Annotated in this window: 50 protein-coding genes (1 of these 50 running past the window's edge); 21 read left to right on the top strand and 29 right to left on the bottom strand. The window is 72.8% G+C overall.

What is annotated here, in order from left to right; genetic code table 11:
* The 5 genes in view from ACFYW5_RS17335 to ACFYW5_RS17315 are tightly spaced (at most 44 nt apart) and all read right to left on the bottom strand, a layout consistent with a single transcriptional unit that may run on beyond the window.
* Positions 1-919 carry the 5' portion of a class I adenylate-forming enzyme family protein gene (locus ACFYW5_RS17335; protein ID WP_389417839.1) on the bottom strand. The gene continues 659 nt to the left of window position 1, outside the view, so only the first 919 of its 1,578 coding nucleotides appear in the window; it begins with the start codon at positions 917-919; its stop codon lies off the left edge, out of view.
* Positions 920-960: 41 nt separating this feature from the next.
* Positions 961-1,956, bottom strand: a complete 996-nt coding sequence (locus ACFYW5_RS17330) for a methyltransferase (RefSeq protein WP_389417838.1) — start codon at positions 1,954-1,956, stop codon at positions 961-963.
* On the bottom strand, positions 1,953-3,104 hold the full coding sequence (locus ACFYW5_RS17325; RefSeq protein WP_389417837.1) for a DegT/DnrJ/EryC1/StrS family aminotransferase: 1,152 nt from the start codon (positions 3,102-3,104) through the stop codon (positions 1,953-1,955). Before ACFYW5_RS17325 ends, ACFYW5_RS17330 begins: the two co-directional genes overlap by 4 nt.
* Before the next feature lie 5 nt (positions 3,105-3,109).
* Complete coding sequence (locus ACFYW5_RS17320; protein ID WP_389417836.1) at positions 3,110-3,661, bottom strand: cupin domain-containing protein; 552 nt, start codon at positions 3,659-3,661, stop codon at positions 3,110-3,112.
* Positions 3,662-3,705: 44 nt separating this feature from the next.
* Positions 3,706-4,776, bottom strand: a complete 1,071-nt coding sequence (locus tag ACFYW5_RS17315) for a type III polyketide synthase (RefSeq protein ID WP_389417835.1) — start codon at positions 4,774-4,776, stop codon at positions 3,706-3,708.
* A 453-nt stretch (positions 4,777-5,229) separates the two neighbouring features.
* On the opposite strand from ACFYW5_RS17315, the gene ACFYW5_RS17310 reads away from it, so the two are divergent.
* Positions 5,230-6,615: an MFS transporter gene (locus tag ACFYW5_RS17310; RefSeq protein WP_389417834.1), complete on the top strand. Its 1,386-nt coding sequence runs from the start codon at positions 5,230-5,232 to the stop codon at positions 6,613-6,615.
* Between the two features lie 70 nt (positions 6,616-6,685).
* On the opposite strand, the gene ACFYW5_RS17305 is transcribed toward ACFYW5_RS17310, so the two are convergent.
* From ACFYW5_RS17305 to lnt, 4 genes are all read right to left on the bottom strand, one after another.
* Complete coding sequence (locus ACFYW5_RS17305) at positions 6,686-8,608, bottom strand: helix-turn-helix domain-containing protein (protein ID WP_389417833.1); 1,923 nt, start codon at positions 8,606-8,608, stop codon at positions 6,686-6,688.
* 68 nt (positions 8,609-8,676) lie between these two features.
* A complete protein-coding gene (locus ACFYW5_RS17300; RefSeq protein WP_389417832.1) occupies positions 8,677-9,477 on the bottom strand; it encodes a 3-hydroxybutyrate dehydrogenase in 801 nt (266 codons plus the stop codon).
* Between the two features lie 54 nt (positions 9,478-9,531).
* Complete coding sequence (locus tag ACFYW5_RS17295) at positions 9,532-10,011, bottom strand: NUDIX domain-containing protein (protein WP_389417831.1); 480 nt, start codon at positions 10,009-10,011, stop codon at positions 9,532-9,534.
* 10 nt (positions 10,012-10,021) lie between these two features.
* Positions 10,022-11,632: an apolipoprotein N-acyltransferase gene (lnt, locus tag ACFYW5_RS17290; protein ID WP_389417830.1), complete on the bottom strand. Its 1,611-nt coding sequence runs from the start codon at positions 11,630-11,632 to the stop codon at positions 10,022-10,024.
* A 220-nt stretch (positions 11,633-11,852) separates the two neighbouring features.
* On the opposite strand from lnt, the gene ACFYW5_RS17285 reads away from it, so the two are divergent.
* Complete coding sequence (locus tag ACFYW5_RS17285; protein ID WP_389417829.1) at positions 11,853-12,917, top strand: O-antigen ligase family protein; 1,065 nt, start codon at positions 11,853-11,855, stop codon at positions 12,915-12,917.
* 2 nt (positions 12,918-12,919) lie between these two features.
* On the opposite strand, the gene ACFYW5_RS17280 is transcribed toward ACFYW5_RS17285, so the two are convergent.
* Positions 12,920-13,465, bottom strand: a complete 546-nt coding sequence (locus tag ACFYW5_RS17280) for a hypothetical protein (protein WP_389417828.1) — start codon at positions 13,463-13,465, stop codon at positions 12,920-12,922.
* Positions 13,466-13,553: 88 nt separating this feature from the next.
* Positions 13,554-14,339 (bottom strand): glutamate racemase, encoded by a 786-nt coding sequence (locus ACFYW5_RS17275; RefSeq protein ID WP_389417827.1) that lies wholly within the window; start codon positions 14,337-14,339, stop codon positions 13,554-13,556.
* 57 nt (positions 14,340-14,396) lie between these two features.
* Here ACFYW5_RS17275 and ACFYW5_RS17270 point away from each other — a divergent pair, with 57 nt between their 5' ends.
* On the top strand, positions 14,397-15,560 hold the full coding sequence (locus ACFYW5_RS17270) for a glycosyltransferase (RefSeq protein ID WP_389417826.1): 1,164 nt from the start codon (positions 14,397-14,399) through the stop codon (positions 15,558-15,560).
* Here the strand turns inward: ACFYW5_RS17270 and ACFYW5_RS17265 are convergent, their stop codons facing one another.
* Entirely contained in the window at positions 15,561-16,850 is a 1,290-nt protein-coding gene (locus ACFYW5_RS17265) for a TerD family protein (RefSeq protein WP_389417982.1), read from the bottom strand.
* Between the two features lie 303 nt (positions 16,851-17,153).
* On the opposite strand from ACFYW5_RS17265, the gene ACFYW5_RS17260 reads away from it, so the two are divergent.
* From ACFYW5_RS17260 to ACFYW5_RS17245, 4 genes are all read left to right on the top strand, one after another.
* Positions 17,154-17,594: a DUF6643 family protein gene (locus ACFYW5_RS17260; RefSeq protein ID WP_389417825.1), complete on the top strand. Its 441-nt coding sequence runs from the start codon at positions 17,154-17,156 to the stop codon at positions 17,592-17,594.
* A gap of 42 nt (positions 17,595-17,636) precedes the next feature.
* Positions 17,637-18,464, top strand: coding sequence for an MOSC domain-containing protein (locus ACFYW5_RS17255; protein ID WP_389417824.1), 828 nt, complete (start codon positions 17,637-17,639; stop codon positions 18,462-18,464).
* 162 nt (positions 18,465-18,626) lie between these two features.
* Positions 18,627-19,235 (top strand): hypothetical protein, encoded by a 609-nt coding sequence (locus ACFYW5_RS17250; RefSeq protein WP_389417823.1) that lies wholly within the window; start codon positions 18,627-18,629, stop codon positions 19,233-19,235.
* A gap of 157 nt (positions 19,236-19,392) precedes the next feature.
* Complete coding sequence (locus ACFYW5_RS17245; protein WP_389417822.1) at positions 19,393-21,831, top strand: right-handed parallel beta-helix repeat-containing protein; 2,439 nt, start codon at positions 19,393-19,395, stop codon at positions 21,829-21,831.
* On the opposite strand, the gene ACFYW5_RS17240 is transcribed toward ACFYW5_RS17245, so the two are convergent.
* The gene (locus tag ACFYW5_RS17240; protein ID WP_389417821.1) at positions 21,801-24,134 is read right to left on the bottom strand and encodes a hypothetical protein; all 2,334 of its coding nucleotides are present in this window, start codon (positions 24,132-24,134) and stop codon (positions 21,801-21,803) included. The genes ACFYW5_RS17245 and ACFYW5_RS17240 overlap by 31 nt on opposite strands.
* 289 nt (positions 24,135-24,423) lie before the next feature.
* Between ACFYW5_RS17240 and ACFYW5_RS17235 the strand changes: the two genes are divergently transcribed.
* Both ACFYW5_RS17235 and ACFYW5_RS17230 read left to right on the top strand, forming a co-directional pair.
* Positions 24,424-25,254, top strand: a complete 831-nt coding sequence (locus tag ACFYW5_RS17235) for a DeoR/GlpR family DNA-binding transcription regulator (protein ID WP_389417820.1) — start codon at positions 24,424-24,426, stop codon at positions 25,252-25,254.
* 52 nt (positions 25,255-25,306) lie between these two features.
* Positions 25,307-25,783, top strand: coding sequence for an SRPBCC family protein (locus tag ACFYW5_RS17230; RefSeq protein WP_389417981.1), 477 nt, complete (start codon positions 25,307-25,309; stop codon positions 25,781-25,783).
* Position 25,784: 1 nt separating this feature from the next.
* Here ACFYW5_RS17230 and ACFYW5_RS17225 read toward each other — a convergent pair whose 3' ends face one another.
* On the bottom strand, positions 25,785-26,909 hold the full coding sequence (locus ACFYW5_RS17225; protein WP_389417819.1) for a PLP-dependent cysteine synthase family protein: 1,125 nt from the start codon (positions 26,907-26,909) through the stop codon (positions 25,785-25,787).
* A gap of 326 nt (positions 26,910-27,235) precedes the next feature.
* On the opposite strand from ACFYW5_RS17225, the gene ACFYW5_RS17220 reads away from it, so the two are divergent.
* The 5 genes from ACFYW5_RS17220 to ACFYW5_RS17200 all read left to right on the top strand — a co-directional run bounded on the left by ACFYW5_RS17220 (position 27,236) and on the right by ACFYW5_RS17200 (position 29,874).
* Complete coding sequence (locus ACFYW5_RS17220) at positions 27,236-27,559, top strand: hypothetical protein (RefSeq protein ID WP_389417818.1); 324 nt, start codon at positions 27,236-27,238, stop codon at positions 27,557-27,559.
* Positions 27,560-27,743: 184 nt separating this feature from the next.
* Complete coding sequence (locus tag ACFYW5_RS17215) at positions 27,744-28,280, top strand: ATP-binding protein (RefSeq protein ID WP_389417817.1); 537 nt, start codon at positions 27,744-27,746, stop codon at positions 28,278-28,280.
* 112 nt (positions 28,281-28,392) lie between these two features.
* Positions 28,393-28,968 (top strand): TetR/AcrR family transcriptional regulator, encoded by a 576-nt coding sequence (locus ACFYW5_RS17210; protein WP_389417816.1) that lies wholly within the window; start codon positions 28,393-28,395, stop codon positions 28,966-28,968.
* A gap of 9 nt (positions 28,969-28,977) precedes the next feature.
* Positions 28,978-29,562 (top strand): DUF4865 family protein, encoded by a 585-nt coding sequence (locus ACFYW5_RS17205; protein ID WP_389417815.1) that lies wholly within the window; start codon positions 28,978-28,980, stop codon positions 29,560-29,562.
* Positions 29,563-29,685: 123 nt separating this feature from the next.
* On the top strand, positions 29,686-29,874 hold the full coding sequence (locus ACFYW5_RS17200; protein WP_389417980.1) for a DUF1272 domain-containing protein: 189 nt from the start codon (positions 29,686-29,688) through the stop codon (positions 29,872-29,874).
* Positions 29,875-29,889: 15 nt separating this feature from the next.
* Here ACFYW5_RS17200 and ACFYW5_RS17195 read toward each other — a convergent pair whose 3' ends face one another.
* Positions 29,890-31,134: an ROK family protein gene (locus ACFYW5_RS17195; protein ID WP_389417814.1), complete on the bottom strand. Its 1,245-nt coding sequence runs from the start codon at positions 31,132-31,134 to the stop codon at positions 29,890-29,892.
* Positions 31,135-31,170: 36 nt separating this feature from the next.
* Positions 31,171-31,815, bottom strand: a complete 645-nt coding sequence (locus ACFYW5_RS17190) for an alpha-ketoglutarate-dependent dioxygenase AlkB family protein (protein ID WP_389417813.1) — start codon at positions 31,813-31,815, stop codon at positions 31,171-31,173.
* Positions 31,816-31,873: 58 nt separating this feature from the next.
* On the opposite strand from ACFYW5_RS17190, the gene ACFYW5_RS17185 reads away from it, so the two are divergent.
* A complete protein-coding gene (locus ACFYW5_RS17185; RefSeq protein WP_389417979.1) occupies positions 31,874-33,007 on the top strand; it encodes a methyltransferase in 1,134 nt (377 codons plus the stop codon).
* Here ACFYW5_RS17185 and ACFYW5_RS17180 read toward each other — a convergent pair.
* Positions 32,997-33,857 carry a ketose-bisphosphate aldolase gene (locus ACFYW5_RS17180; RefSeq protein WP_389417812.1) on the bottom strand — a complete coding sequence of 287 codons (861 nt, stop codon included), beginning with the start codon at positions 33,855-33,857 and terminating at the stop codon, positions 32,997-32,999. The genes ACFYW5_RS17185 and ACFYW5_RS17180 overlap by 11 nt on opposite strands.
* A gap of 39 nt (positions 33,858-33,896) precedes the next feature.
* Positions 33,897-34,778, bottom strand: coding sequence for an SIS domain-containing protein (locus tag ACFYW5_RS17175; protein ID WP_389417811.1), 882 nt, complete (start codon positions 34,776-34,778; stop codon positions 33,897-33,899).
* Positions 34,779-34,900: 122 nt separating this feature from the next.
* On the opposite strand from ACFYW5_RS17175, the gene ACFYW5_RS17170 reads away from it, so the two are divergent.
* Together ACFYW5_RS17170 and ACFYW5_RS17165 are read left to right on the top strand one after the other, a co-directional pair.
* Positions 34,901-35,680 (top strand): DeoR/GlpR family DNA-binding transcription regulator, encoded by a 780-nt coding sequence (locus ACFYW5_RS17170; protein WP_389417810.1) that lies wholly within the window; start codon positions 34,901-34,903, stop codon positions 35,678-35,680.
* Between the two features lie 77 nt (positions 35,681-35,757).
* On the top strand, positions 35,758-37,599 hold the full coding sequence (locus tag ACFYW5_RS17165; RefSeq protein ID WP_389417809.1) for a glycoside hydrolase family 15 protein: 1,842 nt from the start codon (positions 35,758-35,760) through the stop codon (positions 37,597-37,599).
* Between the two features lie 2 nt (positions 37,600-37,601).
* Here ACFYW5_RS17165 and ACFYW5_RS17160 read toward each other — a convergent pair whose 3' ends face one another.
* Positions 37,602-38,555 (bottom strand): hypothetical protein, encoded by a 954-nt coding sequence (locus ACFYW5_RS17160; RefSeq protein ID WP_389417808.1) that lies wholly within the window; start codon positions 38,553-38,555, stop codon positions 37,602-37,604.
* 167 nt (positions 38,556-38,722) lie between these two features.
* Between ACFYW5_RS17160 and ACFYW5_RS17155 the strand changes: the two genes are divergently transcribed.
* The gene (locus ACFYW5_RS17155) at positions 38,723-38,944 is read left to right on the top strand and encodes a heavy-metal-associated domain-containing protein (protein WP_389417807.1); all 222 of its coding nucleotides are present in this window, start codon (positions 38,723-38,725) and stop codon (positions 38,942-38,944) included.
* A 29-nt stretch (positions 38,945-38,973) separates the two neighbouring features.
* Positions 38,974-41,199 (top strand): heavy metal translocating P-type ATPase, encoded by a 2,226-nt coding sequence (locus ACFYW5_RS17150; protein ID WP_389417806.1) that lies wholly within the window; start codon positions 38,974-38,976, stop codon positions 41,197-41,199.
* Positions 41,200-41,756: 557 nt separating this feature from the next.
* On the opposite strand, the gene ACFYW5_RS17145 is transcribed toward ACFYW5_RS17150, so the two are convergent.
* Positions 41,757-42,782, bottom strand: a complete 1,026-nt coding sequence (locus tag ACFYW5_RS17145) for a saccharopine dehydrogenase (protein WP_389417805.1) — start codon at positions 42,780-42,782, stop codon at positions 41,757-41,759.
* 140 nt (positions 42,783-42,922) lie between these two features.
* Between ACFYW5_RS17145 and ACFYW5_RS17140 the strand changes: the two genes are divergently transcribed.
* A complete protein-coding gene (locus tag ACFYW5_RS17140) occupies positions 42,923-43,972 on the top strand; it encodes a glycerophosphodiester phosphodiesterase family protein (RefSeq protein WP_389417804.1) in 1,050 nt (349 codons plus the stop codon).
* A 41-nt stretch (positions 43,973-44,013) separates the two neighbouring features.
* Here the strand turns inward: ACFYW5_RS17140 and ACFYW5_RS17135 are convergent, their stop codons facing one another.
* From ACFYW5_RS17135 to ACFYW5_RS17115, 5 genes are all read right to left on the bottom strand, one after another.
* Complete coding sequence (locus ACFYW5_RS17135) at positions 44,014-44,754, bottom strand: cupin (RefSeq protein WP_389417803.1); 741 nt, start codon at positions 44,752-44,754, stop codon at positions 44,014-44,016.
* Entirely contained in the window at positions 44,748-45,659 is a 912-nt protein-coding gene (locus ACFYW5_RS17130) for a PmoA family protein (RefSeq protein ID WP_389417802.1), read from the bottom strand. The genes ACFYW5_RS17135 and ACFYW5_RS17130 overlap by 7 nt, the downstream gene beginning before the upstream one ends.
* Positions 45,656-46,771 (bottom strand): Gfo/Idh/MocA family protein, encoded by a 1,116-nt coding sequence (locus ACFYW5_RS17125; RefSeq protein WP_389417978.1) that lies wholly within the window; start codon positions 46,769-46,771, stop codon positions 45,656-45,658. Before ACFYW5_RS17125 ends, ACFYW5_RS17130 begins: the two co-directional genes overlap by 4 nt.
* 127 nt (positions 46,772-46,898) lie before the next feature.
* Positions 46,899-48,110 (bottom strand): DegT/DnrJ/EryC1/StrS family aminotransferase, encoded by a 1,212-nt coding sequence (locus ACFYW5_RS17120; RefSeq protein ID WP_389417801.1) that lies wholly within the window; start codon positions 48,108-48,110, stop codon positions 46,899-46,901.
* A 74-nt stretch (positions 48,111-48,184) separates the two neighbouring features.
* The gene (locus ACFYW5_RS17115; protein ID WP_389417800.1) at positions 48,185-49,309 is read right to left on the bottom strand and encodes a GNAT family N-acetyltransferase; all 1,125 of its coding nucleotides are present in this window, start codon (positions 49,307-49,309) and stop codon (positions 48,185-48,187) included.
* Positions 49,310-49,552: 243 nt separating this feature from the next.
* Between ACFYW5_RS17115 and ACFYW5_RS17110 the strand changes: the two genes are divergently transcribed.
* Complete coding sequence (locus tag ACFYW5_RS17110; protein ID WP_389417799.1) at positions 49,553-51,772, top strand: WD40/YVTN/BNR-like repeat-containing protein; 2,220 nt, start codon at positions 49,553-49,555, stop codon at positions 51,770-51,772.
* Between the two features lie 7 nt (positions 51,773-51,779).
* Here ACFYW5_RS17110 and ACFYW5_RS17105 read toward each other — a convergent pair whose 3' ends face one another.
* The 4 genes from ACFYW5_RS17105 to ACFYW5_RS17090 form a co-directional block, all read right to left on the bottom strand.
* Complete coding sequence (locus ACFYW5_RS17105) at positions 51,780-52,562, bottom strand: cyclase family protein (protein ID WP_389417798.1); 783 nt, start codon at positions 52,560-52,562, stop codon at positions 51,780-51,782.
* A 52-nt stretch (positions 52,563-52,614) separates the two neighbouring features.
* A complete protein-coding gene (locus ACFYW5_RS17100; protein WP_389417797.1) occupies positions 52,615-53,214 on the bottom strand; it encodes a TetR/AcrR family transcriptional regulator in 600 nt (199 codons plus the stop codon).
* A gap of 29 nt (positions 53,215-53,243) precedes the next feature.
* A complete protein-coding gene (locus ACFYW5_RS17095) occupies positions 53,244-55,301 on the bottom strand; it encodes a discoidin domain-containing protein (RefSeq protein ID WP_389417796.1) in 2,058 nt (685 codons plus the stop codon).
* 147 nt (positions 55,302-55,448) lie between these two features.
* A complete protein-coding gene (locus tag ACFYW5_RS17090) occupies positions 55,449-55,907 on the bottom strand; it encodes a DUF6069 family protein (protein WP_389417795.1) in 459 nt (152 codons plus the stop codon).
* Between the last annotated feature and the right edge of the window lie 98 nt (positions 55,908-56,005).

Here is a 56,005-nt window from a genome sequence, read left to right as displayed (position 1 = left end):
TCCGCGGGTGGATCGCGTCGAAGGTGCTGCTGAAGTACTTCACCGAGGCGAACGGCCTGCGCGGGTCCTCGGCCAGACCTTCCCACGCCATCAGCGAGTTGGGCAGCGCCTCGATGAGTCCGGGCCGGTTCTCCAGGAGCAGTTCGGCGACCGTGTCCGGGTCCGACTCGTTCATCAGCAGCACCGGCATCTCCTTCAGGAGGGCCAGGGCCATCGCGGCGACGTTCCGGGAGTGCACGAACGGGATGGCGATGGCCACGCTCTCCCGCTGCCGCATGAGGGAGAGCAGCCGCCACTGCGGCTTGAGCCGGATGCCCTGGGTGCGGGGCGTGTGCACGACCAGCTTGGGCACTCCGGTGGTGCCGGAGGTGTGGGTGATCACGGCGGCCTCGTCGATGGGCCGCACGACAGGCTTGACCCGCGGTGCCTCGGCGAGCCGGGACAGCGAGACGGCCCCTTCCCGCTCGCCGTTGACGACGATCACTTCCCGGGTGAGGTCGGCCAGGGGCAGTTCGGCGAGCGCGTCGAGCTTGTGCTCGTCGGTGAGCAGGTTCGGCCGGTGGACCCGCTGCAGCAGGGCACCGACTGTCACCGCGTCCAGGCTGGGCGACAGCAGCACAGGCACCGCGCCGATCCGGGACGTGGCACAGGCCAGCACCCACACATCGGCGTTCGCCCTCTTGTGGATCACCACGTGTTCGTCGGGCCGCACCCCGGCGGCCCACAGCCGCGCGGCCAGGTCGTCGACGATGTCGGCGAGCTGAGCGGCCGTCAGGTGACGGCCGGTCTCGGGCAGTACGTCCAGATCGTGGTCGAGCGTGAGCGGCGTCGAGTCGTTGACGGCCGCGGCCATGGCCGGCAGCAGGCCGATGTGCAGACCGCGCTTCTGGATCGATCGATAGGCCACGGAGCCCTGCATCGGGGCTGCCTCCTTCGGGGGGCGTGGGTGGAGGGCGTCGCTCAGCGGGCGAGGACCAAGGTGGCGGGCGGCGCCGAGTGGAAGGAGACGCTGGTGAATCCGGCCTTGGTCAGCCATTCCTGGTAGTCGCAGCGGCGCCAGGTGCTGCCCTGCTTGCTCTTGAGGAGCATTTCGGCGGCGAAGATCAGCGGGAAGGCGGGGCCGCCGCGGTCGTCGTCGACGACGTAGTCGTTGACGACGAGGGTGCCGCCGGGCTTGAGCGCCTGCCGGAGCCGGGTGAAGACCTCGACGTTGCTCTCCGGCCCCTCCTGGTGGGCGATGTGGGAGTACACGGCGACGTCGAACTCGGCGGTGCCGAAGTCGGTGCTGTGGAAGTCGCCGTCGACGGTGGTGAACCGGTCGGCCACGCCGCGCTCGGTCAGCAGCCGGCGGGCGATGGCGTTGATCGGCTCCCAGTCGAGCTGGGTGGCGCGGGCCTCGGGGTTGGTCTCCAGCCAGCTGCCCGAGTAGACGCCCGAGCCGCCGCCGACGTCGAGGACGGAGACCGCACCGGCGTCGGCCAGCCCGAGCAGTTCGGCCGCGAGCGTCGCGGCGGGCATCGACTGGGCGGCGATGGCCGTGACGATCCCTTCCCAGTGCGGGTTGTTGGCCACCTCCACCACCGACTTCGCCACCGGTCCCCCGGTCCGGACCACCTCGGCGAGGTCGGCCAGGCTGCCCATGTGGCTCAGCTTCAGCTTGGCGAAGCTGCTCAGCGAGGCGGGCTTGCCGTCGACGAGGTAGGCGGACGCCTCGGCGGTGTTGCGGTACCGGCCGCCGGACAGCTCGACCAGGCCCACGCTGACCAGCCCGTCGAGCAGGGTCTGTGCGCCCCGCTCGGAGATCCGGGCCCGGTCGGCGAGTTCGGCGGCCGTGTCCGCGCCGTTCTCCAGGTGGGTGAAGAGCGAGTGGGTCGCCGAGGCGGCGAGGATGCCGGTGGCCCAGTAGCCGTTGATCAGCCGCATGACGGTGTCGGGCGACGGCTGCGGGTTCGTCATGCTGCCCCTCCCAGGGTCCGGCCGGACGCCGGTCGCAGCGCGCCGCGCAGCGCGCCGGCGACCCGTTCGACCTGGTCCGGGGTGAGTTCCGCGTGCATGGGGATGGCCAGGTTGCGGGCGAACAGGTCCGCCGAGACCGGGCACTTCTGGTCCGATCGGAACACCGGCTGCACATGGGTCGCCCATGCGCCCTGTCCGCAGCCGATGCCCTGCCCGCGCAGTGCGGCGGCGACCGCCGAGCGGTCCACGCCGGCGTCCAGCGTCACGATGTACGACTGCCAGGCATGGGTACGGTCGCCGGGCACGTACGGCAGCGTCAGGAGCTCCTCGTCGGCGAGGAGTTCGCCGTACTGGGCGGCGACGGCGTTGCGGCGGTCCAGCAGCTCCTCCACCCGGCTCAGTTGCACCTGGAGGATCGCCGCGGCGATGTCGGAGAGCTTGTAGTTGTAGCCGATCTCGGTGAACTCCGGGATGGGCAGGCCGACGACCTTCCCCAGGTCGAAGATGCTGCCGATGCCGAAGGAGGACCGCAGCCGCGCGTCCGCCCCGATCCTCGGGTCCCGGGCGAGCAGCGCGCCGCCCTCACCGCTGGTGGCTCCCTTGCGTCCGTGGAAGGACAGACAGGCCACCTCGGCGAGCGCGCCCGCCGGGCGGCCCTGGTAGGTGGCGCCGACCGCGCAGGCGGCGTCCTCGACGACGAACAGGCCGTGCCGGTCGGCGATCGCCTGGAGTTCCGTGTAGTCGGCGGGCAGGCCGAGCGTGTCGACCGCGATCACCCCGACGGTGCGGGGCGTGATCAGGTCGGCGACCGCCTGCGGGTCGACGGTGCCGGTGTCGGCGCGTACGTCGGCGAAGACCGGTACGGCGTCGACGTACCGCACGGCCTGCGCGGGCGCTGGGAAGGTGTAGTCGGCGACGATGACCTCGTCGCCCGGTTCGACGCCGAGCGCGAGGAGGGCCAGGTGGAGCGCGGCGCCGCAGTTGCTCGCCGTGACGGCGTCCCCGACGCCGTACTGCTCGGCCAGCTGGGCCTCCAGCGCCTTGCCGCGCGGACCCTGTCCGGCCGGCCAGCCGGAGGCGAACACCTCGGCGACGGCGTCGAGTTCACGCTCGCCGAGGCTGGCGTGGACGAGGGGGATGGGGTGCATCGCGGTCACCTCTCGCTCTGGCCGGGTATGCCGACGGCCGTCGGGGGCTGGAAGCGCAGCGGGGTGATCTGGCCGACGTCGTAGCGCCGGCGCATCGCCTCCACGGCCGCGGGGTCCACGGCGGTGCCGCGCGACCAGATCTCGGCGATCTCCTCGAAGTACGCCTCGTGTTCGGGCGAGGGGTAGCTCTGGAAGAGCATCTTCACCGGCTTGTCCGTGGCGTTGCGGAACGCGTGCGGGGTGCCGGGCGGGACGAACATGCAGCTGCCCTCGGCGGCGCGGACGACCCGGTCACCCTTGGGGGACTCCCAGTGGTGCCAGGTGTCGCCGGTGCGCTCGACCGGCTCGAAGCACAGCAGGTCGAGCTCGCCCTCCAGGACGTAGAAGAACTCCTGGGAGCGCTGGTGGACATGGGCCCCGACGTCGAATCCGGGCGGCACGACCACCTCGAAGATCGATACCGAGGAGCCCATCTCCTGGGTGGCCTTGAAGGTCACCGACTGCGCCGGGGTGACCAGCTGTCGCCCGGCGCCCGCCGGGAGGATGAGGTCGGTCATGTACTCCGCTTCCTGTGTGCGCTGCGTTCAGGTGTGCGCCGCGTTCAGGCGAAGGTCTGCGGGACGCCGTCGGCCGCCCAGGTGCCGAGCGCCATCTCGGCGGTGATGCCGGGGCCGAACCCCGCGATCAGACCGGTGGCACCGGGCGCGGGGGGCTCCTCCTCGAACAGCCTTCGAGCGGCTTCGAGTACGACGGCGCTGGCGATGTTGCCGTACTCGTTGAGGGTCGACCAGCTGTGCCGGAACACCTCGCGGTCGACGTCGAGGAACTTGGCGAGGTCGTCGAGGATGCGCGGACCGCCGGCGTGGATGATGTAGAAGTCGAGCTTTCCGGCGTCCCAGCTGTGGTCCTTGGCCAGCTCGCGCAGGACCGGGGCGAGCGGCTCCATGGTGCCGGGCACCCGGCGGTCGAGCTGGAAGTGGAATCCGGTGTCCTTGACCGCGTAACTGATCCAGTCCTCGGTGTCCGGGATGAGGTAGGAGGCGTTGCGCTCCAGGTCGATGCCGACACCGCCCTCGCCCCGTACGACGGCGGCGGCGACCGCGTCGCCGAACAGGCCGTCGGAGAGCAGCGAGCCGATGTCGTCCGCGTCGGGCTGGTAGCACAGCGAGCACAGTTCGCAGGAGACGATCAGGACGTTGCTGCCCGGGTGGGCGGCGCAGAAGTCGTGGGCGCGGTTGATGGCCGCTCCGCCCGCCGCGCAGCCGAGCTGGGCGATGGGTATCTGCCGGGTGTCGGAGCGGAATCCGAGGTTGTTGATCAGCCAGGCGGTCAGGGACGGCATGAGAAAGCCGGTGCACGACACGTAGATGATCGCGTCGATGTCACGGGTCCTCAGGTCGGCGTTGGCGAGGGCCTGTTCGATGACCTGGGGGGTGCGCTTCTTGGACTCGACCTCGTAGATGCGGTTGCGTGCCTCGAAGCCCGGGTGGTGGAGCGTCTGCTCGATGGGCTGGACGAGGTGCCGCTTCTTGACCCCGGTGTTGCGGATCAGCCGCAGCGCCAGCGGGAGTTGGGGCTTGCCTGCGTGCGTTCGCTCCGCGAACTCCAGGGTCTCTTCCAGGGTGATGACGTGTTCGGGCGCGTTCATCGCCGGCTTGCATAGCCTCGGCATATCGGGGATCCACTTCCTCAGAGTCTCGACAGCAAGGGCAGTGGAGCGGTGCGCTGATGGCGGATCAGCGGACTGCAGGAGGCCCGCCGAAGCGTCAGGCGGGCAGGAGCAACTCCCGGTCGCTGCCGGACAGCACCGGTCGCGGCCGCGATCGGCCGGGCTACGGGAGGAAGTGTGCGGGGGAAGTGCCGGTCAACTACCCGAAGCAGACAGCCGACTTGGGCTGTTTTCGGGCAGGGAAGGCGTGCGGAAATAGTGACACGGGAGGGGCGTCGGCGCCAAGGAAAGCCTGGGGTGACTCAGGTCACATCCCGAGGACGCACCGTGGCATGGTGGCTCCACGCATAACCGGACCCAAAACTATGTAGCCCCACCACATGTGCGCTCCACCTGCGGGTTTCTACGGTGTGCCGACACGTACCCGTCCCCACCGCACACGAGGAAGTGGCGCACATGGCCTCCGCAGCAACCGCTCCACCAACCCCCGCCAGCCTCAAGCGCATCGTCGCCGCGAGCCTCATCGGCACCACCATCGAGTGGTACGACTTCTTCCTGTACGGTGCCGCCGCCGCCCTGGTCTTCAACACGCTGTTCTTCCCCGACTCCGACCCCCTGGTCGGCACCCTGCTCTCCTTCCTCACCTACGCCGTGGGGTTCGCCGCCCGCCCCATCGGCGCGCTCGTCTTCGGGCACTACGGCGACCGGCTGGGACGCAAGAAGCTGCTGGTCCTCAGCCTGATGCTGATGGGCGGCGCCACCTTCGCCATCGGACTGCTGCCCACGCACGACACCATCGGCACCGCCGCTCCGGTGCTGCTGACCGTGCTGCGGCTGGTCCAGGGCTTCGCGCTCGGCGGGGAGTGGGGCGGCGCCGTCCTGCTGGTCTCCGAGCACGGGGACGCGCGGCGCCGCGGGTTCTGGGCCTCGTGGCCCCAGACCGGGGCGCCCGCGGGTCAGCTCCTCGCCACCGGCGTGCTGGCCGCGCTGACCGCCCTGCAGAGCGACGCCACCTTCGAGTCCTGGGGCTGGCGCGTGCCGTTCCTGCTCTCCGGCGTCCTCGTCATCGTCGGCATGTGGATCCGACTGTCGGTGGACGAGTCGCCGGTGTTCAAGGCGGCGCTGGCGCAGGCCGAGGCCCGCAAGGCCGAGCAGGTCGTCGAGAAGGCGCCGCTGGTCGCCGTGTTGCGGCACCACTGGAAGGACGTGCTCATCGCGATGGGCGCGCGGATGGCGGAGAACATCTCCTACTACGTGATCACGGCCTTCATCCTGGTGTACGCCGTGGAGCACACCGGTCTGGAGAAGCAGACCGCCCTGAACGCCGTCCTGATCGCCTCCGCGATCCACTTCGCGGTGATCCCGGGCTGGGGCGCGCTGTCCGACGTGTGGGGCCGGCGTCCGGTGTACCTGCTGGGCGCGCTCGGGATGGGCGGCTGGGCGTTCCCCTTCTTCGCCCTCGTCGACACCGAGAGCTTCGGCCTGCTGATCGTCGCGGTGACGGTGGGTCTGGTCTTCCACGGGGCGATGTACGCGCCGCAGGCGGCGTTCTTCTCCGAGATGTTCGCCACGCGGATGCGCTACTCGGGCGCCTCGATCGGCGCGCAGTTCGCCTCCGTCGCGGCCGGTGCTCCGGCACCGCTCATCGCGACGGCGCTGCTGGTGAAGTCCGACGGCTCGACCCTGATCTCGCTGTACCTGCTGGCCGCGGTGGCCATCACCCTGGTGGCCGTCCTGGTGGCCCGCGAGACCCGCCATCGCGACCTCGCCCAGATCGGCGCCACGTCCTCCGAGCGGGACGCCGCGCCGGACACCGCCTCGGACACCGCCTCGGTCCGCTGAGGACGCCGACCCCACCTCTCAGCCCCCGCCCGGGATGCCGGTCGGGGGCCGGGCCATGTCCTCGGGCCGCTTACCGCGTCAGCCGGTGCAGCCGCAGTGCCATCTGGATCTCCAGCGCGCGGGCCGGGGTCTGCCAGTCGTCGCCGAGGAGACGCCCGATGCGTTCCAGACGCTGGGCGACGGTGTTCACATGGACGTGCAGGTCGTCCTTGGTGCGGGCGGGGCTCATCCCGCTGGCGAAGTAGGCGTCGAGGGTGCGGACCAGGTCGGTGCCGCGCCGTGCGTCGTAGGCCACGACCTGGCCGATGGTGCGGTCGACGAAGCCGGTGATGTCCCGGTCGGCGGAGAGCAGCAGTCCGACGAAGCCGAAGTCCTCGGCGGCGGCGCCGTCTCCGCGGCGGCCGAGCAGCCGGAGGGCGTCGAGGCAACGGCGGCCCTCCTCGTAGGCGGCGGCCACGGCGTCCGGGTTGGTGGCGAGGTCCCGCAGCGGGGCGGAGGCCCCGACGGTGACCGGCTCGTGGACGGCGGTGCCCAGGTGGTGGGCGATGCGGCGGGCCAGGCCGGTGGCGGTGTCGCCGGTTTCCAGGGGCAGCAGCAGGACGGTGCCGCCGTCGCGGGCCGCGGCGAGGCCGTGCCGGGTCGCGGCCAGGTGGGAGGCGGCGGACCACAGGCGCCGGCGGGCCGCGGCCTCCTGGTCGGCGTCGGCGGCGGCGCCGTCGAGGCGGGCGGCGAGCACCACATGGGTGGCGTCCAGGTCGGCGTCGAGCCGGGTGGCGCGTTCGTGCAGCAGGCGCGGATCGCGGTCGCGGCCGTCCAGCAGGTCGTCCAGCAGCTCGCCGCGCACCCGCTGTTCGGCCTCGGCGGCCGAGCGCCGGGCGAGCAGCAGCAGCGAGGTGACCATGGCGGCGCGCTCCAGGGTGCGCTGGTCGACGGGGTCGAGCCCGGGATGACCGCGCAGCACGAGCGCGCCGAGCAGTTCACCGCCCGCGGACACGGCGGCGATCCAGTCGTCCTGGTGCCGTACGGCGTGTCCTTCCGCGCGGGAGGACTCCAGCGCGCGGGCGGGCGCGTTCTCGGTGAACTCCACGGTCCCGTCGAGGACTTCGGAGACCGCCGCGGCCACGTCGTACACCCCGCCGCCGCGCAGCACGAGTTCGGCGAGCCGGTCGTGCACGTCGGAGGCGCGCTCGATGACCGCGCTGCGGTCCTGGATGATCTCGTTGGCCCGCTCCAGGCCGGCGAGGGCCGAGCGGGTCTCGGTGAGCAGGTTGGCGGTGTCGATGGCGGCCGCGGCCAGGGCGGCGAAGGAGCCCAGCAGCGCGATCTGCTCCCGCTCGAAGACCCGGGCCCGCCGGTCCGCCGCGAACAGCACGCCGATGACGTGGGGCCCCAGCATCAGCGGCACCCCGCAGATCGCCACCAGCCCCTCGTCCCGGACCCCGGAGTCGATGCTGAGGGTGTGCCGGAACCGGTCGTCCTGCAAGTAGTCGTCGGTGACGTACGGGCGGGCCGTCTGGGCGACGAGGCCGCCGAGCCCCTCTCCCATGCCGAGGCGCAGCTGCTGGAAGCGGGCGGCGACCGAGCCCTCGGTGACGCGCATGTAGGTGTCGCCGCGCTGGGGGTCGTTGAGGCTGAGGTAGGCGACATCGGTGCCGAGCAGCGACCGGGCGCGCTGCACGATCGCCTGGAGCACGGCGTCCAGGTCCCGCAGTCCCGCGAGGTCGTGGGCGGTCTCGAACAACGCGGACAGCTCGGCCTCGCGGCGGCGCCGCCCCTCCAGCTCCGAGCGGACGCGCAGCGCGAGCAGCTTGGCCGCCTCCAGCGCGGCGATCCGCTCGGCGGGCTGTCCCTCGGCGCGGGCGAGCAGCACCGGCTGCTCGTAGGCGTCGGCCGAGGCGCCTCGGGCCAGCAGCTCCAGGAACGGCGCCTCGGCACCGCCGTCCGGCGCGGGGCCGGCGGCGCGCTCCTCGGACTGCACGTGATCGCGGGACATGCTCACAGGATTCCTCATCGCACCACCACCGGGTCAGTCCCTGTGGACAACCCGCGTCCCACGACCGCTCAGTGCGCCGTCCAGCCGCCGTCCAGGACGAGGGACGTGCCGGTCACGAAGGACGCCTGGGGACTGCACAGATACGCCACCGCCTCGGCGACCTCGTCCGGTTCGATGAGCCGCTTGAGCGCACTGTCCTGGAGCATGACGTCGGTCAGGACGCGCTCCTCGGGGATCCCGTGCGCCCGGGCCTGGTCGGCGACCTGCTTCTCGACCAGGGGGGTGCGCACATAGGAGGGGCACACACAGTTCGAGGTGACGCCATGGGGCGCGCCCTCCAGGGCGGCGGTCTTGGACAGGCCCTCCAGACCGTGCTTGGCGGACACGTAGGCCGCCTTGTAGGCGGAGGCGCGCAGGCCGTGCACCGAGGAGATGTTGACGATCCGGCCCCACCCCTGGCCGTACATATGGGGCAGGGCGCCGCGGATGAGCCGGAAGGGCGCCTCCAGCATCACGGTGAGCACCGTGTGGAAGACGTCGGGCGGGAACTCCTCCAGGGGCCGCACCAGTTGCAGTCCGGCGTTGTTGACGAGGACGTCGGTGCCGGCGGCGACGAGTTCGGCGGCGTCCAGGTCGGTCAGGTCGAGCAGGTGGGGTTCGACGGTGCCCGCGAGGCCCCGGCACTGCTCGGCGAGCGTCTCCAGGCCCGCGGCGTCCCGGTCGACCGCTCTGACCTTGGCCCCGGCGGCCGCGAGCCGCAGGGCGCAGGCGCGGCCGATGCCTCCGGCGGCGCCGGTGACAAGGGCGGTGCGGCCGCCGAGGTCGAGCGAGGGAGCGGGGGGCGCCGGGCGGGCGTGGGACGCGGTCATGCCCCGACCCTAGGCAGCGCTCCCGTCCCGCCCCATGTGGTCAGAACCCATACTTCATTCGGAAGTCGTGGGTTCGAACCATGTGGGTTCGTCGGACAGGGCCTGTTTGATGCGGAACAGCTGGCGTTCGCCCATCGGGGGCAGCGCGTCCACCTCGTACCAGCCGACGTCCAGGGACTCGTCGTCGTTCACGCGCGCCTCGCCGCCGACCGCCCGGCAGCGGAAGGTGATGTCCATGAACTGGCATCGGTCGCCGTTGGGGTAGGCGACTTCCTTCCCTGCGCGGACGAGCACGACCCGCTCGACGACGCAGCGCACCCCGGTCTCCTCGTACACCTCCCGCACGGCGGCGGTCGCGGGCTGCTCACCGGGGTCCGGGATGCCCGAGATCACCGTCCACTTGCCGTTGTCCGCGCGCTGCCCCAGCAGGACCCGCCCGGCGTCGTCGAAGACCACGGCGCTGACGCCCGGCAACCACAGGAGCTGGTGGCCCGCGGTGGCCCGGATCGTGCGGATGAAGTCAGGTGTCGGCATGCCCTCGACCCTAACGGGCCGGTGCGGCCCGCCTCGTGCGCGCACCGGCGCCGATCGCCCAGCCCAGTCCGCCCGCGGCGACCAGCACCAGGGCGATCTCCGGCAGGATGCCGAGGCGGGTGGCGGGCGTCTCGGAGGAGCGCAGCGGTACCTCCTGCACCAGGGAGTCGGCCACGAACATGCCGGTCCGCTGGGTGATGGTGCCGTCCGGCATGATGATCGCGCTGACGCCGCTGGTCACCGGGACGGTGACGGTCCGGCTGTGCTCGACGGCCCGCACCCGGGACATGGCGAGCTGCTGGTAGGTCATCTCGCTGCGGTCGAAGGTGGCGTTGTTGCTCGGCACGGAGATCAGCTGGGCGCCGGCGGTGACGGTGTCGCGCACCGCCCAGTCGAACGCCGCCTCGTAGCAGGTGGCGAGGCCCACCTCGGTGCCGCCGATGCTGAACACACCCGGCTCGCTGCCCCGGCTGAAGTCCTGGCGGACCATGGACGTCCACTCGGAGTTGATCGCCCCGATCATCGACCGCAGCGGAAGGTACTCGCCGAACGGCTGGATCTGCCGCTTGTCGTAGGTCTGGAGCGGGCCCTCGACGGGATCCCACAGGATCTGCTCGTTGAGCAGCTTGCCGTCCCGCTTCACCACGCCGCCGACCGAGATCGGCACCCCGACGGCCTTGGCCGCCGCGTCGATGACCGCGCGCGCGTCGGCGTTGGCGAAGGGGTCGATGTCGGAGGAGTTCTCCGGCCACAGCACGAAGTCGGGCTGGGCCGCCTTGCCCGCCTCGACCTCGGCGGCCAGCCGCTCGGTCTCCCGCGCGTGGTAGTCGAGCACGGCCCGGCGCTGGGAGTTGAAGTCTAGGCCCGCGCGCGGGACGTTGCCCTGGATGACCGCCACGGTCACCGTGCCGTCCTCGGCCCGGTCGCTGACCAGCGGCCGGGCGGCCAGCGCCCCGGCGACGGGGACCGTGACGCTCAGCAGGGCCACGGCGGCGGCCGACCGCCGGACGGCCCCGGTGCGCCGCCGCCGCACGGCGAGCCGGACCACGTCGTACAGGCCGAAGCCGCACAGGACGACCGCGAAGCCGAGCACCGGGGTGCCGCCCACCGCGGCGAGCGGCAGGAAGACGCCGTCGGCCTGGCCGAAGGCGATCTTGCCCCAGGGGAATCCGCTGAACGGCGCACGCGCGCGTGCCGCCTCCCCGGCGACCCACAGGGCCGCGGCCCACAAGGGCGAGCCGGGCAGCCGGGAGACCGCGGCGATGCCCGCGCCGACCAACGCGACGAAGACGGCCTCGATGACGACCAGCGCGAGCCAGGGGCCGGGGCCCACCTCCACGCCCGTCCATACCAGCAGCGGCAGCAGGAAGCCGAGACCGAAGAGGTAACCGAGACCGAGGGCCGCCTTCCAGCCGCGGCCACGCAGCACCCAGGCGAAGCCGGCGAAGGCCGGCAGGGCCAGCCACCACAGGGTGCGCGGCGGGAAGCTGACGTAGAGCAGCACTCCGGAGAGCGCCGCGGTGAGAGGCGGGAGCAGGCGGTCGAGCCACACCCGGTACGGGGCGGGCGCGAGCGGCTTCACCTGGTCCGACTCCTCCACGGGGGTAGCGGTGACGGTCACTGTGGGAGTGTACGGCGGGCCCGCCGGCCGCCGACAGCGCGGCCCTGGGGGCGGCGGCCCGGTGTGCCACATCGCTCCTGCCCAAGACGTCCACAAATCGTCCATCAGCCGTTACCGTGTGCCGAGCACATGTCGTTCGAGCCGGTCAGCACCATGTCGGAGCGTTTCGTCACGGTTCGGGGGCGACCGGGTAGCGGGGGTCGGGGTGGGTGCCACGGGGATGACGTCTACGGCCGGTTCCGAGGGCGCCAGGGACATCGGCGAAAGACGCAACGCTCTGGACGCGGCGGGCGTCGTCGTGCTCGGCGCCTGCGCCGCCTGGTCCCTGGTCACGGCCACCGTCCAGGACGGCCGGCCCGAAGGTGTGCTGCTCGCGATCCTGGCGGTCGCCGCTGGTTACGCGGCGGGCCGGATCGGCGGAGCGCTGCTGCCCGTCGCCGCCCCCGGCGCCGCCGCGCTGGCCGGAGTCGCCCTGACGGTCACCCTCCCGCACCTGGGCCCGGATCCCGAGATCGTGCCCCCGCTCGGCCAGGCCGGTGCCACGGCCGCCCTGCTCACCCTGTCCACGGGCGCCGCCTGCTGCGCGGCCTGGGCCGCCACCGCGCCCGCCCGGCTCGCCCTGCGCCTGCTGGCGGCCGGGATCGCGGTGACCGCGGCCGCCCTAGGCTCCACCACCGGCTTCGTGGTCTGTTCCCTGGTGCTGTTGTGCTCCCTCGCCGCCGGGCGGATGCGGCACCGCGGTGTCGGGGTCGCGGGACTGGCCGTGGCCACGGCCGTGGTGACCGGCCTGACCTGGGCGGTCGCCGGGCGGGCGGTGCCGGACGGGTTCGCCGCGTCGGTGGAGGGCCAGCTGACCGGACACCGCCTGGACCTGTGGCACGACGCCTTGGAACTGGCCCGGCAGAACGCCGCCCTGGGCGTGGGGCCCGGCCGCTTCGGCGAGCTGAGCACGACCGCCACCAGCACCCTCCTGTCCGACGGCAAACCGCACTCGGCGCCCCTGCAGCAGGCGGCCGAGCAGGGGGTCGTCGGAGTGGTGCTGCTGGCGGCGGCCTTTGGCTGGATGCTGTTCGCGCTCTGGCGCGCTCCCCGCCCGACACCGGTCGTCCTCACCGCCGGCGCGGCGCTGACCGGCCTCGCGGCGATCGCCGCCGTGGGCAACGCGCTCAGCTTCACCACGGTGTCGGTGGGCGCGGGACTGCTGGCCGGAGTGGCCACGGCCCGCCCGCTGCCCGAGGCGCCGCCCGCGGCCGTGCCGGAGACGCGCCCGCACCCCGCGGCGTGAGATCAGTGCGCGGTGCCGGGCGTACCCGTGCGCAGCCGGTCCCGGATGAACCGGACCGCGGCCTCGGCGTCGTCCACGGTGATCGTGAACGTATGCCCGTCCCACAGCCGCAGCACCACGCCCTCACCGCGCCGTACGACGACCGCGGTGCCCTTCTCCGGCCGCCAGCGGTAGCCCCAGCCGCCCCAGTGGCGCGGGGTGACCAGCGGGGCGAAGTCGGCGCCCGCGACCTGCGACAGCGGGATGCGGCGGCGCGGCACACCCATGTGGCCGCAGCGCACCTCGAGTGACTCCATGTCGACCTTCAGGGCGACATGCACGAACGCCAGGGTGCCGAAGAGCACCAGCAGGCCCGCCGCGATGCAGCCGACGACGGCCATCGCGAGCGGGGCGACGCCGGAGGTCCAGGCCGACTCGACGGCCAGCTCGATGCCGAGCGCCATACAGGCGGCGCCGATCAGCGCCAGCAGCCACTGGACGCGGTTGGTGGCGCGTCCGGTCCAGACGTCGGGGTACGGCGCGTGCTCGGCCTGGGGGTGCTCCCTCATGGCAATGAGGTTACTCAGGTTTCGCTGCGCTGCTACCTCGTAGCGCAGGGTGACTGGTCCGGGTGGGCGTCCTTCGGAGGGCCGCCGGTCACCGGGTGGGGGTGACCGCCCGCAGCAGCCGGCCCTCCTCGTAGGCCAGGGCGGGCTCGGGCAGGGCGCCCTCGCGTCCGCTCAGCAGCACGGTGACGGTGCCGCCGGCGTCGGCCCCGGGCGCGGGCTGCGCGCCGATCCGGCGCAGCGCCTGGGCGGCGACCGCTTCGGCGGAGCCGCGCAGGACGAGCGGCGGGCGGCCGGGCTGCTGGACGGCGGCCCGGATGCGCTCGGCGACCAGCTCGTAGTGGGTGCAGCCGAGGACGACGGTCGTCACGTCGTCGGGGGTCAGGGCGGCGGCCGCGGCGACGGCGGCGGTGATGGCGTCCTCGTCCGCGTGCTCCACGGCCTCGGCGAGCCCGAAGCAGGGCACCTCGGTGACCGTCACCCCGTCGGCGAAGTCCTTGATGAGGTTGCGCTGGTAGGGGCTGCCGGTGGTGGCGGGCGTCGCCCAGATCGCGAAGGGGCCGCCGCCGGCCGCGGCGGGCTTGATCGCGGGGACCGTGCCGATCACCGGAATGGCCGGTTCGAGACGGGCGCGCAGGGCGGTCAGGGCGTGCACGCTCGCGGTGTTGCAGCCGACGATCAGCGCCTCGGGCCGGTGCGCTGCCGCGGCCTCGGCGACGGCGACGGCGCGCCGGGTGAGGTCCTCGGGGGTCCTCGGTCCCCAGGGCATGCCGTCCGGGTCGAGGGAGAGGACGAGATCTGCGTCGGGCCGCAGCCGTCGTACCGCGGCGGTGGCCGCGAGCAAGCCGATTCCGGAGTCCATCAGCGCGATCTTCACCCGGCCACGATAGTCGATGGGCCCTTGCGGGCCGGTGGCGTGGGGCAGACTGCGCGGGTGAGCGCCTTCGTGTGGATCGCCGTCGGATCACTCGCCGCCTGGCTGTGGCTGCTGCTGTGTCAGGGCTTCTTCTGGCGCACCGACGTACGGCTGCCGGCCCGGCGGGAACCGCGCGCGTGGCCGTCCGTGTGTGTCGTCGTACCGGCGCGCGACGAGGCGGCGGTCCTGCCCGACAGCCTCCCTTCGCTGCTGGCCCAGGACTATCCCGGGCGGGCCGAGATCTTCCTCGTCGACGACGGCAGCCGCGACGGCACCGGGCGCTCGGCGCGTGAGCTCGCCGACCGGCACGGGGGTCTGCCGCTGACCGTGGACTCCCCCGGTGAACCGCCCGCGGGCTGGACCGGCAAGCTGTGGGCGGTGCGCCATGGCATCGGCCTGGCACGCGCGCGTGACCCCCGCTACCTGCTGCTGACGGACGCCGACATCGCCCACGCCCCCGACAGCCTCCGCCGGCTCGTCGCCGCCGCGGAGACCGGCGGCTTCGACGTGGTCTCGCAGATGGCCCGGCTGCGGGTGGAGAGCATGTGGGAGCGGCTGGTGGTCCCGGCCTTCGTCTACTTCTTCGCGCAGTTGTATCCCTTCCGCCGGATCGGGAGGAAGGGGAGCCGCACGGCGGCCGCGGCCGGGGGGTGTGTGCTGCTGCGCGCGGACGCGGCCGAGCGGGCCCGGATCCCGGACGCCATCCGGCACGCCGTGATCGACGACGTGGCGCTGGCGCGGGCGGTGAAGGGGAGCGGCGGGCACATCTGGCTCGGCCTCGCCGACGGGGTGGACAGCGTGCGGCCGTACCCCCGGCTGCACGACCTGTGGCGGATGGTCTCCCGCAGCGCGTACGCGCAGCTGCGCCACAGCCCGCTGCTGCTCGTCGGTACGGTCGCCGGGCTCGCGCTCGTCTACCTGGTCCCCCCGCTCGCCCTCGCGGCGGGGGACACGGCGACGGCGACGGCCGGCGGGCTCGCCTGGCTGGTGATGACCGGGACGTACGTGCCGATGCTCCGCTACTACCGGCAGCCGCTGTGGCTCGCTCCCCTGCTGCCGTTCACCGCGCTGCTGTACCTGCTGATGACGGTCGACTCCGCGGTGCAGCACTACCGGGGGCGCGGCGCGGCCTGGAAGGGCCGTACCTACGCCCGTCCGGACGCGGTGCCCGAGGAGGGGTGACTACTTGCGGCCGGGCGTCCAGTTCATGCCCCAGCCGTACGCGTAGTCCACGGTCCGCTGCGGGCTCACCCCTCGCTCGGGCACCAGGTAGCGGGCCTCGCGCTGGACGACGAGGTCGCTGCCGGTGTTGGTGATCAACGCCAGCGCGCACACCGTGGAGGGCACCGTGCACTCGTCGAGCGAGAAGTCGACCGGGGCGCCGAACTGGGGCGTGAGGGTGACCGTGGCGTTCAGGTCGGCGAAGGAGCGCGCGCCCTCGTAGATGGTCACGAAGACCAGGATGCGCCGGAAGGCCCGCTGCTGGTCCAGGTTGACGGTGAGGTTCTCACCGGTGGCGACGGCCCCGGTGCGGTCGTCGCCGTCGAGGTGGATGTACGGCGGCTGGTGCAGCGAGCCGTAGGCGTTGCCGAGGGCCTGGACGACGCCCTTGCTGCCGTCGGTGAGCTCGTACAGGGCGCACAGGTCGAGGTCGAGGTCGTTGTGCATGGCGATCGGTCGGCCCAGCTTGCTCGCCCAGCCCGAGAACTGCTTGCGCACCTGCCAGTTGAGGTTCACCCGCAGGGCGCCCGAGGTCCCGCCCTGCTTGGTCAGCGAGACCGAGGGGGCCGACTTCGTGAGCGTCACCTTGCTGAGACTGACCGGGGACGCCTGGGGCGGGGACGGGGCGGTCGGCGGCATGGCGGGCGCGGAGGGCATCCTCGCGGCGGGAGCGGCCGGAGCGGCGGAGGGCGTCGCGGGTGCGGCGGAGGGCGTCGCGGGTGCCGCCTGCTGCGGCTCGTCCACGGTGATGCCGTAGTCGACGGCCAGGCCCTCCAGGCCGCTGCCGTAGCCCTGGCCGACGGCGCGGAACTTCCACGCGCCCTGCCGGCGGTAGAACTCGCCGAGCACGAAGGCTGTTTCGACGGTGGCCCCGGCGCTGTCGAACCGGGCCACCGAGGTGCCCTGGGCGGCGTCCTTGACCTCGATGGCGAGATCGGGGACCCGGCCGAAGGAGCCGCCGTCGGAGGAGGCGGCGAGGATGACGGTCTCGATCGCGGGCTCCACGCGCGCGAGGTCGACGAGGAGGGTGTCGGTCACCCGGCCCCCGGCGTCCCGCTTGCCCTCGTGCCGGACCGCGCCCGAGGCGTGCGCGGGCTGGTTGTAGAAGACGAAGTCCGCGTCGGAGCGGACCTTCCCGCCGACCAGCAGCAGCGCCGAGGCGTCGGCGTCGGGCACCCCGGGCCCGGAACGCCAGCCCAGTTCGACGCGCAGCGCCGTCGTCGGCACCGGAACGTTCGATCCCTTCGGCATTGACATGTCCGCCCCCATCACGTGTCAGCGCGCCAGGTCGTGCCCCGGCCGGTTTCCTTCGGTTCCGTACAGGGTCAACCTATTCCCCGCGCGCGGGGAAGCGGCACCGGAGGGACCCGGGAAGATCGCCGGCCAACCGTCGGTAACCCCCTCGGAACTTGGCCTTTACCGGATCGGAGTGCCGCATGGCGTCCCTTTTTGGCAAGTTCGCTCGCATTGGGGATCCCGCGTCACCGCCAACACGGAAATCAACCCTCTTATCGGTCTCCCCAACCAGCACATCGTGGGCTTAACTTATGTGCCATGACCTCCCCCCGCTCCACTTATGGTGGCGGCTACTACTCCGCCTCCTTCCCGGACACCCCGATCTACGACTCGCTCGTGGCCGAGCGGGGCACCCCGCAGATCGCCCCGATCCGGGTCCCCGCCGCGTACGACACGAGCAGCAGCCATCTGCCCGCGCTCCCCTCGGCCCTGCCCGCCCTGCCGGCGGCACCCTCCCAGCCGTCCTACGGCAACGGCTACGGCTACCCGCAGGCCCAGCAGCCCGCGCCGCTCCAGCAGGCCCCCGCCGCGTACATCCCGCAGCAGGCGGCCGCGCCCCGCGGCTATCCGGGTCCGCAGCCCCAGCAGCCGCGCCCGGCGGCCCCGACGGGTTACGAGGCGATGCGTCCGGCGGCACCCCGGCCCGCGGCCCCGGTGTACCAGGACCCGTACAACAACCAGCAGTACCGCGGCTACTGAGCCGTTCCCCGGCCGGTCCGTGCCACCTGGCACGATGACCCCATGGGGAATGCACGACTTGAGTCGATACACGTTCATCCGGTCAAGGCGTTCCGGGGCACCGCGCCCCGGGAGGCCGTGGTGGAGCCCTGGGGGCTGGCCGGTGACCGTCGCTGGATGCTGATCGACGACGGGGGAAAGGTCGTCACACAACGCCAGCAAGCGCGTCTCGCGTTGGCCGCCGCCGAGCTTCTGCCCGGCGGCGGCCTTCGGCTGTCCGCGCCCGGCATGGAGCCGCTGGCCGTCCGGGTGCCGAAGCCCGCCGCCACCGTCCCGGTGGAGATCTTCCGCGACAAGGTCCAGGCGGTGCCCGCCGAGGACGACGCCGTGCACGCCTGGTGCAGCACCTATCTCGGCGTCGCGGTGCGCCTGGTGCACCTGGACGACCCGGCGACGCGCAGGCCCGTCGACCCGGAGTACGCGCTGCCCGGTGAGACCGTCAGCTTCGCCGACGGCTACCCGCTGCTGCTCACCTCGACCTCCTCCCTCGACGCCCTCAACACCCTGATCGCCGCGGGCGATCACGCGGACGAGGGCCCGCTGCCCATGAACCGGTTCCGGCCGAACGTCGTCGTGTCCGGCACCGCCGCCTGGGCCGAGGACGAGTGGTCCCGTCTCGCCATCGGCGACGTCACCTTCCGGGTCGCCAAGATGTGCGGGCGGTGCGTCGTCACCACCACCGACCAGGGCACCGCGGGACGCGGCAAGGAGCCGCTGCCCACCCTCGGACGCCATCGCCGCATCGGCGGCAAGCTCGCCTTCGGGCAGAACCTGGTGCCGCTGACCGGCGGCACGATCCGGGCCGGGGACCGGGTGGAGATCCTCGCCTGACCCGCGGTGGCGGGAACCATGCCCGGCAGCCTGCGCGTTGAGCCTTTCGCGAGCAGTTCATGAGAGGTTCGGGCGCGGGTGATGTCGCTCTCCCTTCGGCCGGGATCGCGCGTGGGCGGCTCCGCCGGGGGTGGTCACGGAGCGGGAAGGGGGCGCGGGACGGTGCGGGCCATCAGTGGGCTCTGGCGCTGGCGGCACAACCCGCTGCGCCGGGCGACCGATCTTGCCGAGGCCTGGGTCGCGCTGTGCGCCCTGCTGCTCCTCCTCGTCCTCGCCCCCGTGGCCGGCGTTCTGGTCGGCGGCCTCGCGCAGGAGGCGCTGCAGGAGTCGGTACGCGAACAGCGGGCCTCCCGGCACCAGGTGACGGCCACCGTCACCGGCACCCTGGGCGGCTCCCCGCTGGACGCCGACCCGGAGACCGCCGCCTCGGGCCGGGAGGTGCGCACCCGGGTGCTGGCCGACTGGACCGCGCCGGACGGCACCGAGCGGCACGGCGCGGCCACGACGCGGATCGACGACCCGCGGCCGGGCGACCGCTTCCCGCTGTGGACGGACCGTCAGGGCCGCGTGGCCGCGCGCCCACTGGACTCCGCGACGGCGACCACGCATGCCGTGCTGGCCGGGTTCGGCGCGGCTCTGCTGGTCATAGGCGCCGTCGAGAGTTCCAGACGGCTGATCGTCCGGCGCATGGTCCGCCGCCGGTACGCCCGTTGGGACCAGGCCTGGGACCGGGCGGGACCGGACTGGGGCCGGACCGGCGCCGGCAGCTGACCGCGTTCCGCCTCTGGTCAACCCGAGGACTGCGCGCACGCTACGGTGGACCGGCCGAGTCTTCGGTGAAGATCCGCGCGGGCCGGTCACCGGCGCGCCGACGCGTCCCGAAGGCGACGAGCCGTCAGTACGACCGAGGTGGGGGCACAACAACGCCATGGCACAGGGCACGGTCCAGGTGACGCACACCGGCACGTCGCGGTGGCGGCGCCGCACGGGTGAGTACGCATCGCTCGCCGCAGCGCTCCAGGCCGCGGCCGACGGTGACGTCCTCACCATCGCGCCCGGTACCTACCGGGAGAACCTCGTCGTCCAGCGCCCGGTGACCCTGCGCGGCCCCGAGGGCTCCCCCGGCTCGGTGCGGATCGCCCCGCCGGACGGTGTGCCGCTGACCGTGCGGGCCTCGGCGGTGATCCAGGACCTGCACGTGGAGGGCCAGGACTCGGCGGCGCCCGCCCTGCTGATCGAGGAGGGCGCGCCGGAGCTGGCCGACATCCGGATCGTCACCCGTTCCGCCGCCGGCATCGAGGTGCGCGGCGGTGCCCGGCCGACCGTGCGGCGCTGCACCGTCGACAACCCCGCGGGCATCGGCATCGCCGTCCTCGACGGCGGGGGCGGGGTGTTCGAGGAGTGCGAGGTCGTCGCGGCCGGCCAGTCCGGTGTCGCCGTACGCGGCGGCGGCCACCCCCGGCTGGAGCGCTGCCGGGTGCACCACGCCGGCGCGGGCCTGACGGCGACCGGTGAGAACTCCGCGCTGGAGGCGGTCGGTTGCGAGGTCTACGAGGTGCGGGGCAGCGGTGTCCAGATCACCGGCCGGGCCACCGCGCACCTCACCGACTGCGATGTGCACCGCACCGCGGCCGACGGGGTCACGCTCGACACCGACGCCGTGCTGACCCTCGCCGACTGCCGGATCCACGACATCCCGGAGAACGCGGTCGATCTGCGCTCCCGTTCCGTGCTCACCCTGACCCGTACGACGGTGCGGAAGTTCGGGCGCAACGGCCTGTCGGTGTGGGACCCGGGCACCCGCGTGGACGCCAACCAGTGCGAGATCTTCGACAGCACCGGCGACTACCCGGCCGTCTGGGTCAGTGACGGCGCCACCGCCGTCCTGGACTCGTGCCGGGTGCACGACGTGCCGGACGCCCTGTTCGTCCTCGACCGCGGCTCCCGCGCGGACGTCGTCGACAGCGACCTGTCGCAGGTGCGCAACACCGCCGTGTCAGTGAGCGACGGCGCCACCGCCCAGCTCGACGACTGCCGCATCCGGGACGCGGCGACGGGCGCCTGGTTCCGCGACCACGGCAGCGGCGGCACCCTCACCAACTGCGCGCTGGACGGCGTGCAGACCGGCGTCATCGTCACCAAGGGCGCCGACCCGACCATCGAGCGGTGCACGGTCGACTCCCCCGCCGAGGCAGGCTTCTATGTGTCGGCGGGCGGCCGGGGCAGCTTCCTGAACTGCCGCGTCACCAACAGCGCGGGGTACGGCTTCCATGTGATCGACGGCTGCCGTACGACGCTCAGGAAGTGCCGTACGGAGCGCTGCGCCCGCGGCGGCTACGAGTTCGCGGACGCCGGCCCGGACACGGGCTCCGGGACCGGGCCCGTGGTGGAGGACTGCACGAGCGACGAGAGCGCGGGACTGCGCTCCCCGGCCGCGCCCCGCGAGCCGGCCGTGCAGACCGCGAGCCAGTCACCGGGCCTGCTCGGCGCCATCCCCGGCCAGCGCGCCACCGGCCAGGACCCGTCGGCCGCCCCGGCCGCGCCGGAGCGGCCCGCGCGGACCTCTCAGGACGTCCTCGGTGAACTCGACGCGCTGGTCGGTCTGGACAGCGTCAAGCGCGAGGTGCGGGCGCTCACCGACATGATCGAGGTGGGCCGGCGCCGCCGGGAGGCGGGCCTGAAGGCCGCCTCCGTCAAGCGGCACCTGGTCTTCACGGGCTCCCCCGGCACCGGCAAGACGACGGTCGCCCGGCTGTACGGCGAGATCCTGGCCTCCCTCGGTGTCCTGGAGAAGGGCCATCTCGTCGAGGTGTCCCGGGTCGACCTGGTCGGGGAGCACATCGGTTCCACGGCGATCCGCACCCAGGAGGCCTTCGACAAGGCGCGCGGGGGTGTGCTGTTCGTCGACGAGGCCTACGCGCTCTCGCCGGAGGACTCCGGCCGGGACTTCGGCAAGGAGGCCATCGACACCCTGGTGAAGCTGATGGAGGACCACCGGGACGCGGTGGTGGTGATCGTCGCGGGCTATACGGCGGAGATGGAACGCTTCCTTTCGGTCAACCCGGGGGTGGCCTCCCGCTTCTCGCGGACCATCACCTTCTGCGACTACAGCCCCGGGGAACTGCTGCGGATCGTGGAGCAGCAGGCCGAGGAGCACGAGTACCGGCTGGCGCCGGGCGCCGCCGAGGCGCTGCTGGCGTACTTCACGGCGCTGCCCAAGGGGCCCGCGTTCGGCAACGGCCGTACCGCGCGGCAGACCTTCGAGGCCATGGTGGAGCGGCACGCGGGGCGGGTTGCCCAGGTGGCGGAGCCCAGCACGGAGGATCTGACGCTGCTCTACCCGCAGGACCTGCCCGAGTCGTCCTGAGCCCGGGGGGCGGGCAGCTGGGGGCGCAGCCGGGCCAGCAGCCGTTCGCGTTCCTCGGCGAAGGCCGGGTCCGCCTGGTAGTCGGAGTGGCCGAGGACCGGCGCGGGCAGGGGATGCAGTTCGGTGCGGCCGAAGGCGAGGGGGTCCTTCAGGGCGTCGCGGTCCACCTCGGGGCCGCAGGCGCCGGACAGCAGGACGGGACCGCCGATGGGGTCGGTGGGCCGGTGGAGGTTGCGCCAGCAGTCGACGTCCTGGTGCAGGGCGCTGAGCGCGGCCGGGCCGAAGTGGGCGGGGAACCAGCGGCCGTAGAGGCGCTCCAGGGGCGAGCCGTAGGTCAGCAGGGCGACGCGCTTGCGGACGGCCGGGGGCAGCTGCCAGGCGGCGGACGCGGCGAGGACGCTGCCCTGAGAGTGGCCGGACAGCACGAGGCGGCCGCCCGTGGCCCGGGTCCAGGTGGCCATCCGCCAGGTCAGATCGGGCACCGCGCGCTCGGCGTAGCAGGGCGGGGCGAAGGGGTGGGCGGCGCGCGGCCAGAAGGTGCCCACGTCCCAGAGGATGCCGATGGTGCGCCGCGCGGAGGCGTCCTTGTAGGCACGCCGGCCCCAGGTGACGAACAGTATGAAGCCGAGGCCGATCAGCCAGGATCCGAGGGCCTGGGCGGTCTCGGCGGCGCCCTGCACGAAGGGGTGCGCGGGTTCGGTGGCCTCGGCCGGGGTCTCGTCGGTGGTGAGGGCGCCCACCAGGGCTGCCGCGCCGAGCAGCAGGGTCGCGGTGGAGACGACGGCGACCAGGAGCGGGCCCCGGTCGGTGAGGGAGGCCAGCGCGCGGGTGCGGGCGATACGGCGGCTGCGCGTGCTGTCCTGCGGTTCGCCGCCGTAGTCGCGCCGCACGGCGGCGAGTTCGGCGCGCGCGAGCCGAACGGTGTGCCGGGCGAGCCAGCCGCACAGCAGGAGCACCAGGATCAGCAGCGGCGGGATGACGGAGGCCTGCCAGGTCAGCAGGACCGGCGGGCCGGGGATCGAGGCGCGCGTGCCGTCCAGCCAGTCGGCCACGCGCTGGGCGACGCCGCCCGACATCACCCCGCCGAGGGCGCAGGCCAGCATGGTGACGGCCGGGCCGCCGAGGCCCCGCAGTGCGGCCCTCGGGTCGGGGTGGGTGCGGTGCAGGACGGAGGCGATGACGGCGAGGGCGATGACGAGCAGTCCCTGGACGAAGGCGAGGGCGCCGAAGGTGGCGTCGCCGGGGAGCCGGCCGCTGGACGTCCACTGCGGACGCTGCCAGGCGGCGTAGACCAGGGTGAGGGCCAGCAGGGCGAGGGAGACGAGCGGCAGGCGCCGTACCAGAGCGTTGTCGCGCCGCTGGTCCAGGCGGTGCTCGCTGCGGCCGCGGCGGCACACCACCCAGACCACGACGACCGCCGCGCTCAGCAGGGACGCTTCCATGAGGCGGCCGAGGGCGTCCAGGGCGGCGGGGCCGCCGGGCCGGTGGTCGAAGCGGGCCGCCGGCAGACCGGCCGCGGCGGCGACCGTGAGCAGGCCCGCCGCGGTGTGCGCGGCGCGCAGCCGGGCGACCAGGCGGCGGCCGTACCAGAAGCCGGGGCGGCCCAGCGCGGTGCGGTCGGTGTCCTCGTCGGGTTCGCCCGCGCGGACCGGCGGCTCCTGGGACTCGTACGCGCTCCAGGTGCGGTGGGAGAGGTACCAGAGCAGGCCGGTGAGGGCGAGCGGCACCAGGGCGGCGAGGGCGAGGCGGCGGCCGGGCAGGCTCCACCAGCCGGCGTCGGTGGCTTCGGGCGACAGGAAGTCCAGCCAGGAGTGGCGCTGCGCGCACGCGCGGGTGCCCGCGCACTGCCAGGCGGTGAGATCGAGGGCCACCTCGCAGGCAGCCGCGACGAGCAGCACCGTCAGGGACAGCGCGGCGAGGCGGACGAGCAGGCCGTAGAGGCGGACCGTGCGGATGCGGCCGCGGGCGCTGGGGCGCATCCAGTGGGCGAGATTGACCACCATGAAGGGCAGCAGCAGCAGCCACAGGGCGCGGGCGCCGTGGCCGGAGGTGAGGTTGCACCAGACGTAGGCCTCGGGGACCGGCCGGTCGCGGTAGTCGGCGGGGCGGGACTCGGCGTCGGCGTCGTCGGCGCGCCGGAAGACGGCCGCGGTGTCGTCGCCGGTGATCCGCTGGGTGCGGGGATCGCCGAGCATGTCCGCGGGTGTGGTGCCGCCGACGCCGTGGACCAGGAGTTCCAGGGCGATGTCGGCTTGCTCGGGCCGCGCCGCGGCGGCCGAGGCATGGTCTGGCGCACGCTCCACTGTTCGCCCTTCCCCCGTGACGAGCCGTCGGCCGGTGTCCGCGGGCACCAGGATCGCCGCTCGGCGGGCGGCTCACACCCCTCGTCACGGAATCTCCCCGATCCGGGTGCCAGACGGGGAACGGATGATGCGCGGGTGACATGCGCGCGTCGGGCAGCCGGTGGCGCGGGCCGTGCCCCGGCGTGCGAGGATGGGACGTCCGCGGCCCCCCAATGGTGAGAATGTGCTTGTCGGAGCGGGTGCGGCGCGGCGGGTGAGACGGCTTTTGGCGAAAGGAACCGGAGCGTACGTGAGTGAGAATCAGAACCTCCTCGCGGAGCAGCGGCGCGCCCTGATCCTGGACGAGGTCCGGCGCCGCGGCGGGGTCCGGGTCAATGAGCTCACCCGCAAGCTCGGCGTGTCGGACATGACCGTGCGCCGCGATCTCGACGCGCTGGCCCGGCAGGGCGTGCTGGAGAAGGTGCACGGCGGCGCGGTGCCGGTGGTCGAGGCGAGCACCCACGAGCCGGGCTTCGAGGCCAAGTCGGGTCTGGAGCTGACGGCCAAGGAGGACATCGCGCGGGCCGCGGCCGAGCTGGTCGCCCCGGGCGCGGCGATCGCGCTGTCCGGGGGGACGACGACGTACGCGCTGGCCCATCAGCTGGTGGACGTGCCCGACCTCACCGTCGTCACCAACTCGGTGCGGGTGGCCGATGTCTTCCATGTCGCGCAGCGCACCGCGGGCCCCCGGCAGGGCGCGGCCACGGTGGTGCTGACCGGCGGGGTGCGCACCCCGTCCGACTCGCTGGTGGGGCCGGTGGCCGACCAGGCCATCGCGGCGCTCCACTTCGATGTGCTCTTCCTCGGGGTGCACGGCATATCGGTGGAGGCCGGCCTGTCGACGCCGAACCTCGCCGAGGCCGAGACCAACCGCCGTCTGGTGCAGTCGGCGCGCCGGGTCGTGGTGGTCGCCGACCACACCAAGTGGGGTGTGGTGGGGCTGAGTTCGTTCGCGGCGCTGCACCAGGTGGACACGCTGGTGACGGACCGGGGTCTGCCCGTCGAGGCGCGGACCGAGGTGTCGGAGCAACTGCGGCGGCTGGTCGTCGCCGGAGAGCCGGAGGACCCCGCAGACAGCTGATGTGCCGTCAGCTAGGGTGGCGCTCGAGGCCATCGCCAAGGGGGTTGCGTCCATGCTGCGCCAACTGCGGCCGGAGGGGCTCGACTTCGTCGAGAGCGCTCCGGTACGGCTCGTCTTCGCCCGCGACATCTCCGCACCGCCCGAGGTGGTCTTCAGCGCCCTGGCCGACGACGTGCCCGGCTGGGCGCAGTGGTTCCCGTCGGTGACCCGGGCCCGCCCCGTCGAGGGCACCGGAGCCGGCCGCGACATCACCCTGCGCGGCGGCATCCGCTTCGTGGAGCACGTCCTTGCGGCGCGCAACCCCGAGGTGTACGCCTACGCCGTCGCCTCCACCAACGCACCCGGCCTGCGCGCCCTGGTCGAGGAGTGGCGGTTGGCCCCGGCCGGGACGGGCACGCGCGTGCGGTGGACGTTCGCGGCGGACGGCCCGGCGCCCTTGCGGATGATGCTCCGGGCCGCGCGGCCCGGACTCGGGCGGGCGTTCCGGGACGCCGTCACCGCGCTGGACCGGCGGCTGGCGGACCGCTGAGTCAGGACGGCCAGACGCCCGTCTCCAGCAGCGACTCGATCGCCTCGGTGTACGGCTGGATGTCCAGGCCCTGTTCGGCGAGCCAGGCGTCCGAGTAGTACTTGTCGAGATAGCGGTCGCCCGGGTCGCACAGCAGCGTCACCACGCTGCCCTGCCGGCCCTCGGCCACCATCTCGGCGACGATCTTCAGCGCGCTCCACAGCCCGGTGCCGGTCGAGCCGCCCGCCTTGCGGCCGATGACCTTCTCCAGCGCCCGTACGGCGGCCACGCTCGCCGCGTCCGGGACCTTCATCATGCGGTCGATCGCGCCGGGCACGAAGCTCGGTTCCATCCGCGGTCTGCCGATGCCCTCGATGCGCGAGCCGCAGTCGCAGGTGACGTCCGGATCGCCGGTGGTCCAGCCCTCGAAAAAGCAGGAGTTCTCCGGATCGGCGACACAGATTCGGGTGTCGTGCTGCATGTAGTGGACGTACCGGGCGATGGTCGCCGACGTGCCGCCGGTGCCCGCCGTCGCCACGATCCACGCGGGCTCCGGATACCGCTCCAACTCCAGCTGGCGGAAGACGGATTCGGCGATGTTGTTGTTGCCGCGCCAGTCCGTGGCGCGTTCCGCGTAGGTGAACTGGTCCATGTAGTGGCCGCCGGTCTCCACCGCGAGGCGGGCGGACTCCTCGTACATGGTGCGCGGGTCGTCCACGAAGTGGCACTGCCCGCCGTGGAACTCGATGAGGCGGATTTTCTCGGCACTGGTCGTGCGCGGCATGACCGCGATGAACGGCACTCCGATCAGTTTCGCGAAGTACGCCTCGGACACCGCCGTCGAGCCACTGGACGCCTCGATCACCGGGCAACCCGGCCTGATCCAGCCATTGCACAGGCCGTACAGGAAGAGCGAGCGGGCCAGGCGGTGCTTGAGGCTGCCCGTCGGGTGGGTCGACTCGTCCTTCAGGTACAGGTCGATGCCCCACTTCTCCGGCAGCGGGAAGCGGAGCAGATGCGTGTCGGCCGAGCGGTTCGCATCGGCCTGGACCTTGCGGACGGCCTCTTTCAGCCAGTGCCGATACCCGACATCGGTGTGATCGACGTCGAGGGTCGCGCCGGTCCGGGTCTGCTGAGGGGTGCTCACGACGGGCTCCTTACGCTTCGCGCCGACGGCGACTCGCGCGGCCGACGCCCCGATCATAGACACCTTCAGCACCCTTCTCACCTGCATAAACACACCTTTGGGCAGCTCAAAGGCCACCCTGGGGGCAGCGCCGCGCGACCGGTGGGGGGCGCACTCGGGCGAGTGCTCCGGCCCCGCACGGGCGACCCACGTCACGTACTGGTGCTCGACGCCGGACGGGGGCAGACTTCACCGAGGGCACACACGGGATCACGCACCCGAGCCGGACCTCGCCCGCTCAGACCCTTCGGTCCGGCCGAACGACACGCGCAAGGGGGCGGGACGGCATGGCGGAGCCGGAGTTCACGGCGACGGGCGTGCGGATCGGGAAGCGGCTGCGCTCGCTCACCCGGGCCGGGCAGGTCCGGATCAGCGGCGGTCGGCTCGAACTGCTCACCAGCTACGGCAGCGAGATCGACAGCGCGCCGGTGCAGGCGGTGCGGGCGTCCAAGCCCTGGTTCGTACCGGACGACCGGGCGCTCGCGGACCTCAACGGCAACCGGTACCTGCTGACCCTGGGCGACCACGACCCGGCGCCCGGAGAGGCGGGGCCGCCCGCGGCGCGCCGGTTCATCGAGGCGGTACGGAAGGCTGCGGGACGTAACCGCTGATGTACGGCGAGTTGCGGTACCTCACCCGCTGCGTCACGCTGGTCTCACGTCACTATGGGTTTACCGGCGATAACGCTGCGAACCAGCCGCCGGCCACGACAGCAGGCGGCCGTTGTACCAGGCACTCTGCTGGATCGATCCGAATCCCGTGTTCTTCCGGACCTCAAGTCGGGGAGTCGCAGCCGTGATCAGTCACCCAAGCAGGCACTGCACGGTGGAGCTCCAAGCCCTGCCGTCGCGGATCGGCCAGGTCCGCAGAATCGTATCTGCGCAGTTGCGCTACTGGCATCTGGATCCCTTGATAGACCGGGCGGCGCTCGGTGTGACGGAGCTGTTGACCAACGTCCACCAGCACGCACAGCCCGACAAGATGTGCACGGTGGAGATCGAGCTGCTGCTCGACCGGCTCATGGTCTCCGTGCACGACCACGACCCGCGTCTGCCGGTCGTGGAGGACATCGACGAGGTCGCGACCCTCGCCACGTGCGGCCGGGGCCTCGCGATGGTGGCCGCCGTCAGCGAGAGCTGGGGTGTGCGGCCGGACGGCGAGTCGGGCAAGGTCGTGTGGTTCACGCTGCCGACCCCGGCGTCGGCCAGGGCAGCGGCGGCGCGTCCGCCACGGCGGACGGTGCTGGACACGCACCGGTACACGGACATCGGACCGCGTGTCGATCTGCGCAGGCCCGAACATGCTCCCGCCCGGTCAGCCGCTGTCGGCTGACCGGGCGGTGAGATTTCTGCGGTGACGCCGATCGCGCTCAGCCCTCCGGGGTTGCGCGCGATCGGCATCGTGGCCCCCGGCTCAGCCGTCACTGGCTTCTGTAACTACTAGTATGTACAGTGAGGGTATGAGCACCCCCGAGCGGCTGATCGAGTCCACGCGCGCGCTGCTGTGGGAGCGCGGGTACGTCGGTACCAGTCCCAAGGCGATCCTGGAGCGGTCCGGGGCCGGGCAGGGCAGCATGTACCACCACTTCAAGGGCAAGCCCGACCTCGCCCTGGCCGCGATCCGGCGGACCGCCGAGGAACTGCGGGCCACCGCGGAGGCGGTCCTGAGCGCGCCGGGGACGCCGTACGAGCGCATCGAGGGCTATCTGCGGCGTGAGCGTGAGGTGCTGCGCGGCTGTCCGGTCGGGCGGCTGACCATGGACCCGGAGATCGTCGCGAGCGAACAGCTGCGCGCGCCGGTCGACGAGACCCTGGACTGGCTGCGCGAACGGCTCGCCGGGATCGTCGAGGAGGGCAAGGAGCAGGGGCAGTTCGCTCCCGGCCTGGACGGCGAGGAGATCGCGGCGACGATCGTCGCGACCGTCCAGGGCGGCTATGTGCTGGCCCGCGCGTCGGGTTCCCCGGCCGCGTTCGACACCGGGGTCCGGGGGCTGCTCGCCCTGCTCCGTCCGACCGTCTAGGGGGTTTCTGTGCACGCGATGCAGTACGAGATCAGCCTGCCCGCCGACTACGACATGGGCATCATCAGGCGGCGGGTCGCCGAGCGGGGGCATCTGCTCGACCGCTGGGAGGGGCTCGGGCTGAAGGCCTATCTGATGCGCGAGCGCGGGGTGCACGGTTCGCCGGTCAGCCAGTACGCGCCGTTCTACCTCTGGAACACCGCGGAGGGCATGAACTCCTTTCTGTGGGGCGGTGGTTTCCAGGGGATCTGCGACGACTTCGGAAGGCCCTCGGTGCGAGGGTGGACCGGGCTGGCGTATGCGGAGGGCAGCGGTTCTCGGGCGCGCACGGCGGTACGGCGGCGACGACCGGTGCCGGAGGGGGCCCGCCTGGCCGACGTCGCCGAGGGCGCGCTGAGCGAGGCGCGGCGGCTCGCGGCGCGGGAGGGGGTGGTGCTGGCGGCGGCCGGAGTGGACACCGGGGCCTGGGAGTCCGTTCACTTCTCGCTGTGGCAGCAGGAGGCGCCCGAGGCCGAAGGTGACGTGTTCCAGGTGCTGCATCTGTCGGCACCCGAGCGGGACCGGCTGAGCCGGAGGGGCCCGCGCGGCGGGTGATCCGTCGCCCGGCCCTGCGGCTGGCCCGATCGTGTTGATCTCTGTCCCGACGGCCCCTTTCGGCCACGCCCGGCGCGCGGAGGATGGAAGCCGACACGGACGATGCCGAGGAAAGGCGCGGAGATGGCCCTGGAGATGCGTGACCGCTGCGAGCGTTGCGGGACGGCGGCCCTGCCGGCCGACGGGCCCGCCCTCATCTGCTCCTACGAGTGCAGCTTCTGTGTGCCGTGCGGCGAGACGATGCGTCAGGTGTGCCCCAACTGCGGCGGCGAACTGGTGCCGAGGCCGCGCCGGGTGGCGTCCGCGGCCTAGGAGCGGCCCGGTGGTTCACCGGGGGGTCAGCGCGCCCAGGGGATCGTCCAGCACCGGCTGCCAGGCCAGTTCGGCCGCGCCCACCAGGCTGTTGTGGTCGAGCGTGCACGCCAGGATCGGCACGCCGCCGCTCTGCCCCCACAGGCTGCGGTCGGCGACCACCGCGCGCAGCCGGTCCGGGTCGGCGGCCAGCAGGGTGCGGTGCAGGCCGCCGAGGATGATGCGGTCCGGGTTGAGGATGTTCACCAGGCCCGCGAGGCCGAGGCCGAGCCGGTCGATCAGCGCCTCGGTGGCGGTGCGGACGTCCGGGTCGTCGTAGTGGTGCCGGATCAGGTCGTTGGCCTGCTGCAGCAGCGACACCTCGGGGCCGGTTTCCCGGCCCGCGGCGGTGAGCAGGGCCAGCGGGTCCGCCTCGACGTCCAAACAGCCGCGGCTGCCGCAGTGGCAGGGGCGGCCCTCGGGGTTCACGGTGAGGTGGCCGACCTCCAGGGCGAGCCCCGAACTTCCGGTGTGCAGCCGCCCGTCGAGCACCAGCGCGCCGCCCACGCCCCGGTGCCCGGTGGCCACGCACAGCAGGTCCCGGGCACCGCGCCCGGCGCCGTGCCGGTGCTCGGCGAGCGCGGCGAGGTTGACGTCGTTGCCCGCGAACGCCGGTCCGCCGATCCCGGCCGCCCGAACGCACTCGGCGAAGATCCTGCGCACCGGGGCACCCACGGCCCACGCCAGGTGCAGCGGGTTCAGGGCGAGACCGTCGGGTTCGGCGACGGCGGACGGCACGGCGAGGCCCGCGCCCACGCAGCGCCGGCCGGTCGTGCGCAGCAGGTCCGCGCCCGCCTCGACGACCGAGCCGAGGACCTTCGCCGGGTCGGCGTCGACGGTCTCGCAGCCCGGCGCGGTGGCGACGATCCGCCCGCCGAGGCCCACCAGCGCGGCCCGGAAGCCGTCGGCGTGCACCTGGGCGGCGAGGACGACGGGGCCGTCCTCGGCGAGTTCGAGCCGGTGCGAGGGGCGGCCCTGGGAGCCGGCCGCCGCGCCGGGCCGGGCGTCGACCCGGATCAGGCCGAGCGCCTCCAGTTCGGCGGCGACCGCGCCGGCCGTGGCCCGGGTCACCCCGAGTTCGGCGGTGAGCACGGCACGGGTGGGGGCGCGTCCGGTGTGCACGAGCTCCAGCGCGGGCCCGAGCGCACCGCGCCCCCGGTCCAACCGCGTCCTCGAGGTGGTCCCTTCCCCCGCCGGCCGGGGGTCAGCCTTGCCGCTCATGAGGGCGAGTCTCCCATGATCCGCAGGTGCGCCGGTCTACCGGCCACTGACTCTGAGCGTGACGTTCAGCCTCCCGGTCAGCCCCAACTCGGGCGGCGCGGTGCCCGGATACACCTTGGGCACCCCGTGATAGGCGAGCCGGGACGGTCCCCCGAACACGAAGAGGTCCCCGCTGCGCAGCTCCACGTCCGTGTACGGCCGGGTCCGGCCCTCGGTGTTGCCGAAGCGGAAGACGCAGGCGTCCCCGAGGCTCAGCGACACCACCGGGGCGTCCGCCTCCTCGTCGCTGTCGCGGTGCATGCCCATGCGGGCGTCGGCGTCGTAGAAGTTGATCAGCGCGATGTCGTACGGCGCCGCCGCCCCGTCCCCGAGCGCGTCCCGCACCGCCCGCCGGCCCAGCTCGCCGAGCCAGGCCGGGAAGGGCTTGACCGGGGCGCCGTCGCCGTCGACGACGGTGCGGGCGTAGCCGTACGGATACCAGTGCCAGCCCAGGCACACCTGCCGCGCGGTCATCGTGCCGCCGCCCGGGGTGTGCACCGTGCGCAGCCCCGCCGGCGGCCGGGCCCACTCCCGGCAGGCCGCCAGCAGCTCGCGCTGCCGGTCCGGGTCCAGCCAGTCCGGTACGTGCACCGCGCCCGGCGCGAGCTGCGCGCGGGGCCTCGGGAACAGCTCGGCGTCCATCCCCCCATCCTGCCCTGAGCTGGGGTTCCGCTAGCCTGGACGGACGATGGACGACTGTATGAAGACGCCGTGGGGCGAGACCCTGCTGTCCCGCTTCCCGGAGGACCCGCGCGACCGGCTGCGCGCCTGGGACGCCTCCGACGAGTACCTCCTGCGGCATCTCGCGGACCGGGAGATGCCGCTGTCCGGGACGGTCGTGGTGGTCGGTGACCGCTGGGGCGCGCTGGTCACGGCGCTGGCGCCGCACCGGCCGACGCAGATCACCGATTCCCACCTCGCCCAGGAGGCGACCCGGGCGAACCTGGCGCGGGCCGGGGTCGAGCCCGGTGCCGTGCGGCTGCTCACCACGCAGGACCCGCCGCCGGAGCGGATCGACGTGCTGCTGGTGCGGGTCCCGAAGAGCCTGGCGCTGCTGGAGGACCAGCTGCTCAGGCTGGCGCCCGCCGTGCACGCGGACACGGTCGTGGTCGGCACCGGCATGGTGAAGGAGATCCACACCTCGACGCTGAAACTGTTCGAGCGGATCCTCGGCCCGACCCGGACCTCCCTCGCCGAGAAGAAGGCGCGGCTGATCTTCTGCACGCCGGACCCGGCGCTGAAGCGGGGCGCGACCCCGTGGCCGTACAGCTATGAGCTGCCCGACGGCGTCGGCGCGGTCTCCGGTCGTACGGTCGTCAACCACGCGGGTGTCTTCTGCGCGGACCGGCTCGACATCGGCACCCGGTTCTTCCTGGCGCATCTGCCGGACAGCCGGGGCAGCCTGCGGGTGGTGGACCTCGGCTGCGGCAACGGCGTCGTCGGTACGGCGGTGGCGCTGGGCAACCCCGAGGCGGAGGTGCTGTTCGTGGACGAGTCCTTCCAGGCGGTCGCGTCGGCGGAGGCTACGTACCGGGCGAACGGGGTGCCGGGGCACGCCGAGTTCCGGGTGGGCGACGGTCTGGCCGGGGTGCCGGCCGGAAGTGTCGACCTGGTGCTGAACAACCCGCCCTTCCACTCGCACCAGACGACCACCGACGCGACGGCGTGGCGGATGTTCACCGGGGCGCAGCGCGCGCTGCGGCCGGGCGGCGAGCTCTGGGTCGTCGGCAACCGTCATCTGGGCTATCACGCCAAGCTGCGCCGCCTGTTCGGGAACTGCCAACTGGTCTCCGGTGACCCGAAGTTCGTGGTGCTGAAGGCGGTCAGGCGATAGCGCCTGCCAGGGTGCGGACGATCCCGGTCACGGCCCGCGCCATCGCCTCCCTCCCGGCGCTCAGGTAGGTGCGCGAGTCGACCGCCTCGGGGTGCGCCGCGAGGTGGGTGCGGATGGCGCCGGTCATGGCGATGTTGAGGGCGGTGCCGATGTTGACCTTGGCGATGCCTCCGGTCACCGCCGCGGTGAGTTCGGCGTCCGGCAGGCCGGAGGAGCCGTGCAGGACGAGGGGGACGTCCACGGTGGCGGCGAGCCGCTCGAGGCGGTCGTGGTCGAGGGTGGCCGTGCGGGTCGTCATGGCGTGGGTGCTGCCGATGGCGACGGCGAGCGCGTCCACTCCCGAGTCGGCGACGAAGGCGCGGGCCTGGGCGGGGTCGGTGCGGGCGCCGGGGGCGTGGGCGTCGAGGGCGGGCTGTCCCTGCTTGCCGCCGACCTGGCCCAACTCGGCCTCGATCCAGAGCCCTTGGGCGTGCGCCCAGTCGGCGGCGGTCCGGGTCGCGGTGAGGTTCTGGGCGTAGGGCAGCCGGGCCGCGTCGTACATCACGGAGCTGAAGCCGGCGCCGGGTGCCTGGCGCAGCAGGTCGTCGCTCTGGACGTGGTCGAGGTGCAGCGCGACGGGGACGGCGGCGCGTTCGGCGGCGGCGACGGCGGCCCGGGCGAGCGGGAGCAGCCGGCCGTAGCGGAACTTGACGGCGTTCTCGCTGACTTGGAGGACGACGGGGGCCTGCGCGGCCTCGGCTCCGGCGATGACGGCCTCGATGTGCTCCAGGGTGATGATGTTGAAGGCGGCGACGGCGGAGCGCTGTTGTGCGGCCCGGGTGACGAGCTCGCCGGTGGTGACGAGGGGCACGGCTGGGTCCTTCCGTGGACGTCGGGGAGGTCGGCGGCGTCAGGGGGCGAGGATCACCGAGCGGGTGAGGTGGCGCGGGCGGTCCGGGTCGAGGCCGTGGGCCCGGGCGACGGCGACCGCGAGGCGCTGGGCGCGGATCAGGTCGGCGAGCGGGTCGAGGCCGGCGGTCACCCAGGCGGCGCCGGTGGCGCGGACCTGTGCTTCGAGGCCCTCGGGCGGCTCGCCGAGCATCCAGGTCGCGGTGCCGTCCGCGGAGATGCTGATCGGGCCGTGCCGGTACTCCATCGCCGGGTAGGACTCGGTCCACGCCTGGGCTGCCTCGCGCATCTTCAGTGCGGCCTCGTGGGCGAGCCCGACGGTCCAGCCGCGGCCGAGGAAGGTGAACTGCGCGCTGTCGACGAGCCCTTCGGGCAGCGGGGCGGCCAGCGCGGCGCGGGCGTCGGCGACGACAGCGTCGGTGTGCAGGCCCAGGTGGGCGCGGAGCAGGGTGAGCGCGGTGGTCGCGAAGCGGGTCTGCACGACGGAGCGTTCGTCGGCGTAGTCGAGGACGACGACGTCGTCGGCGGCCGTCATGACGGGGGTGTGCGGGTCGGCGGTGATCGCGGTGGTGCGGGTGCGGCCCCGCACCTGGCCGAGCAGGTCCAGCACTTCGGTGGTGGTGCCGGAGCGGGTGAGGGCGACGATCCGGTCGTAGGCACGTCCGCGCGGGAACTCCGAGGCGGCGAAGGCGTCCGTCTCCCCCTGGCCCGCGCCCTCGCGCAGGGCTGCGGCCGACTGCGCCATGAAGTACGAGGTGCCGCAGCCGACGATCGCGACCCGTTCCCCCGGCGCGGGCAGCGCCCCGCCCTCCGCGGTCGCCTGCGTCGCGGCCCGGGCCCAGCATTCGGGCTGGCCGGCCAGCTCCTCCTCGACGTGGGTCATGCCCACCCCTCCCCTGGTGTGATTTTTCCTGCAAGATATAGCCAGCTTTCGAGCAGAATCAAGCATTCCGGTGAAGTGGGGGTGCGCTAGGGTCGCCGGGAGATCGAGGAACGGAGGTGCGGATGTCGCGCGACGCCCGCTGGAAGTCACTGCTGGAACTGCTCGTCGAGCGCGGCCGTCTCGACGTGGAGGAGGCCGCCGCCGAGCTGGCGGTCTCGGCCGCCACGATCCGCCGCGACTTCGATCAGCTGGCCGAGCAGCAGATGCTGGTGCGCACCCGCGGCGGCGCCGTCGTCCACGGTGTCTCCTACGAGCTGCCCCTGCGCTACAAGACCGCCCGGCACGCCTCGGAGAAGGAGCGCATCGCCAAGGCGGTGGCCGCACTGGTCGCCCCCGGTGAGGCGGTGGGCCTGACCGGCGGCACGACGACGACCGAGGTGGCCCGCGCGCTGGCCGTGCGCGGCGACCTGGCCACCGGCTCCCCGGCGCTGACCGTGGTCACCAATGCCCTGAACATCGCCAACGAGCTTGCCGTACGGCCCCAGTTCAAGATCGTCGTGACCGGCGGGGTCGCGCGTCCGCAGTCGTACGAACTCATCGGGCCGCTCGCGGACGGGGTGCTCGGGCAGATCACCCTCGATATGGCGGTGCTCGGTGTCGTCGCCTTCGACGTGGCGCACGGGGCGGCGGCCAACGACGAGGCGGAGGCCGCGATCAACCGGCTGCTGTGCGAGCGGGCGGGACGGGTGGTCGTCGCCGCCGACTCCAGCAAGCTGGGCCGCCGCGCGTTCGCCCGGATCTGCGCGGCCGACGCGGTGGACACCCTCGTCACCGACACGGCGGCCGGCGCCGACACGGTCCGGCGGTTCACGGAGGCCGGTATCGAGGTCGTCACGGTCTGACGCCGTTACGCGCCCACGGGGTACCCCTTTCCGCCTAGGCTGGTGACGTGGCGGTGTCGGGGGCCAGGGAGGCTGCGATGAGCGGAACAGCACCGAGCGACCAGGACGACGCCCCCGGGGCTTCGCGTTATCTGCCGATCGCCGAGCACGGCCTGATCGGCGATCTGCGCAGCGTGGCCCTGGTGGGGACCGACGGCACGATCGACTGGTACTGCTGCCCGGCGTTCGACGCGCCGAGCGTCTTCGCCGCCATCCTCGACGCCGAGCGCGGCGGGTCCTTCGAGCTGGCGGCGGCCGTACCGGCGCAGACCAAGCAGTTCTACTTCCCGGACACCAACGTCCTGATCACGCGCTTCTTCACCGAGGACGGCGTCGGTGAGGTGCAGGACTTCATGCCGGTCGACGGCGACGCGGTGGAGACCGAGCGGCACCGGCTGATCCGGCGCGTGCTGTGCGTGCGCGGCACCATCCCGTTCCGCACCCGGGTGGCCCCCCGCTTCGACTACGGCACTCAGCCGCACACCGTCCGGATGGCCCGCGACGTGGCGGTCTTCGAGTCCCCCAAGCTGTCGCTCGGCCTGACCGCCACGGTGCCGCTGGAGCCCGACGGCCTCGATGTGCGGGCCGACTTCAAGCTCTCCGAGGGCGAGTCGGCGGTGTTCGCGCTCGACCAGGTCGGCGGCGAGGTGCCGCCGCGCAGGTGTGCCCGGACCGAGGCGGAGGAGCAGTTCAGCACCACCGTCGCGTACTGGCGGCACTGGCTGTCCGCCTCCAAGTACCGGGGCCGCTGGCGGGAAATGGTGCACCGCTCGGCGCTCACCCTCAAGCTGCTCACCTACGCGCCCACCGGAGCGATCGTCGCCGCGCCGACGACCAGCCTGCCCGAGCAGATCGGCGGCGAACGCAACTGGGACTACCGCTATGTATGGGTGCGCGACGCCGCCTTCTGCGTGTACGCGCTGCTGCGTCTCGGCTTCACCGGCGAGGCCGAGGCGTTCATGAACTTCGTGACCCGGCACGTCAGTCCGGGTGACGGCAAGCCCTCGGGCCCGTTGCAGATCATGTACGGCGTCGACGGCCGCACCGATCTCACCGAGCGGGAGCTCGGCCATCTGGAGGGCCACCGCAGGTCCGCGCCGGTCCGCATCGGCAACGCCGCCGCCGAACAGCTCCAACTCGACATCTACGGCGCCCTGATCGACTCGATCTACCTCTACGACAAGTGGGCCAAGCCGATCTCCAGCGACCAGTGGGACGACGTGTGCGCGCTGGTGGACTGGGTGTGCGAGCACTGGGACCAGCCGGACGAGGGGATCTGGGAGACCCGGGGCGGGCGCAAGAAGTTCCTGTACTCGCGGCTGATGTGCTGGGTGGCGATCGAGCGGGCGATCCGGATGGCCAACCGGCGCGGGCTGCCCGCCGACATCGTCCACTGGCGCAACTGCCGGGACACCATCTACCGCCGCATCATGAGCAAGGGCTGGTCGGAGACGCGCCAGGCCTTCGTCCAGCACGAGGACGACGACGTGCTGGACGCGGCCGTCCTGATGATGCCGCTGACGAAGTTCATCGCGCCGACCGACCCGAAGTGGCTGTCCACCCTGGACGCCCTGACCCAGGATCTGGTCTCCGACTCCCTTGTCTACCGCTACGACCCGGTGGCCAGCCCCGACGGACTGCGCGGCGACGAGGGCACGTTCTCGATCTGCTCCTTCTGGTACGTCGAGGCCATGGTGCACGCCGGCCGCGTCGACGAGGCCCGGCTGGCGTTCGAGAAGATGCTCACCTACGCCAACCATCTGGGCCTGTACGCCGAGGAGATCAGCCACACCGGGGAGCAACAGGGCAACTTCCCGCAGGCGTTCACCCACCTGGCGCTGATCAGCGCGGCCTTCAACCTCGACCGGGCGCTCGGCTGAGGTCAGTGGCCGTGGCCGGGGGCCTCCTCGTGCGAGGCGGTCCCCTCCGGTGACGGGGCCGGCGCCGCTCCGGTGCGCACGGTGAACGCTGCGGTGCGGACCTTGCCGTCGTGCTTGAAGTCGAGGAAGAGGCGGTAGGTGCCGCTGCTCGGCGCGGTCGCGCTGAAGGAGACGCCGGGGCCGGGCTTCGTCCTGCCGTCGCCGGGTTCGCCGTTCGGGTGGACGTGCAGGTAGGCGAGGTCACCGGAGCGCAGGGCGACCAGGTGGCCGTAGGCGCCGAGGTAGGGCTGGAGGTCGGTGACGGGCTTGCCGTCGCGTGACACGCTCAGCTTCAGCTCGCTCGCCGCGCCGGGGCGCAGGGTGCCGTCCAGGCGGACCTGGTAGCCGTCGACCTCGGCGGTGGCCTTCGGGGCCGGGAGGTGCTGGGGCCGGTACGGGCCGGAGGCGGCGAGGTCGGCGCCGAGGGTCAGGTTCGCGGCGCCCTTCTTCGCCGGGGTGAAGTCGGCGAAGACGCGGTAGCCGCCCGCGCGGGGCAGGTCGACGGGGGTGCTCCAGGTGCCGTCGGCGGCGCGGGTCGGGTGCAGGTGGCGGTAGGTGACGAGGTCGCGCGAGGCGACGATGAGATGGAGTTCCTTGTCGTGCTCGCGCTGGTAGGCGGTCACAGCGCGGCCGGTGTCGTCCCGGATGACGAAGCGCAGGTCGGTGCGGGTGCCGGCGGCGAGGGCCGGGGTCTTCAGGTCGAGGGTGTAGCCGCCCTCGGAGATCTGGAGCCCGCCGGGCGCCGCCTGGTGACCGCCGCCCTTCTCCGGGCTCGGTGAGGCCCCGCTGTGGCTCTCGTGGCGCGCGGGCGCGGGGTCCTCCCCGACCGGTCCGACGCCCTTGCCCACGCCGTAGGCGGTGCCGAAGGTGGCGGCCAGGCCGGCGGCGAAGGCGGTGATCTTCAGTCCGGCATTCATGACGATCTCCTCGGTCTCACGGTCTCTATGCCGCCCACCATACCCCCAGGGGGTATGAAGTCAACCCTGGATCCCACTTGCTTTCGATACCCCCCCTGGGTATACATGGATCCACCGGACGAGATACCCCCACCGGGTATATCGACAGTCTATCCAGGAGGCACCTCATGACCACGCAGACGATCACCACCTACGCCGTCGCCGGGATGTCCTGCGGCCACTGCAAGGCCACGCTCACCAAGGTCATCGGCGAGCTGGACGGCGTCACCGGGGTGGAGGTCGACCTCGACCGGGGCCAGGTCACCGTCAGCAGCAACGCCGAACCGGACGACACGCTGATCGCCGAGGTCGTCGACGACGCCGGATACGAGCTCACCGGCCGAGCCTGACCCCCGCACGCCCACACGAGGAGCAGACAATGACCACCACCATCGACACGGAACTCACCATCGGCGGCATGACCTGCGCCTCGTGTGCGGCGCGCATCGAGAAGAAGCTGAACCGCATGGACGGCGTCACCGCCACCGTCAACTACGCCACCGAGAAGGCGAAGGTCTCCTACGGCGGTGACGTCTCCGTCGACGATCTGATCGCGACCGTCGAGGCCACCGGGTACACCGCCCAACTCCCTGTCCCGGAGCCTGAACAGGCACCCGAGCGGGACGAGCTGCAGCCACTGCGGGAACGGTTGATCACCGCCGTCGTCCTGGCCGTACCGGTCGTCGCGATGGCCATGATTCCGGCCCTGCAGTTCGAGTACTGGCAGTGGCTGTCCCTCACCCTGGCGGCGCCCGTCGTGACCTACGCCGCCTGGCCGTTCCACAAGGCCGCGTTCACCAACGCGCGGCACGGCGCGGCCACCATGGACACGCTGATCTCGGTCGGCACCTCGGCCGCCTTCCTGTGGTCGCTGTGGGCGCTGTTCCTCGGCACGGCCGGCGAGCCGGGGATGACGCACCCCTTCGAGCTGACCATCTCCCGCAGCGACGGCTCTGGGAACATCTATCTGGAAGCGGCCGCCGGAGTCACCGCGTTCATCCTGGCCGGGCGGTACTTCGAGGCGCGCTCCAAGCGCAAGGCGGGCGCGGCCCTGAAGGCGCTGCTGGAGCTGGGCGCCAAGGACGTCACCGTGCTGCGTGACGGGGGCGAACAGAGCATGGCGATCGGCGAGTTGAAGGTCGGCGACCGGTTCGTCGTACGGCCGGGCGAGAAGATCGCCACGGACGGTGTGGTCGTCGAGGGCTCGTCCGCCGTCGACGCCTCGATGCTCACCGGTGAGTCGGTGCCGGTCGAGGTCGGCGCGGGCGACTTCGTCACCGGGGCCACGATCAACGCGGGCGGGCGCCTGGTCGTCGAGGCCACCCGGGTCGGCGCCGACACCCAACTGGCCCGGATGGCGCGGCTGGTGGAGGACGCGCAGAACGGCAAGGCAGCGGCGCAGCGGCTCGCCGACCGGATCTCCGCCGTCTTCGTGCCGATCGTGATCGCCCTCGCGCTGGGCACGCTGGGCTTCTGGCTGGGCAGCGGTGCCGGGGTGACCGCCGCCTTCACCGCGGCCGTCGCCGTCCTGATCATCGCCTGCCCCTGCGCCCTGGGGCTCGCCACGCCCACCGCGCTGATGGTCGGCACCGGGCGGGGTGCCCAACTCGGCATCCTGATCAAGGGCCCCGAGGTGCTGGAGTCCACCCGCAAGGTCGACACCGTCGTCCTCGACAAGACCGGCACCGTCACCACCGGCCGGATGACCCTGCTCGCTGTGCACACGGCCGACGGCAGCGACGAGGCCGAAGTCCTGCGGCTGGCGGGCGCGTTGGAGCACGCCTCCGAGCACCCGATCGCCCGTGCCGTCGCGGACGGCGCCCTGGAGAAGCTGGGTGCGCTGCCCGTGCCGGAGGACTTCGCGAACGTGCCCGGGCTGGGTGTGCAGGGCATCGTCGACGGCCACGCGGTCCTGGTGGGCCGGGAGCGGCTCCTCGCGGAGTGGGCCATGGAACTGCCGCCGGCGCTGGCGCGGGCCAAGTCCGAGGCCGAGGCGGGCGGCCGTACCGCCATCGCCGTGGCCTGGGACGGCCGGGCGCGGGCCGTGCTGGAGGTCGCCGACGCCGTGAAGGAGACCAGCGCGGAGGCGATCAGCAGGCTGCGGGCGCTCGGTCTGACGCCGATGCTGCTCACCGGGGACAACCGGGCCGTGGCCGAGTCCGTGGCCCGGCAGGTGGGGATCGCGCCGGAGCATGTCATCTCCGAGGTGCTGCCGCAGGACAAGGTCGATGTCGTCAAGCAGCTGCAGGGCGAGGGGCGTTCGGTGGCGATGGTCGGCGACGGCGTCAACGACGCGGCCGCGCTGGCCCAGGCCGACCTCGGCCTGGCGATGGGCACGGGGACGGACGCGGCGATCGAGGCCGGTGATCTGACCCTGGTCCGCGGAGACCTGCGGGCCGCGGCGGACGCCATCCGGCTGGCCCGCCGGACCCTCGGCACGATCCGCTCCAACCTGTTCTGGGCCTTCGCCTACAACGTGGCCGCGCTGCCGCTCGCCGCGGCCGGCCTGCTCAACCCGATGCTCGCCGGAGCGGCCATGGCCTTCTCCTCGGTCTTCGTGGTCGGCAACTCCCTGCGGCTGCGGTCCTTCAGGGCCACCGCCTGACCCGGGCCCGGCGGCCGGGCACCTGCCCGTTTCCGGGTGACCGGAGTGGCGGTCACCGGCGGGCGGTGCGGCGACTTGAGCGCAGACACAGGAGGCCCGCGACGTCTTGGGCGTCCTTGACGCGGCGGCTGGGCCCGCTGGACGGGGCTGTGAAGTCGTGTTCGCGGGGCGCGAGCAGAGCCCGGTGACCGGGCTGGCGGCAGGCGCCAGGCGGTCCGGCACAGTGAGCGACTGCCCGCGCTGACCGGTCTGCCCGCCGGGGCGCGCAGATCCGGCGCCGAGTGGGGCGCGAGGCCGCAGCCTCCGGCCGCGGCACCACCACGCCGGTCAACCGGACCTGCCCGGCCCTGGCGGAACACGGCTCACAGCCGGGCCCGCCGCAATACCACCCCACCCCCAGCCAGCCAGTCCCTCGTCGTGCCACACCGTCCGCCCACAGCCACCACGCCAAGTCACCCGGACCTGCCCGCCCCCGGTGGAACACGGCACGCAGCCCCACCCGCCGCGGCACCCCCACTCGGGTCACCCGCCTCAGCTCGCGCCCCGCGCACGCCGCTTCACCGCAAGCCCCGCCGCCACACCACCACCCCGTCCCCGGCCAGCCGTTCGGGGAGGTCGGTCAGGGTGGGTAGTTGCTCGATGTGCCGTACGCCGGTCGGCAGTCGGTCGGTCAGCAGCTCGCGGGTCACCTCGGCGGTGACCAGGGCCGTCACCCGGCTCTGCTCATGGCCGGTGAGGGCGAACGCGGCGTGCCGGTCGCCCCGGTGGGCGTCCGCTCGCAGCGCGAACGCGTCTCCGCCGAGGTGTACGCGGCGGAAGACGCCGCTCAGCGCGCGCCGCACCGGTGCCCGCCGCTCGCCGCGCAGCACTCCCGTCCGGCGCAGCGCGAAGAGCGCGGCGGTCTGGGCGCGGGAGTCCAGACACAGCCGCGTCGTCACCTCCGGCACGCCGAGTGTGCGGCGCAGGGTGTACTGGTCGGAAAAGGGGAACGGATACGCGCTGTGGGTGCCGTGTCCCGGCAGAGAGACCTTCTGCGGCCCGGCCGTCACCGGCTCGGCCAGACCGTCGACGGTCCAGCGCACCGCGTCGGTGCCGTGGCGCTCGCCGGAGCCCAGCAGCACCGTCAGATCGAGCCGCTCCGCGCCGCCGACCGCCTGGTGGGCGCGGTGGGCGAGCAGGTTGGTCAGACCGGGCGCCACACCGACGCTCAGCACGGCCGTGGCCCCGGACGCGGCGGCGAGACCGTCACAGTCGGCGACGGCGTCGAGCAGGTCCCGGGAAGCGCCCACGTCCACCAGATGGATGCCCCGGTCCAGGCAGACCCGGGCGAGCGAGGCGTCCTCGGGTTCGACGCAGAGCACCACCGCACGCACGTCACCGAGTTTGTCCAGCGCCCGCCGGAACCCCGTCAGGTCCCCGACGTCGACCGCCACGCCTCCCAACCGGCGGGCCCGGACCTCGTCCCGCCCGGCCGGAACCACCCGCCCGGGGAACCACTCCGCCAGCCGGGAGGTGACCGCGGCGCCGACGGCTCCGTAGCCTCCGATGACGAGAACCCGCCCATACGCATCGCCCGTAGTCATGGACCTCAACGTAAGGCACGCTGGGTGCGCGGTGAGGCGTTCGCTCAGCGTTCACGGCTCCCTCACCCCGGGGCAGTCGAGCGCGTCCGCCCCCGCACTAGCGTCTTCTGGTCGCCCGAACCCACATGATCGAGGTTGCCATGTCCGCACGACACGTCCTCGCCGGCCTGGCGCTGTTGCCGGTGTTCACCGTCCCGGCTGCGGCGCACGAGCCCGACGCCCGGCACCGGCCGTCCTTCGACCTCCAGGCCCACCGCGGCGGCCTCGGCATGACCACCGAGTCGTCGCTGGAGGGCTTCGCCAAGGCCCTGCGGCTGGGCGTGTCCACGCTGGAGCTGGACACCCAGGTCACCAAGGACGAGAAGGTCGTCGTCACCCACGACCGCCAGGTCAGCGCCACCAAGTGCCGGGACACCGCGCCCCTGGTGCCGGGCGACCCGATGTACCCGTACGTCGGCAAGTACATCAAGGATCTGACGCTCGCTCAGATCCGGACGATGGACTGCGGCTACCAGCAGCTGCCCGGCCACCCCGAGCAGGAGCGGATCGCCGGTCTGCGGATGATCGAGCTGAAGGACGTCCTGAACCTGGTCAAGCGCTCCAATGCCCGGCAGGTCACCCTCAACATCGAGACGAAGGTGGAGGCGGGCGCCCCCGAACAGACCGCGCCCCGCGAGCTGTTCGTCCGCCGCGTCCACGAGGAGATCCGCCGCTCCGGCATCGAGCGGCAGGTCACCATCCAGTCCTTCGACTGGGGTGCGCTGAAGGCGATGCACAAGCTGGCGCCCAAGTGGCCGCTGGTGGCGCTCACCAACTACGACTTCCTCCAGGTCGGCAAGGAAGGCGCCTCCCCGTGGCTCGGCGGGATCGACGCCGACGACTACGACGGCGACTTCGTGAAGGCCGCCGACACCCTCCCCGGAGTCACCACCCTCTCCCCCAACTACGGCTTCCCGCAGAGCGGCAAGGTCGGCGACCCCGGCTTCCGTTTCTACGCCGACGCGGCGATGGTCGAGGCGGCGCACGCCCGGGGCCTGAAGGTCGTCCCGTGGACCTGCGACGACCCGGCCACGGTGGAGGCGCTGATGGACGCCGGGGTGGACGGCATCATCACCAACTACCCCGACCGGGTACGGGAGATCATGGCTGAGCGGGGCATGCGCCTGCCGAGGGCGTATCAGCCGCGCTGACACCGGCGTCCCCGGAAGCAGAAGGGGCCCCCGACGCGCCCTTACGGCAGCGTCGCCCCCGGCAGCGTGTACTCGTCCCGCCTCCCGCACATCCCGAACCCGCCGAGCCGCGTCGGTGAAGCCTGGTGTGCCGTCGCCTCGTTCAGGTACGCCGGTTCGCCCGCGGCGAGGGCGTCGAGCTGGGCGCCGGTGCGTTCCGCCGCGGCACGTGCCCCCGCCTGCCACAGCTCGCGCCAGGCCGTCACCTTGTCGTGCACCAGCCGGGCGGCGGCGTGCTGGAAGGCCAGATACGGGCCGTCGTCGCCCGCGACAAGGGCCTCGCGCAGGACGAGGTAGCCCTCGACGGCGAGGTCCCTGCGGCGCCGGGCGGCCTCGGCCGTGCCGACTCCCGTACCGGGCGGGAGCGTTGCCGCCGCCGCGTACCGCTCGGGGTCGGCGAGCACGTCGGGCGGGAAGGTGAACACCGCGTCCCCGGCCTCGGGCAGCCCGCTGTTCTGCATCAGCACGGTGACCCGCAGGTCCCCGCCCTGCACCATGCGGTGGACGGTGCCGGGTGTGAACCAGGCGAGGGTGCCGGGCTCCAGCGGGATGTCCCGGTAGCCGTCGGGGCTCAGGGTCTGCACGGCACCCCGGCCGCCGGTGACGACGTACGCCTCGGTGCACACCAGGTGCAGATGCGGGCTGCCGCCGCACACGCCGTCCGCCGACTCCCAGTCGTAGGCGGTGAGGTGGGACAGGCCGACGGCGCCGGGCAGCGGACGCGGCAGGGCGGGCCTCACCACGGCAGGCCCGCCAGATGCGCGGCCACGCGCTCGGCGTCCCAGGCGCCGTCGGCGATCAGCACCCGGTAGCGGTAGCCGAAGGACTCGCCCGGCGGCAGCGCGAACTCCTCGAAGAACGCCCAGGAGAACGCGACCGTGGGGAAGGGCTCGGAGCGCACGAACCAGTGGGACTCGTGGATCGCGTCGAGGTTCTCCGGCGCGTGCGCGAAGAGGATCGTGGAGTGCGCGTCGACGTCGTCGTGCTCGGTGGTGAAGGCCAGCCAGGGGCCCTGGGAGCCCATCAGTTTCTCCGGGTCGGTGCCGGGAGCGAAGACCGTGCCACCGGTGAAGTCGCGCGGTCCCCGCCACTGGAGTCCGGTGTAGCCCGCCATCGCGCGCCCGGCGGTGGTGGGTGACCCGAACCGCAGGGGGGTGTCCCGCACGTTGGTGAGCCGGATCGACCAGTCCAGGGCCCAGGCCCCGGCCCCCTCGTCGACGGAGTGGACGGTGAGGCCGCGGGTCTCGCGCGCCCACTCCTCGCCGCCGTGGGCCAGCCAGGTCAGTTCCTCGGTGACGGCGAGAGCGTCGTCGGTCACCGTGCACCCGGGGAAGCCGTCGTGGCGCATCGAGCCGACCCGCTCGGGCAGGCGCAGATATCCCTCGCCGTGGACGTAGCTGTTGCCGCCCCAGAAGTTCTGCCCGGACAGGTGGCTCGCGGTCATCTGCAGGCCCTTGTGCCAGCGGTGGTCGCTGGGCCGGTACCCGGTGACCGTACGGCCGGACAGGGTGCGCAGCGGGTGGGCGTAGGGCTTGCGGGACTCGAAGGCCTCGGGGTCGGGGCGGTAGACGTAGCGGAGGATCTCCGTGCCGTTCGCCGCCGCGACCGCGAGGTGCTCGCCGTGCGTGTGGCTGACCCGGATGCTCATGCGCGCTCCTCGGGGGCCCAGTCGGGGTGGTCTCCGTGCATGGCCGCGTAGAAGGGATCGCCCGGCGTGATCTCCCCGGAGCGGACCGGCAGGCCGGTGAACGCCGACTTGTACAGCGCGGCGGCGAACTCCAGCGTGGCCCGCGCCTCGGGGCCGCTGCCGGGGGGCCGTACACCCGCGTCGTACGCGTCGAGGAGGCCGCCGAGCTGGGCGGTGTGGGAGCTGGGGACGTCGGTGGCGGGGGTGCGCCAGGCGTCGGCGCGGCCGGCGGCGACATGGGGGGCCGGGGTGTAGACCCAGTCCTCGTTGCGGTGACCGTACAGGTGGGTCAGTTCGACGGTGGCGTCCGCGCAGTCGACGCGGATGCGGCTCATCTCGTGCGGGGAGAGCACGCTGTTGACGACGGTGGCGAGGGCGCCGTTGGCGAAGCGGACCAGTGCGGTGGAGACGTCCTCGCTCTCGGTGTCGTGGACCAGCCGCGCCGCCATCGCGCGGATCTCGTCCCACTCGCCGAGCAGGTGCAGCAGCAGGTCGTACTGGTGGATGCCGTGGCCCATGGTCGGGCCGCCGCCCTCGCTCGCCCAACGGCCGCGCCAGGGCACCGCGTAGTACCGCGCGTCCCGGTGCCAGGTGGTCTGGCAGTGCGCGACCAGCGGGGCGCCCAGCTCACCCCCGGCGATCAGCTCGCGGGCGTGCGCGGCGCCGGAGCCGTAGCGGTGCTGGAAGATCACGGCGGCGTAGGCGCCGGAGGCCTCCTCGGCCGCCGCGATCTCGTCGTACTCGGCGAGGGACAGGGTCAGCGGCTTCTCGCACAGCACCCAGGCGCCGGCCTTGAGCGCGGCCACCGTCTGCTCCCGGTGCAGGGAGGGCGGGGTGCCGATGAGCACCAGGTCGGGGCGTTCGGCGTCCAGCATCGCGTCGATCGACGTGTATCCGGTGACCGCGTCGCCCGCCAGTTCCCGGAAGGCGTCGAGTCTGCCCGGGTCCACGTCGACGGCGGCGACCAGTTCCGTCCGGTCGGCGTGGGCGGCGAGGGCGGCCAGATGGCTGCCGCTGACGATGGCACCGGTGCCGACGACGGCGACGCGGCGGCGGACGGGGTTCCCGGACAACACGGACATGCGGCGCTCCTCGAACGGCCGACGGACTGCCAACAGAAAGCGCTTGCTCCCGAGGAGAGACCCTAGGCGCCGAGGCATCGCCCGAACAACCCCTCCCCGCACACTGCCGGGACTCTTCTCAGGTCACGGCGGTCATCGACGTCTCCCGCAGGGGTGGCCGGGCCGTCGCCGCCCGCTCCCGGGTGAGGGCGCCGGTCATCCGGCGCGCCGTCAGCGGGTCGGCAGGCAGGACGTGGGAGGCGAACCAGCGGGCCGCGGCGGGGTCCGGGGAGGGTTCGACGAACTCCGCGCCCGCGTAGTCGTCGAGCGGTGGGTCGTAGACGTAGCCGCAGACCATGCCGTGGTCCACCAGGCGCTCCAGGAGGGCGTCGCGGTCGTGGACCAGGAGCGGGACGCGGAACAGCGGGAGGGGCCCGTCGGGGACCGCCCGTTCGCGCAAGGCGGGCGAGGCCCAGGTGGTGCCCGCCAGCAGGGCGACTCCGGCCCGGCGGCGGGTGAGGTCGTCGTCGAGGCGGGACACGCGCAGGGTGAGCTGCCCGCGTACCAGGGTGCCGTGGCGGACCCGGAAGCCGTGCAGATCGACGCGGACCCAGGGCTCGTAGGCGGTCAGGCTCGGTGCCGAGAGGGCCGAGGCGGTCAGGCGCGGGGCGCGCGGGGCCATCCGGAACGCGTCGCGCTCCAGCAGTCCGAGCCGCTGCATCATGCGCCACACCGGGCGCACCAAGTGCAAGGTGCGGACGGACGAGCGGGCCAGCGGGCGCAGGGTCACGGTGAGGTCGTCGCGCAACCGGCGCGGGGTGAGCAGGTCGTCGCGGAGCAGTTCCAGCTCGCGCCGGGTGCGGGCGTCCTGGACGGCGAGGAACCCTCCGGCCGTCGCGGCCACGTGCTTGGAGAGGCTGAACGCGGCGGCCGTGCCGAAGGTGCCGACCGGCCGGCCGTTCACATGGGTGCCGATGGCGTGGGCCGCGTCCTCGATCAGCGGGATGCCCAACTGCTCGCAGCGGCGGCGCAGTTGGGGAAGGCGGTCGGGGATGCCGTAGAGGTTGGTGGTCAGCACGGCGTCGATGCCGCGCCAGGTGGACTCCGGTACGGCGGCCGGGTCGATGTTGCCGTCCCACACGCAGACCGGTGCCTGCACCGGGCGGCAGCCCGCGGCGAGGACCACGAAGAGGATCACGCCGTCGTTCACCGGCGACATCAGCACCCGGGCACCGGGCCGGCACCAGCGCCGCAGCGCCAGGTAGAGGCCCAGCCGGGCCGAGGGGGTGTAGACGCATTCGCGTCCCAGCCGCCGCGTCATCGTCGCGGCGAGCCGCGTTCCGTACGGCATCGCCACTTCTTCCGTCGAGGGATGGACGGACGCGGCGCACCTCCGCATGCGCCGAGGGCTGCCGTGGGGCCGGCTCAGGGGGTTCGCGGGGCCGTCCGGCGGGAGGACCGCAGGGCGCCGACCGTCTTCAGCAGCCGGTCGGCGGGTTCCCGCAGACGGGGATGGGCGAGGACGGTGTTGCGCAGTCCGCGCACGGGCCTGCGGCACATCCGGTGCGCCGCCGCCACGGGGTGCGGCCGGGTCGCGAAGCCCTCGCCCACCCGCAGCTCGCGCGTCTTGAGCCAGTCCTTGTACTCCTTGTCGCCCCGCCCGAGGTCGATCAGCCGCACCCCGTGCCGGGCCGCCGCCTCCGCGGTGCGCAGATGCATCATCAGCCCCGGCGAGTAGGAGGGGAACTCGGGGTCGTAGGCGGTGAACCAGGCGGCGAGCACGGTCCGCGACCTCGGCCCGAAGTGCGCGGCCACGGGACGCTCACCGGCGTAGAGGACGGACAGCACGCCGGTGCAGTGCTCCTCGCGCAGCCGGAACAGATGGTCCACGAGACCGACGATCCAGGGCCGGGCGAACCGGTCCATGCGCCCGGTCCTGCGGTACTGGGCGGACTTCCACTCCATGAGCCGCCGCAGCACCTTCGGGTCCCGCTCGTCGAAGACGAACCGCACCTCACCGAGGTCGCGCCCCAGCCGGCGCTCCTTCTTCAGCGTCGTCCTGGCCTGGCCGGGGTAAGTGGCCCGCAGCCACCGCGCGTAGTCCCCGTCGCCCGGTTCCAGGTCGATCACCGGGGAGGCGAACGTGCCGGTCACGTACCGGCCGAACGGCTTCTGCTCCTCGACGAGATGGTCGAACTCGAAGCTGGCGAGCCCGCAGCCGCGCAGCAGTTCCTCGGTGTCCCAGACGATCCCGGGCCGGTGCACGAGCGCCTGGCGGTCGGAGAGGCCGAGCCCGATCGCCTTCCCCACGCCGAGGACGGTGCGTTCGTACGGCAGGAAGCCGACGGGTTCGCCGTGTTCGTGCAGGACGCCGATCTCGACCCCGCGCCGGTGGGCGCCGACCCCGAGGGCGAACTCCGGGGACAGGAACGGGTTGGCGTACTCGGGTGACGCGTCCATCGCCCGGTGCCAGGCCGCGCGCAGCGGGTCACTCAGTTCGCCGGGTCTGTGGACGGTGATCCGCGTATCGGTGCTGCTCATGGATCGCATGGGCGACCGCTCCCCCCAGTTCCCCCGGTGACGCGCGATGCGCGTCACGCGCCTCGGCCCAGGGATCAAACGTGGCGAAACCGCACCGAGACTGTCAAGGGTGGCGTTCGCAAAGGAACGGCATGTTTCGGATGGCCCGCGACCTGCTGTCCCATGACTGGCCGAACGGCCCCCTTCTGCTCAACTCGCCTCTCCCGTACCGTCGTTGTCGCTTGTCGCGGCCATGACTACGAAGGGGTTCTCATGGGCAGAGGTCTGCTGTCGCTGATGCTGGCCGCGGTGACCGGGGCCGCCTTGCTCGGGGCACCCGCGTCCGCGGCGCCACCTCCGCCGCCGACCGATGTGTACCGGCCGGTCCGGGGTCCGGCGGCACCCGCGGAATACCGCTACCTGCAGAAGACCCTGCCCGGCCAGCCGATCCCCCGGCACGCCCATGACCGCGCCGCGGCCCAGGCCCGGCAACTGCCCGTCGTGGGCGGGCGCTGGAAGAGCGTCGGGCCGACCAACATCGGCGGGCGGATCGTCTCCCTCGCCCTGGACCCCCGGCGCGCCGACACCCTGTACGCGGCGGCCGCGAGCGGCGGCCTGTGGCGCAGCACCGACGCCGGGCAGACCTTCCACTCGGTGTGGCCGGACAGCTGGACCCAGGCCATGGGCGCGGTCACGACCGCCCCCGACGGCACCCTGTACGTGGGCACCGGCGAGCCCAACCCCGGTGGCGGCAGCATCACTTACGAGGGGACCGGGCTGTACCGCAGCAAGGACGGCGGCCGCAGCTGGCAGCCGCTCGGCCTGCGCGACTCCGGCGCGATCAGCGCCATCACCATCGACCCGGCCGACCCCCGCCGCATCTATGTCGCCGCGGCGGGCTCGCTCTACAACGGCGGCGGCGACCGGGGCGTCTACCGCACCGAGGACGGGGGCGCGACCTGGCAGCGGATCCTCGCGGGCACGAACGAGTTCACCGGCGCCACCGAGATCGTCAAGGACGGCGACCGCCTCTACGCCGTCCTGTGGGACCACCGCCGCCGCCCCGACCTGCGCACGTACGGCGGTGTCGGCTCGGGCGTCTTCCGCAGTGACGACGACGGCGCGACCTGGCGGCGGCTGGGCGGCGGACTGCCCGCCGCGGGACCGGACGTGGGGCGCATCGGCCTCGCCGTGGCCGGGGACCGCCTCTACGCGATCGTCAACAAGGCGAGCGGCCCCTTCGAGGGCTTCTACGCCTCCTCCGACGGCGGTGACACCTGGAACCGCACACCGGACAACGCCGATCTGGCCAACTCCCAGTCCAGCTTCGGCTGGTGGTTCGGCAAGGTGTGGATCGACCCCCGGGACACCGAGCACGTCCATGTGGCCGGGGTCGCCCTGCTCACCACGAAGGACGGCGGCGCCACCTGGACCGCGGACGACACCAGCATCCATGTCGACCACCACGCCATGGTGTGGGACCCGCGCCGGCCGGGCCGCGTCTACCTCGGCAACGACGGCGGCGTCTACCGCTCCGACTCCGACGGTGACGGCGGCTGGGTCAAGGCCCGGCACGAGCCGTACACCCAGCTCTACAGCGCCGCGATCAGCCCGCAGGACGTCACCCGGATCTCCGGCGGCTCCCAGGACAACGGCTCGCTGCGCTCCTGGGGCGGGGACGGCTTCAACGAGTACCTCGGCGGGGACGGCGAGGAGAACCTGATCGACCCGACCGACGTGAACACGGTGTACGCCTGCTACCAGTACGGCAATTGCTTCCGCTCCACCGACGGCGGGGACACCCTCACGTACTTCGCGAACAGCACGACGTTTCTGCGCCGCAACTGGTTCACCCCGGTCGTCTTCGACCCACGCGACCCGAAGATCCTCTACTACGGCGCCGAAGTGCTCAACCGCTCCACCGACGGCGGCGTGACCTGGCAGCCCATCAGCCCGGATCTGACCGGCGGACCGGGCGCGGACCCGATCTACACCAACTTCGGGACCATCACGTCGATCGCGCCCGCCTCCGACGGACGCACGGTGTACGTCGGCACGGACGACGGACGGGTCTGGGTCACCAAGGACCTCGGGGCGACCTGGACCAAGCTCGCGGAGGGGAGGCCCTGGGTGACCCGGGTGGTCGTCGACCCGAAGGACCCCGACCGGGTCTGGACGACCCACTCCGGCTACCGCTCCGGCTCACCGCTCCCCCATGTCCTCGGCAGCACCGACGGCGGCGCGACCTGGCGGAACCTGTCCGGCAACCTCCCCGCGGCCCCCGTCAACGACCTCGTCGTCGCCAAGGGGGGTGCCCTGTACATCGGCACGGACCAGGGCGTGTTCGCGAGCTTCCGGGGCGGCGGCAACTGGATGCGGCTGGGGCGCGGCATGCCCGCGGTGCCGGTGGACGACATCGAGTACGACCCGGGCCACCGACGGCTGGTGGCGGCTACCTTCGGGCGGGGGTTCTACGAGCTGAAGGTGCACTGAACCGGCATCAGCGCTCCACCAAGGCCAGCACCCGGGCGGGAGAGCCGGAGCCGGTGACGATCGGCAGCGGGCCGGCGATCACGACGCAGCCCGTCGCGGGCAGCAGGGCCAGATTCTGCAGCTGGGTCAGGCCGTACTTGTCGTTGCCCATGAGGTAGGAGTGGCAGGGGAAGGCCGGTTCGAAGGCGTGTCCGCGTCCGGCGTCCGTGCCGACCGTCTCCACGCCCAGTCCGATCACCGGCGACTCCTCGGCGACCCAGCGTGCGCACTCCGGCGACAGTCCCGGCGTGTGCGGGCCGTTGTCGTCGGCGTTCAGGAACTCCTCCTGCGACTGCGCGCGGGCGTCCCAGCCGGTGCGCAGCAGCAGCCAGCCGCCGTCGGGCAGGGGGCCGTGCTCCGCCTCCCACGCCTTCACATGGTCCACTTCCAGGAGGAAGTCCGGATCGCGTTCCGCCTCGGCGGTGAGGTCCAGCACCGCGGCCGGGGCGACCAGCCGGCCCGCCGGTACGGACGCCACGTCGGCGAGGTTCTTGCCCGTCGCCCAGTGGTTGGGGGCGTCGAAGTGGGTGCCGGTGTGTTCGCCGGTGCGGAAGTTGTTCCAGTACCAGTCCGGTCCCCGGCCGTCGTACCGGCTGATCTCCTGCAGCTCGAAGGCCGCCGTCTGCCCGAACACGGACGGCAGTTGCACCAGCGGGGTCGCCGCCGACAGCGGCGCGGTGAGGTCGACGACGTCGATCGTGCCCTCCCGCAGGGCGGACACGAGCGAGGCGAGGACGGACGGTTCGGGCATGGGGGCCTCCGGACGGTCGCGGACCTCCCAGCATGGATCGTTCCCGGGGTATTCACCATGCGGCGTCCACGAGTCCGGCGATGTGCGCGGTGACCATGTCCAGGACGCCGACCCAGGACTCCTCGTCGCCCAGCACCAGGTAGTTCAGGGTCAGTCCGTCCGTCATGGCGGCGAGATAGCGCGCCAGCACCGGTACGGGCACCCGCAGGCGCAGGTCCATGGTCCGGCTCAGCTGCTCGATGAGGTCGGCGTAGGTGTCGCGGTACAACTCGTGCTGGCGCCGGGCCAGATGCTCGAACCCCGGCTGGCGCAGGGCGTACTGGGTGAGTTCGTAGGTCAGCATGTGCTCGTCGGGGTGGGCGCGGACGTGGTCCCAGTACGCCTGGAGTGCGGCCCGGACGGTCTCCTGGAGGGTGGCCCTGGGGACCAGGGCCTGCTTCACCAGCGTCACGTAGTGGTCGGTGATGGTCGTGATGACGGACTCCACCAGGGCCTGCTTGGAGTCGAAGCAGTAGTGGAAGACGCTGAGGGACACGCCGGCCTCGGCGGCGATGGACCGGGTCGTCGTCCGTGCGACGCCGTCCCGGGCCATCGCCCTGATCGCCGCTTCCGTCAGCTGCAGGCGCCGTTCTGCCGACGGCATGCGTGCCATGTCCGTGTCCCTCGTGCTCGTACCGGCGCTCAGTCGCTGTGGACGCTCACCTCGCGCAGTGAGTACCCCCATTGCGTGCCGCGTTCCAGACCGAGGACGCGTACGTAGCGGGCGGGTGTGCCGGCGAACCGGGCGGTGTCCAGGCCGCCGTCACCGGCGGTGGTGGACCAGGCGGTCCGCCAGCTCTGCCCGTCGGTGGAGAGTTCGACGCGGTAGGACGTGCCGTAGGCGCGCTCCCAGTCGAGGGTGACCCGGCCGACGCGGTGGGTGGCACCCAGGTCGATCCGCAGCCACTGGTCGTCGCTCCAGTCGCTGGCCCAGCGGGTGCCCCGGTCACCGTCGGCGGCCCGGCCGGGCGCATAGCTGGTGAACGGGTGCCACTCCGCCGAACTGGCCGCCGCGGCAGCGCCGTCGGCGAGGTTCACGGCGGACCGGTGCCGCTCGGAGGCGCCCCAGGTGTCCAGGTAGGACTCGGCGCCCCGGAAGAGGTCGTCCACCACCTCCTGGCCGCCGACCTTGCGGATGTCCTCGATCCAGTCGGGGACGAGGCCGTAGTGGGCGGCGCCGTCGGTGTTCAGGTCCCAGGTGCGCTGTCCGGTGGTCTGCCGGTCGATCACGGAGCCGCCGTCGACGCTCTGGAAGGGGTACGTCACCTTGTTCGGGGCGTCCGCTCCGCGCGGTGCCGGCCAGCCGCCGACGCCGTTCATGTCGGTGCCGTAGGCGTAGCCCACGCCGTACTTGTCACGCAGGGCCTCGGTGCGCTCCGCCTCGGCGATGAAGCCTTCGGAGCCGTGCATGTACTGGCCGATGAAACCGCCGAGGCCGTAGACCCGCTCGGTCCAGTCCATGTCCATCCAGCTGTGCGAGGAGAGCACGCCGGGGTAGGACTCGGCCTCGAAGATGTCGAGCACCCGGCCGGTGGCCTTGACGCTCATGTGGTCGATCTCCAGCATCATGCCGCGGTCCATCATGCCCCGGACGGCGTACTCACCGAGGTCGCTGAGCCCGCGCACATTGCACTGCGCGCCGCTCGCGTACGAGGGCACCTCGACGCCCGCCGGGAGCTTCGCCTCGGCCTCGGCGGCGGTGGCGTTGCCGATGGGGTTGTCGCGCTGGGGGCCGGTGCACTGCTCGGTCTTCCAGAAGGTGCCGGTCGACAGGAACTGGCCCACGTTGATGGCGGTGCCGAGGGTGCCGGAGTCGAAGCGGACGCCGCAGAGCGCGTTGTCGAACTTGTGGCACAGGAACATGCTGCGCACGCCCAGGTCGTACAGCTCGTCCAGGCCCTTGTCGATGTCCGCCCGGCTGCACTGCGGGATGTCCAGGATCTGCTTGCAGCCGAAGGGTTCGGAGGTCTCGACGCCGAGGACGACCGCCAGCTTGCCCTGCTGGATGACCTGGCGGGCCTGGGCGCTGTCGGTGACGATCCGGAACCAGCCCTTGCCCGTGCCGCCGTACATCTTGTCGATGTAGGCCTGGAGGTCGTAACTCAGCTTCGCCTGGAGGCGGATCGACGTCATCTCGTCGCAGGAGCGGTCCTTGAAGAAGTAGACCGAGCAGATCACGCCGTTGGTGACGAGGTCGTTGACGAGGACCCGCTGGCCGCCGCGCCAGGCACGCTCCACCCAGGCGTAGTAGTTCTGCTGGTGGGTGAGCGAGTCGTGGGCGGGCCAGTCCTTGAAGGTGGGCCAGCCGACCGGGTCGTGCCTGCCGTCGCCGCCGTTGGTGATGAAGTCGAAGATGGCGAGGGAGCCGTCCGGGTAGTGCTCGGGGCAGTCCTTGAGGGCGTCGGCGATCCCGGCCTCGGAGAAGGTCTTGCCGCAGATGAGCCGGCCGCCGAACGCCTCGTTGGAGAACAGGTGGTTGTGCACGTCGGCGAAGCCGCGCACCTCGCCCTGTGCGTTGGTGCCGGTGAACGGCTCGCCGGTGACGTTGATCTGCGAGTCCGGCGTGGGCCGGGCCGTCGGCTGCCACCAGTCGGTCCCGGCCGCCGAGCTCGGCGCGGGGCCGAGCAGCAGCGCCAGGACCAGCAGGAGCAGCGACGCGACCGTGACGTCCTTGCGTCGGCGGTACGGGAGTCGAGCCATGGACCCACCCTCCTGGAACGGCATGACGTCATTGTCATGACCAGTCCAATACGTGGGTCGAGGATGACGACTGGGTCACTCCGAGTCAAGGGTCCGGGACAAGTGACCTGATGGCGGGTCACAGTGACCGGGTCCGACCCGTACGGCTCACCGCTGGTGCTGCGAGAGGCGGCGCGCCAGCAGGGGGATGATCACTGCCGCGGCCACCACATGGGACACGGCCAGGACGATCTGCGTCGAGGTGGCCGTGTGCGGGGCGACGACCGGGCCGACCAGCGACAGCGCGGTGAGCGCGACGGTGGTGAGCGTGAAGACGCGGGCGGGCCGCCGGGCCCAGCGGGCGAGCGCGACGGCGAGGACGATGCCGGCGACCGACCAGAACAGCACGCCGCCCGCGAAGCCCCCCACCGGGATCTCCGCCGCCTCCACGGCCCCCGGACTGGCCGCCTCCATCGGGACCCCGGCCGCCCGCGCACCGAGCGCGAATGCCTCGGTCACCACGGCGCCGGCGACCGTGGCGACAATGCCGACGAGCCATACGGGGCGCTGCGCGAGGGAGGAATCGAGGGTGCTCCGGGTCCGGATCTGGGTCGTGGTCACGCTCATGGCACGGTCTCCTGTTCAGCGGTGGGGCTCGGGCTGCCTTTCATGGGGTTAGACCGTGCGGAGCCCAGGAACTAAGCGGTCTGCGGCGGAAGTTCATG

The sequence above is a fragment of the Streptomyces sp. NPDC002779 genome, from assembly GCF_042888685.1.
Taxonomy (GTDB): domain Bacteria; phylum Actinomycetota; class Actinomycetes; order Streptomycetales; family Streptomycetaceae; genus Streptomyces.
This window is presented reverse-complemented; position numbering and strand designations above follow the sequence as displayed.

Excerpts from the sequence above, each read along its gene's own strand:
- ACFYW5_RS17330 (WP_389417838.1), bottom strand. The coding sequence starts at position 1,956 with ATGACGAACCCGCAGCCGTCGCCCGACACCGTCATGCGGCTGATCAAC.
- ACFYW5_RS17325 (WP_389417837.1), bottom strand. The coding sequence starts at position 3,104 with ATGCACCCCATCCCCCTCGTCCACGCCAGCCTCGGCGAGCGTGAACTC.
- ACFYW5_RS17320 (WP_389417836.1), bottom strand. The coding sequence starts at position 3,661 with ATGACCGACCTCATCCTCCCGGCGGGCGCCGGGCGACAGCTGGTCACC.
- ACFYW5_RS17315 (WP_389417835.1), bottom strand. The coding sequence starts at position 4,776 with ATGCCGAGGCTATGCAAGCCGGCGATGAACGCGCCCGAACACGTCATC.
- ACFYW5_RS17310 (WP_389417834.1), top strand. The coding sequence starts at position 5,230 with ATGGCCTCCGCAGCAACCGCTCCACCAACCCCCGCCAGCCTCAAGCGC.
- ACFYW5_RS17305 (WP_389417833.1), bottom strand. The coding sequence starts at position 8,608 with ATGTCCCGCGATCACGTGCAGTCCGAGGAGCGCGCCGCCGGCCCCGCG.
- ACFYW5_RS17300 (WP_389417832.1), bottom strand. The coding sequence starts at position 9,477 with ATGACCGCGTCCCACGCCCGCCCGGCGCCCCCCGCTCCCTCGCTCGAC.
- ACFYW5_RS17295 (WP_389417831.1), bottom strand. The coding sequence starts at position 10,011 with ATGCCGACACCTGACTTCATCCGCACGATCCGGGCCACCGCGGGCCAC.
- ACFYW5_RS17285 (WP_389417829.1), top strand. The coding sequence starts at position 11,853 with ATGACGTCTACGGCCGGTTCCGAGGGCGCCAGGGACATCGGCGAAAGA.
- ACFYW5_RS17280 (WP_389417828.1), bottom strand. The coding sequence starts at position 13,465 with ATGAGGGAGCACCCCCAGGCCGAGCACGCGCCGTACCCCGACGTCTGG.
- ACFYW5_RS17265 (WP_389417982.1), bottom strand. The coding sequence starts at position 16,850 with ATGCCGAAGGGATCGAACGTTCCGGTGCCGACGACGGCGCTGCGCGTC.
- ACFYW5_RS17260 (WP_389417825.1), top strand. The coding sequence starts at position 17,154 with ATGACCTCCCCCCGCTCCACTTATGGTGGCGGCTACTACTCCGCCTCC.
- ACFYW5_RS17255 (WP_389417824.1), top strand. The coding sequence starts at position 17,637 with ATGGGGAATGCACGACTTGAGTCGATACACGTTCATCCGGTCAAGGCG.
- ACFYW5_RS17245 (WP_389417822.1), top strand. The coding sequence starts at position 19,393 with ATGGCACAGGGCACGGTCCAGGTGACGCACACCGGCACGTCGCGGTGG.
- ACFYW5_RS17230 (WP_389417981.1), top strand. The coding sequence starts at position 25,307 with ATGCTGCGCCAACTGCGGCCGGAGGGGCTCGACTTCGTCGAGAGCGCT.
- ACFYW5_RS17220 (WP_389417818.1), top strand. The coding sequence starts at position 27,236 with ATGGCGGAGCCGGAGTTCACGGCGACGGGCGTGCGGATCGGGAAGCGG.
- ACFYW5_RS17210 (WP_389417816.1), top strand. The coding sequence starts at position 28,393 with ATGTACAGTGAGGGTATGAGCACCCCCGAGCGGCTGATCGAGTCCACG.
- ACFYW5_RS17200 (WP_389417980.1), top strand. The coding sequence starts at position 29,686 with ATGGCCCTGGAGATGCGTGACCGCTGCGAGCGTTGCGGGACGGCGGCC.
- ACFYW5_RS17195 (WP_389417814.1), bottom strand. The coding sequence starts at position 31,134 with ATGAGCGGCAAGGCTGACCCCCGGCCGGCGGGGGAAGGGACCACCTCG.
- ACFYW5_RS17190 (WP_389417813.1), bottom strand. The coding sequence starts at position 31,815 with ATGGACGCCGAGCTGTTCCCGAGGCCCCGCGCGCAGCTCGCGCCGGGC.
- ACFYW5_RS17185 (WP_389417979.1), top strand. The coding sequence starts at position 31,874 with ATGAAGACGCCGTGGGGCGAGACCCTGCTGTCCCGCTTCCCGGAGGAC.
- ACFYW5_RS17175 (WP_389417811.1), bottom strand. The coding sequence starts at position 34,778 with ATGACCCACGTCGAGGAGGAGCTGGCCGGCCAGCCCGAATGCTGGGCC.
- ACFYW5_RS17170 (WP_389417810.1), top strand. The coding sequence starts at position 34,901 with ATGTCGCGCGACGCCCGCTGGAAGTCACTGCTGGAACTGCTCGTCGAG.
- ACFYW5_RS17165 (WP_389417809.1), top strand. The coding sequence starts at position 35,758 with ATGAGCGGAACAGCACCGAGCGACCAGGACGACGCCCCCGGGGCTTCG.
- ACFYW5_RS17160 (WP_389417808.1), bottom strand. The coding sequence starts at position 38,555 with ATGAATGCCGGACTGAAGATCACCGCCTTCGCCGCCGGCCTGGCCGCC.
- ACFYW5_RS17155 (WP_389417807.1), top strand. The coding sequence starts at position 38,723 with ATGACCACGCAGACGATCACCACCTACGCCGTCGCCGGGATGTCCTGC.
- ACFYW5_RS17150 (WP_389417806.1), top strand. The coding sequence starts at position 38,974 with ATGACCACCACCATCGACACGGAACTCACCATCGGCGGCATGACCTGC.
- ACFYW5_RS17145 (WP_389417805.1), bottom strand. The coding sequence starts at position 42,782 with ATGACTACGGGCGATGCGTATGGGCGGGTTCTCGTCATCGGAGGCTAC.
- ACFYW5_RS17140 (WP_389417804.1), top strand. The coding sequence starts at position 42,923 with ATGTCCGCACGACACGTCCTCGCCGGCCTGGCGCTGTTGCCGGTGTTC.
- ACFYW5_RS17130 (WP_389417802.1), bottom strand. The coding sequence starts at position 45,659 with ATGAGCATCCGGGTCAGCCACACGCACGGCGAGCACCTCGCGGTCGCG.
- ACFYW5_RS17120 (WP_389417801.1), bottom strand. The coding sequence starts at position 48,110 with ATGCCGTACGGAACGCGGCTCGCCGCGACGATGACGCGGCGGCTGGGA.
- ACFYW5_RS17115 (WP_389417800.1), bottom strand. The coding sequence starts at position 49,309 with ATGCGATCCATGAGCAGCACCGATACGCGGATCACCGTCCACAGACCC.
- ACFYW5_RS17110 (WP_389417799.1), top strand. The coding sequence starts at position 49,553 with ATGGGCAGAGGTCTGCTGTCGCTGATGCTGGCCGCGGTGACCGGGGCC.
- ACFYW5_RS17105 (WP_389417798.1), bottom strand. The coding sequence starts at position 52,562 with ATGCCCGAACCGTCCGTCCTCGCCTCGCTCGTGTCCGCCCTGCGGGAG.
- ACFYW5_RS17100 (WP_389417797.1), bottom strand. The coding sequence starts at position 53,214 with ATGGCACGCATGCCGTCGGCAGAACGGCGCCTGCAGCTGACGGAAGCG.
- ACFYW5_RS17095 (WP_389417796.1), bottom strand. The coding sequence starts at position 55,301 with ATGGCTCGACTCCCGTACCGCCGACGCAAGGACGTCACGGTCGCGTCG.
- ACFYW5_RS17090 (WP_389417795.1), bottom strand. The coding sequence starts at position 55,907 with ATGAGCGTGACCACGACCCAGATCCGGACCCGGAGCACCCTCGATTCC.